This is a genomic window from Sphingomonas phyllosphaerae (assembly GCF_029623345.1).
Lineage (GTDB): Bacteria > Pseudomonadota > Alphaproteobacteria > Sphingomonadales > Sphingomonadaceae > Sphingomonas > Sphingomonas phyllosphaerae_C.
This window is the reverse complement of record NZ_JAPYKH010000008.1, coordinates 57108-112269: the sequence shown is the minus strand read 5'-3', so window position 1 is coordinate 112269 and position 55162 is coordinate 57108. Positions and strand designations below refer to the sequence as shown.

The window sequence follows — 55162 nt, the reverse complement described above, 5'->3', positions numbered from 1 at the left end:
CACGCCGCCCACCTCGATCACCGACAGCGAGGGGAAGCGCGGCAGCAGCGCGCGAGTCACCGCGCCGGTGCGCGCCGCGGGCATGTCGATCGTCGCGGCGAGATTGTGCGGCACGTCCGCCAGCGCGCCGGGCGAGAACACCAGCACGAAGTTGAAGCCGAGCGTGTCCCACGCGATGCGACGGAACGACGCGATCGTGGCGGTGCGTTCCAGCCCCAAAACCGAGATCGTCAGCGGGTCGCCGATCTTGAGGCGCAATGACTGCGCCAACCGCTCGTCGACGGAGACCAACGGGCGTCGCGCCTCGGCGGCGCTCCACCAGTGGCCGGCGCTGAGCGTGCTGCCCGCGGGTAGCGCCGCGGCGAAGGTCAGGCCGCGCTCGCCGCGGAGCGCCCAGGCCCCGTCCGGGATCTCGGCGAGATCAGCGACGCGCGTTCGGGCATAGCCGGTGATCGTGCCGCGCATCAGCGGCACGGTGGCGATCACAGCACCGGGCGATGCGTTCACGACGGTGGCGCGGAAGTCGCGCTCGCGCTCGGGCGGCACGTCGAGCACGAACAGCGCTGGCGCGCGCTCGGGCACGCTGCGGGTAATGTTGCCATCGAGGCTGGTGCGGATCGTCGCGAGCAGCACGAACAGGGTGAGACCGAGCCCCAGCGCCACCACCAGCGCCACGGTTCGCGCCCCCGGGCGGTGGAGCGCGGCAAGCGCGAGCCGCGGCAGCGGGCGGCGCGGTGGCGGGACCTTCGCGGCGAGCCAGCGCACCGCATGGCCGAGCCCGACGAGTAGCAGCAGCGTCGCCGCGGCGGCGCCGAGGAAGCCGGCGGCGAACAGCGGCCGCTCGCTGGTCGCGAGCACCAGCGCCACCAGCGCGGCCCCCGCCGCGGCCATCCAGGCAACGGCGACTCGCCCGCCGCGCGTCCGGCGATCGTGGACGCCGCGCAGCAGCGCCGCGGCGGGCACGCGCCCCGCCGCGACCAGCGCGGGCGCGCAGAAGGCGAGCGCGATCAGCAGCCCATACAGCGCGGCCAGCGCGAGCGGCAGCGGCGCCACCACGAAGCCGGGCGCGACCGGCAGCACCGCGCCGGCGAGCGCGCCGACCAACGGCACCGCGACCAACCCCGCGAGGAGCCCCAGCGCGATCCCCACCCCCGCCACCGCGAGCACCTGGATGAGATACACGCGCGTCACCGTCGCCGAGGTCGCCCCCAGCACCTTGAGCATCGCCACGCTCGCGCGCCGCTGCTCGAGATAGGAGGAGACGCCGTTGCCGACGCCGATCCCCGCGATCACCAGCGCAGCGAGCCCGACCAGCGTGAGAAACTCGCCCATGCGCGCGATGAAGCGACTCGCCCCCGGCGAGGCGCGGTCGCGCGTGCGCGTCTCCCACCCCGCCGCCGCGAAGCGCTTGGCGAAGCCCGCCACCGCCGCCGCCGGGTCGCGCGCGCCGATCGCGATGCGATACTTGGTCTCGTAGAGGCTGCCCGGCTGCACCAGTCCGGTCCGCGCCAGCCCCGCGTTCGACACCAGCACGGCCGGGCCGAAGCTGAAGCCCTCGCTCAGCCGGTCGGGCTCGTCGGCGATGACGCCGCCGATGCGGAAGGTCGCGGCGCCGAGCCGAAGCGGGTCGCCGCGGCGTAGCCCCAGCCGCTCGACCAACGCCGGCGCGACATAGGCGATATCGGCGCCGGTGACAGGCACCGCCCGTCCGCCCGTGAGCGTCAGCCGGCCGTAGAGCGGATAAGCCGAGTCGACCGCCTTGAGCTGCACCGGCGCGGTGGCGCCGTCACGTCTCACCGCCATTGACTGCATCCGCACCGTCTCGGACACGCGCCCCAGCCGCGCGATCGCGGTGCGCTCGTCGGCGTCGGCGGCGCGCTGCGAGATCGCGAGCTCGACGTCGCCCCCAAGCAGGACACGCCCGCGTGCCGCCAGCTCGCCGGTGATCGCCTGGGTCAGGCTGCCGATCGCGGCGAGCGCGCCGACGCCGAGGAACAGGCACAGAAGCAATAGGCGCAGGCCCTTGAAGCGGAGCGACAGCTCGCGCCGCGCGAGCCGCCAGGCCAGCGCCCAGCCGCTCATCGCAGTCGCCCGTCGGCGAGCTCGACGATTCGGTCGCAGCGCTGCGCCAACGCCGGGTCATGCGTGATGATGACGAGGCTGGCGTCGGTGGCGCGACGCCGCTCGAACAGCAGGTCGACGACGCGCGCGCCGGTCGCCGCATCAAGATTGCCGGTCGGCTCGTCGGCGAACACCAAAGAGGGGCGCGGCGCCAGCGCGCGCGCGATTGCGACACGCTGCTGCTCGCCGCCGGAGAGCTGCGCGGGATAATGGTCGAGCCGATGCCGCAGCCCGACCGCGTCCAGCTCGGCCTCGGCGCGGGCGCGCGCGTCGTCGGCGCCCTGCAGTTCGAGCGGCACCATCACATTATCGCGCGCGGTCATCGTCGGCAGCAGGTGGAAGGCCTGGAGCACGATGCCGATCCGCCCACGCCGCGCCACCGCAAGCGAGTCCTCGTCGAGCGCGGTGAAATCGAGCCCGGTCACCTCGACGCTGCCCGAGGTCGCGCGCTCCAGCCCGGCGAGCACCGCCATCAGCGACGACTTGCCCGATCCGGAGGCGCCGAGCAGCGCGACGCTCTCGCCCGCGTCGACCTCGAGATCGACCCCGCGCAGGATCTCGACCGGTTCGGCGCCGCCGAGCGTGAGCCTTACATCGCGCGCGGCGATGACCATATGCGGCGACGACATTCAGCGGAGCCGGGGCGTAAGTGACGCGATCATATCTGACATATGCGGCGCCGGCGGCGCTTCTCCAAGCCGCGCTGATGGTGACGGGCTGTTCGCCGCGTGACGAGAGCACTCCGGACGGGCCGCGCGTGAGTGGCAGCGACGGGGAGGCCGTGCCTGCGCCGGTCGCCACCGCGCCGGTGAGCGGGCCCGAGCGCGTCGTGCTCGCGCTCGGCGATAGTATGTACGCGGGATACGGGCTGAGCCGCGGCCAGAGCCTGCCCGACGCGATCCAGGCGCGGCTGCGCGCCGACGGGATCAACGCGCGGCTGGTCAATGCCGGGGTCTCGGGCGACACGAGCGCGGACGGGCGACGTCGGCTCGCTTATACGCTCGACCGGCTCGGCAAGACGCCCGACCTGGTACTGCTGGGGCTCGGCGGCAATGACGTGCTGCGCCAGCTCGACCCCAAGGTGACGCGCGACAATCTCGCCGCGATGCTCGACGAGTTGCGGAAGCGAGGCGTTCCGGTGGTGCTGACCGGCATGCTCGCGCCGCCCAACCTCGGGCCGGATTACGCGAGGCGGTTCAACGCCATCTTTCCGGAGTTGGCGAAGCGATATAATGCGCCGTTATACCCGTTCATCCTTGACGGCGTGCTCGGCAGTCGGACGCTGATGCTACCCGACGGTGTTCACCCTAACGCGCAAGGCGTGGCGCGGATCGCAGATCGGGTAACGCCGGTGGTGCGGCAGGCGCTGGCGGACACAGCGGAACATTGAGAGATTCCAACCTCGCGGTGCGTGTCGGCCGTTACTTGCCTGTCCTAGCTTTACCTGTCGTGTCATCCCGGCGAAGGCCGGAGTCACTCCTCCGCTCCTCCTCCCACCGGTGAGTTCGCGGATCGGCCGATTCCGGTCTTCGTCGGGATGACGGCAGTGGGGTCAAAGGAGCGGGCGCGGTCGCCCACGCCGCGCTGCCATCTCCGTCACGCCTTCTTCAGCTCGTCCGGCTTGTGCACCGCTTCCTTGCCCGACTTGTCGCTCTTGACGCGATACTGCGGGTCGTCCTTGCTCGCCTTCGCCGTATGACCACCGGCCTTGGTCGTCTTGGTCTCCTTCTTGACCACCTTGCCGCTGGTCTGGCCCTGCGGCGTGTCCCACTTCACCTTGTCGCCGGCCTTGAGGGTCTTGGTCATGGCTGCTCTCCTGTGGCTCGGCGGACTAAAGTGGATCAGCCCGGTGCTGGTTCCATAATCTCGAGGATGCGGCGATTCACTCGCTCGCGGGTTGGAGGTTGCGGTTCCGAGGAGAGAGCAATGAGCGAGAGCGACAAGATCACGACCGGCGCCAACGACCGCGCCGTCGACGAACCGCTGGCGAGCGGTGCGCCCGGCATCCCCGACGACGCGCTGCTCCCGAGCGAGAATTTGCCCGAGCCGCCCAGCGACGAGGAGGTGGCGCGCGTTGCCCGCCGGCTCGGCGCGCCGCTGCCGGACGCCTGAGCAGCATCCGGCCCACGTCCCGCTCGCGGACATCCGCTAGAAGCGCGCCCGTACCGCCCCCGCCAACGTGCGCGGGTCTGCGGGCGCGTGGAGCCGCTGCGTGCCGTCATACCAGACATATTCGTGGCGGTCGTCGGTGAGGTTGCGCAGCTGGAGCGACAACTCCACCGCCCGGGTGAGCTGATAACCCGCCTCCGCGGTGAGCTGGACATAGCGGCCGTAGCGCCCCTGCGCGCTGGCGGGCGTGAGTTCGTAGGACGACTGGCCGTTGCCCCACAACGACCCGCGCCAGCGGCTCCCGCGCGGCGCCCATTCCAGCCCGGCGGTATAAACGTCGCGCGGAACGTGGTCGATCTCGTTCCCCGCTTGCGACGGCGTCGCCGGGTCGGGCACGCGGATCACGGCTCGCTGGTGCGACCAGCTCGCCCAAGCCGACCAGCCACCGCCTGGCTGAACGCTCGCCTCGAGGTCGAAACCACGTCGTCGCGTCGCGCCGAGATTGTCGAACTCGCCGGCAGGATCGTTGAGCCGGCGCCGCAGCTCGCCGCTCGCGGTCTGCTGCCACAGCGCCGCGCGCGCGGTGAGCCAGCGCCCGCGCGCCAGCCGCACGCCCGCCTCATAACCCTCGTTGATCGAGGGTGCGACGTCGCGCGCGCGCGGCGGCACGATGAAAGCGCCCGAGCCCGCACCGATCTGGAAGGTGCGGCCGTAATTGCCATAAGCGGTCACCCCCGCGACCGGCTCAACCGCGACCGACAGCTTGGGCTGGCTGATCGTGCCATAATCGTTGACCGGATAAGCGCGGCCGTTCAGCCGGTTGAAATAATCGCCGCCGACCCGGTCGAGCCGCCACGCGGGCGTCACGCGCAGCCAGCGCAGCGGCGTTAGCACCGCCTGGACGTAACCGCCACCGACCGTCAGGTCGATGTCCTGGTTGCGCGTCGCAGCGACGACACGGCGATTATCTGTCGTCCAGCGCTGGCTAATATTGTGCTGCCACTGCACGTCGCCGCCCGCCTCCGCCATCAGCCAGGGTGCGGCATGCCAGTGGAGCGCGCCGACGACGCCATATTGCTGCTCCTCGGTCAGCCGCTGCTGTTGCGGCACGCCGGCCGAGAAGCGGACATAGCGATTGTCGTCGATCGTGTTGGCATAGCCGCTGAGCGCCAGCGCAACGTGCTCGCCGGGCGCGACGTCGAGCGTCACCGCATATTGGCCGAGCTCGCGCGTGCCGCCGTCACTCGCCGATACCGGGTAGGAGCGCCGCCGGTCGGTATAGGCGTCGGCGTCGGTAAGATAGCCCGGCTCGTCGGCCGTGCCACGACTGTGGCGCGCGATCAGACCGAGCTGCGCGTCGCCGAGATCCAGCCGCCACTTGCCCGAGAGCGTCAGCCGGTCGAAGCCGGCATGGTCGCGATAGCCGTCGGAACGGCGGTAGCCGAGCGCCAGATTCTGGCTCAGCCGCCCAGTCTCCGCGCCCGCGGCGAGTTGCGCCTCGGCAGTGCCGAACGCCCCGGCGCTGACCCGCGTGTCGAGATAGGTGCCGCCGCTGCGCGTGACGATGTTGGCGCTGCCCGCGATGGCGTGCAGCCCCCAGCGCGGATCGGAGGTGCCGCGCACCAGCTCGACCGAGCCGACCGCGAGCGGTGAGACCAGGTCGATGAAGTCCATCCGCCCGGCATTGTCGTTCGAGGGGATCCCGTCGATCAGCAGCTTGACCGCGTTGATCTCGCCCTCGCCGTTGAAGCCGCGGATCGAGAAGCGCCCCGAGGTGGTGCCCTGGCCGAAGTCGGTCAGCACGACACCGGGGAGCCGCGCGAACAGCTCCCACGCGTCGTCGACATTCTGCCGCTGCGCGACGTCGCCCCCGAGCACGTCGATCGAGGTGAGCACCTCGCTGGTGGCGCGCGTCATCGACCGCGCGGTGACGACCACCTCGCCGATCGTGACGCCGGTCGCGGACGCCGGAGCCGGCGCGTCCTGCGCGTGCGCGACGGCGGGAACACAAGCGAGCGCGACCGCGCTCGCGGAGAGAAGATGACGGGACATGAGAATTCCGATCGCTCGCGCGCCGAGGGCACGCCGCCGCTGACAGGCCCGCGCGCTATGGCGCGCCGGGCTTGGTGGTGTGAAGATCAGGCGAGCGCGGGCGGCGCGTGGGTCGGCGGGCGGAGCCGGTCGGCCGCGGCGAGCCGGAGCGCGCGGCCGAGCCGCGTCGCGGCGAGCGCGACCGCGTCGGCGGGAGGCGACAGCGGCGGTAGGTCGCCCACGGCGAGCGTGGGCAGGCCCAGGCCGGCGAACGCGCAGGGCTGTTCGGCGTGGCGATGCGATTCGCCGTGGTCGGTACGCTGATGCGCCGCGTGATGCGCCGTCATCGCCGGCGCTGCGCCCCACTCGGGACAGGCGATCAACGTGACCCCATGCATCGAGGCGGCCGGCATGAAGCCGGCGGGCACGATCAGCCGCAGCGCGATGACGAGCAGCAGCAGCCAAGCCGTCACCGCCGGCCGGTGCTCGATCAGGTGCCGCAGGCGCGTCATCGCCGCTCAGCCTCGCGACGCGCGCCAGCCGCCGCCGCAACGAGGGCGGGTCGGTTCAGATCGAGAGGCGCGCTTCATCATCGGCTAACCATCGTACGCGCCTAATCGTAAATGCCCGGTTTCAACAGCGATCCCCGCTAAGGCCTTAGAAACGTATCGGCCCTATCACCGCCTCACCATCGTGAGGTTCGTTCCATGAAGAACATGAAGATCAGCGCCAAGCTGCTTACTGCTTTCGGCATCCTCGCCGCCGCTCTCATCGTCATGGCCGTCATGTCGGTCAGCGCGCAGAGCAAGTTGAACGACGCCGCCGAGACGCTCGGCCGCAGCCGGCGGGAGAAGCTGGTGGCGATCGCGACGATCAACACCGGCACGTCCGATTACCGCGTCGCCGAGGCGACCAGCATCCTGTCGACCGAACCCGACAAGATCGCCGAGGCCGAGAAAGAGGCGGCGGAGACCAACGCGCTGATCGATCAGAACATCGCCTATCTCGACAAGAGCCTGACCAACCCGAAGGCGATCGAGACCTTCCGCGTCTTCCGGCAGCACTGGGCCACGTACATCGCGCAGTCGCGCGCCACGATGCAGCTCTCCCACGCCAATCAGAACGAGGCAGCGTTCGCCTCCTATCGTCGCAGCAAGCCGCTCTTCGATCGCGGCAACGACGACGCCGCCGAGATGCAGCGGGTCCAGGTCAAGCTGATGGAGACCGAGATGGACGCGGCGAGCGCCCTGTATTTCTGGTCGCGCAACGTCACGATCGGGCTCAGCCTCGCCGCGCTCACGCTGACCGTCTTCCTGCTGCTCTCGCTGATCCGTGGCATCGCCACGCCGCTGACCGCGATGACCGCGACGATGCGCCGGCTCGGCGCGGGCGACCTCAACGCCGATGTCGCGGTTGATCCGCGCCGCGACGAAGTGGGTGAGCTCGCCGGCTCGTTGGTGGCGTTCCGCGACCAGCTCGTCGCCGCCGAACGCGCCAAGCAGGAGCAGACGCGGCTGATCGTCGACAGCGTCGGCAATGGGCTCGACGCGCTCGCGCGCGGCGACCTCACCGCGCGGATCGACGCCGAGCTGACCGGCCCCTTCGCCAAGCTGAAGGACGACTTCAACAACGCGATGCAGTCGGTCGCGGGCACGCTCACCGCGGTCAACGCCAGCGCCGAGGGGATCACCAATGGCGCCAGCGACATCCGCCAGGCGTCGGACGATCTGTCGCGGCGCACCGAGCAGCAGGCCGCCAGCCTGGAGGAGACCGCGGCGGCGATGCACGAGATCACCACGACCGTGCGCGACACCGCCGCCAACGCCACCAAGGTCAACGGTGTGGTGACCGAGACGCGCCGCGACGCCGAACAGTCGGCTGACGTGGTGCGCCGCGCGGTCGAGGCGATGAATGGGATCGAGCGCTCGTCCAACGAGATCAGCGAGATCATCGCGGTGATCGACGGGATCGCCTTCCAGACCAACCTGCTCGCGCTCAACGCCGGCGTCGAGGCGGCGCGCGCGGGCGACGCCGGCAAGGGCTTCGCGGTGGTCGCCTCCGAGGTGCGCGCGCTGGCGCAGCGCTCGGCCGACGCCGCCAAGGACGTGAAGAGCAAGATCACCGCCTCGACCGAGCAGGTCGATGCCGGCGTCACGTTGGTGGCACAGGCGGGCGAGGCGCTCAGCCGCATCACCGGGCGGATCGGTGACATCAGCGCGCTGGTGTCCGACATCGCCTCGGCGGCCGAGCAGCAGGCGACCGGGCTCCAGCAGGTCAACACCGCCGTCAGCGAGATGGACGGCGTGACCCAGCAGAACGCCGCCATGGTCGAGGAGGCCACCGCGGCGGCGCGCAGCCTGGCCGAGGAGACCGAGAATATGGCGCGGCAGGTCAGCCGCTTCCAACTGGGTGACCGGCCCGCTCAGGCGATCGCCGTGCGGCGGGAGGCGACCGCCTCACCGGTGCACCAGCTCCAGTCCCGCGCGGCGAGCGCGGGCGCGCGGATCGCCGCCGGCGCGCGCGCGAACCGCGGCAACGCCGCGGTGGCGGTGGCGCAGGACGATTGGTCCGAGTTCTGAGCGCGTCCTGATCTTACCCAGGGCTCATCCCGAACTCGTCTCAGGATCCACCGTCCCGCGAGCACCTTACATCCGAGGTATGCGGTCGGGTGGATCCTGGACGGGTTCAGGATGACGCCGATGACGATACGGTGTGCACGTCGGCGCCCGCCCTCCCTTTCTCTACCCTCGCCTCCGCGACGTCCCTGACACCCGGAACACCGCCGCCCCCCGTTCGTCCACCCGCGGAGCGACGGGAGACAACAGATGGGCGAGCGGGAGCCGACACGGGTCGTCATAACCGGGGCGTCGAGCGGGATCGGCGCTGCCACCGCGATCGCCTTCGCCGGCCGCGGCGCGCGGCTGGTGCTCGCGGCGCGAGGTGAGGAAGGGCTGGCCGACATCGCCGTGCGCTGTCGCAATGCCGGCGGCCAGGCGGAGACCCGCGTCGTCGACGTCACCGACGCGGCCGCGGTGCAGGCGCTGGCCGATGAAGCGCGCGCCGCACTCGGAACGATCGACCTCTGGTTCAGCTGTGTCGGCGTCGGCGTCGTCGGCCGCTACCATGAGGTGCCGCTGCCCGATCACGCGCGCGTGATCCAGGCCAACCTGCAGTCGCACATGAACGAGGCGCATGCGGTCGTGCCAATCTTCCTCGCACAGGAGCGGGGCATCTGGGTCAACATGATCTCGGTCGGCGGCTTCGTGGCTACGCCCTATGCGGCAGCATATGCTGCGAGCAAGTTCGGCCTGCGCGGCTTCAGCGAGGCGTTGCGCGGCGAGCTCTCGCGCCACCCCGACGTGCACGTCTGCGACGTTTACCCCACTTTCGTCGACACGCCGGGCATCGATCATGCCGGCAATTACACGGGCGCACGGCTGACGCTACCGCCGGGCGCGCTCGCCCCCGAGACCGTGGCGAAGGCAGTGGTGCGGCTCGCCCGTCATCCGCGCGACACCACCGTGGTCGGCGCGCCCGCGCTGCTCCTCAAGCTGGGGCAGTTCGCCGCGCCCAATCTGATCGCCGCGATGATGAACGGCTTCATGGACAGCTGGTCGGCGCGCGCGCCGCGCGGCGAGGACACGCCCGGCGCGATCCACGAACCGCCCGCGGGCGCGAGCGGCCCTGACGCTCTCCGCCGCGACCCGCACCGCGGACGCAAGGCCGCCGCCGCCGGTGCGGTCGCGCTCGCGGCGCTGGCGGGCGTGGCGCTGTGGCGCGGACGCGCCAAGTGAGGACGATCCGGCTGCTCGACGGCGCGACTGTTCCCGCGCTTGGCCAAGGCAGCTGGATGATGGGCGAGCGCGCCGACCGCCGCGACGACGAGGTGACCGCGCTGCGTACCGGGATCGATCTCGGGATGACGCTGATCGACACCGCCGAGATGTACGGCGAGGGCGAGTCCGAGCGGGTGGTCGGCGCGGCGATCGCGGGGCGACGCGACGACGTGTTCCTGGTCAGCAAGGCCTATCCGCAGAACGCCTCGCGCACGCGACTGACACGCGCCTGCGAGGCGAGCCTCGAGCGGCTCGGCACCGACCGGCTCGACCTGTACCTGCTCCACTGGCGTGGCAGCGTGCCGCTGCGAGAGACAGTCGAAGCGATGGCCGCGCTGGTCGCGGCGGGCAAGATAATGCGCTGGGGCGTCAGCAACCTGGACCGCGACGACATGGAGGAACTCGTCGCTGCCGGCGGTACGGACTGCGCCACCGATCAGATCCTCTACAATCTGACGCGCCGCGGGCCCGAGCATGACCTGCTGCCGTGGCTGGCTTCACACGACATCCCGGTGATGGCGTACAGTCCGGTCGAGCAAGGCCGCCTGCTCGGCCGTCCCGCGCTAGCGGCGGTGGCGGCGGCGCGCGGCGTGACCGCGGCGCAAGTGGCGCTGGCGTGGCTGCTCGCGCACGAGGGCGTGATCGCCATACCCAAGGCCGGGCGCGCCGAACACGTTCGCGACAATCGCGCGGCGGCGGATCTGGCTCTAACGCCGGAGGAGCTGGCCAAGCTCGACCGCGCTTTCCCCCGCCCCCGCGCACCGGTGCCGCTCGAGATGCTGTGAGCGCCCCGCCGCGACGCCTTATCGCGGCGCGGGTGCGGTCACTCCCGCCTCGGTCTGCACCACGGGGCGCATCGTCCCGTCCGGATTGTAGCGCAGATACTCCACCGTCACCGCGCGCCGCCCGATCGAACCGTTGAGGTCGCCGATCGCCAGCGTCGCGTTGTGGAGGAAGAGGTACCAACGCTTCTTGAACTCGACGATGCCCGGATGGATCGTGAAGCTGTACTTGCCCGATCCGGTCAGCTCGCCACGGTAGGTCCACGGTCCGCGGATCGTCGGCGCGGTCGAGTAGGACACCTTCTCGTCGCGATGCTTGCTGCGGTCGAGCGAGGCATAGGTGAGATAATAGAGCTTGCCGCGCTTGTGCAGCCACGGCCCTTCCTCGAAGTGCGGCGGCGTGATCTCGGTGATCGGTCCGTCGAGCTCGATCATGTTGGGCTTGAGCTTGGCAATATAACATTGCCGATTGCCCCAGGCGATCCAGGTCGTGCCGTCATCGTCGGTGAGCACGGTGGGGTCGATGTCCTCCCAGCTGTGCGTGCCCTTGGGCGTCATCTCGTTGGTGATCAGCGCCGATCCCTTGGCGTCGACGAACGGGCCGGTGGGCTTGTCGGACACCGCCACCGCGATCGCCTTGCCGGGATGGGTCGAGTCATGCTCGACCGCGGCGTAGAACCAGTATCTGCCGTTCTTGAAGATCGCCTGAGACGCCCAGGCGTCCTGCTTGGCCCATTTGAAATCCTTCACGTTCATGATCGCGCCGTGCGCGGTCCAGTGGCGCATGTCGGTGGTGGAATAGACCAGCCACTCCTTCATGTTGAACATCTCGTCGCGCTGCGCCTCGTCGTGCCCGACGTAGAGGTACAGCCGGTCGCCGGCCACCAGCGGCGCCGGGTCGGCCGTGAACCTGTCGTGGAAGAGCGGGTTGGCCCCCGGCACGGGTGCACTCGCCGCCATCGTCCCGCTCGCCAGCAGCGCCAACGCGCCCAGACCGATCCGGTGCCACCTCATCCTGCCATCCCCGTTTATCTTGTTCGATAAGCAGCTTAGCTCGTGAGTGCGGGGCGGCAAGCCTAGTCTAGGCCGACGGCAGCCTCAGCCGCACCGCAAGGCCGCCGCCGCTCGCCTCCTGAAGCGCCAGCGCGCCGCCGTACAGCGCGACCAGCTCGGACGCGATCGCCAGCCCGAAGCCGTGCCCGTCTCCGCGCTCGTCGAGCCGGGTGCCTGGGCGGGCGACGCGGTCGCGCTCGGCCGCGGGGATGCCCGAGCCGTCGTCGCTCACCTCCACCGTGACCCAGCGCCCGTCGCGCGCGGCGCGCAGCGCGACATCTGCGGCGGCGTGGCGCGCGGCATTGTCGAGCAGATTGCCGAGCAGCTCGTCGAGATCCTGCGGGTCGATCGCGACGGCGAGGTCGGCGGGCACGTCGAACGTGATCCGCGCGGCGCGATGGAGCGCGCCCACTGCGGCGACGAGCCCCGCGGTCGCGGGCCGCAGCGGCGTGGCGGCGCGGCGATCGATCGCGGCCGCGCGCGCGCGCGCGAGGTGGTGGCGGATGGTGCGATCGATCCGCTCGACCTGCGCCGCCTGCGCGGGCCGGTCGCGCAGGTCGAGCGCCAGCGCCGCGACCGGCGTCTTGAGCGCGTGCGCGAGATTGGCCGCGGCGCCGCGCGCCGCGGCGAGCGCGGCGGCATTGTCGGCGGCGAGCGCGTTGAGCTCGGCGGCGAGCGGGCGCAGCTCGGCGGGCTGCTCCTCCTCGACTCGCTCGCGCGCGCCGCCGCGGATCGCCGCGACCTGATCGCGCAGCCGGCGCAGCGGCGCCAGCCCGACGCGCAGCTGCACCAACAGCGCCGTGGTGAGCACCGCCGCCACCGCCGCGAGCGCGCCGAGCAGCGGCCACAGCGCCTCCTCGATCGGGCGCCGCACCACCGAGCGCGGCGCGGCCGCACTGAGCGTGACGTCGCCGCGGCTGCTCGCGATCACCAGCTCGCGCGCGTGCACCGCCCCCTCGTTCCCGGACGCGCCCTCGCGCGGGCGCGGGCGCTGCGGCGCGATCGGCCCCACCGGCGGTGGCGGCTCCAGCGCCGGAAAGTCGGCCGAACCGAGCGTGCCGTCGGGACCGGCGATGCGCCACCGCCACTCGGGGCCGGCGTCGAGCGCGCCGCGTACCCGCTCGAGCCGCGCGCGATCGATCCGCCCGTCACCATCCACCGCGCTGGCGAGCAGCGCCAGCTCGGCGTCGAGCCGCCGGTCTAGCCCCTCCACCACGAAGCGCCCGAGCAGCCCCGCCATCGCCGCCCCGGCGAGCGCGAGCGCGAGCGCGGTGGCGAGCGCGGACACGATCAGCATCCGCGCCTGGATCGAGCGCGGCGGGCGCGCGCTCACGCGCCGACCAGCCGATAGCCGCGCCCGCGCACCGTCTCGATCAGCGCGGCGCCGATCTTCTTGCGCAGTCGGCCGACGATCACCTCGAGGCTGTTCGAGTCGGTGTCGGCGTCGCCCTCGTAGACCTTCTCGAGCAGGTCGAGCCGCTCGATCACCGCGCCCTTGCGCAGCATCAGCTGCGACAGCACGCGCCATTCCAGCGCGGTGAGCTTAAGCGGGAGGCCGTCGAGCTCGAAGGTGCCGGTCGGCGCGTCGAACGAGAGCGGACCGGCGCGCAGCAGCGGCTGGGCATGGCCAGCGGCGCGACGCACCAGCGCGCGCAGCCGCATCACCAGCTCCTCGACGCGGAACGGCTTGACGAGATAGTCATCGGCGCCGGCCTTGAACCCGGCGACCTTGTCGGACCAGCCGTCGCGCGCAGTGAGCACCAGCACCGGCAGGTCGCGCCCGGCTCCGCGCCACGCGCGCAGCACCGCGATGCCGTCCTGCCCCGGCAGACCGAGATCGAGCACCGCGGCGTCATATTGCTCGGTCTCGCCGAGATGCGCGGCGTCGATGCCGTCGGCGACGAGGTCGACCGCGCAGCGTTCGTCGCGCAGCGCGCGCGCGATACGGGGACCGAGGTCGCGGTCGTCCTCGACGAGCAGGATACGCATAAGGAGCGGCTATACACCGCGGTTAAACCGAAACTGAACCGCCCGGTTCAGCGCGGGTGGCGGAGGGCGCGCGTAGAGACGGTGCATCGCAAGCAGAGGAGCTGTTCGATGACCCTTCTACCCCATATCACTGCCCCGCGCCGCATCGCTCTGGCGGGCGCGGCGCTGCTGGCGCTCGGCGCCGCGGGTGGCGCCGGCGCGATGGCGCTGACCCGTCCCGCGGTCGAGATGGCGCCGACCGTGCCCACCGCGGTCGCCAAGCTGCCGCAGTCGAGCGGCGTGGTCACGGTGCGCGGCCGCGTCGCCGCGGTATACGGCGACCGCTTCGTCGTCGAGGACGCGACCGGGCGCGCGTTGGTCGAGGCCGGGCGCGACTCGGCGCCGCGCGCGGGCGCACCGGTACTGGTGCAGGGCCGCTACGACGAGGGCCAGCTACGCGCGCGCTTCCTGGTCGACAGCGCCGGCGCCCGCGAGGTCGGTCCGCCCCGGCCGCCGCATGGGGCCGGCGCGCCGCCTCCCCCTGCGCCGGGTGCGGGGGCACCGCCGCCTCCGCCGCCGGGAGTGGGGGCACCGCCGCCGCCGCCGGGCGCGGGTGCTCCCCCGCCGCCGCCGCCGGGTGCCGGGGCGCCGCCTCCCGCGGGCGCCGGCGCTCCGCCGCCCCCGCCGGCCGCGGGGACGGGACCGGCGCTCGCCGGTAGTGCTCCGCTGCCGCCGGTCGACACCGCAGCACCGCGGCGCTGAGCGCACCGGCATGAAAGCGAGGTCCCGGAGCGATCCGGGGCCTCGCCGACTGATAGAGGACGGCGACGTGTTGCTGCGGCTCGGGACTGGCGTCGGCGGGCGGGACGACGCCGGAGCATGTCAGCAGCCGACGATGATGCGCTGTCTGGCTGGGGCGGCAGGATTCGAACCTGCGAATGCCGGTACCAAAAACCGGTGCCTTACCGCTTGGCGACGCCCCAACAGGCCCGCGCGCTTAGCCGCGCGCGGCGCACAACTCAACCGATACGTCGCAGCCAGCCGTGCGGGTCGGGCGCGCGCCCGCGCTGCACCGCGCTCAGTCGGTCGAGGAAGCGCGCGGTCAGCTGGCCGGTGGCGCCGCTGCCGATGGTGAACTCATAGTCCGGGCCGGCAGCGCGGCCTATCGGGGTCACCACCGCGGCGGTGCCGCAGGCGAAGCTCTCCACCAGCCGGCCGCTCGCCGCGTCGGCGCGCCATTGCTCGATCGAATACGGTTCCTCGCGCACCACCAGTCCCTCGTCGCGCGCGAGCCGGAGGATCGAATCGCGCGTGATGCCGGGCAGGATGGTGCCGGTCAGCGGCGGAGTCTGGAGCGAACCGTCCTCGAACACGAAGAAGATGTTCATGCCGCCGAGTTCCTCGATCCAGCGCCGCTCAGCGGCGTCGAGGAACACCACCTGGTCGAAACCGCGGCGGATCGCCTCCTGCTGCGCGACCAGGCTGGTGGCGTAATTGCCACCGCATTTGGCAGCGCCGGTGCCCCCCGGCGCGGCGCGGGTATACTCGTGGCTGACCCACAGCGACACCGCGCGCGCCCCGCCCTTCCAATAAGCGCCGACCGACGAGGCCAGCACCATGTAGAGATATTCCGCCGAGGGCTTCACGCCGAGGAACGCCTCGGAGGCGATCATGAACGGACGCAGGTAGAGCGAGCCGCCCTCGACCGAGGGCATCCACTCGCGCTCGGTCTGCACCAGCCGCTCGCACGATTCGAGAAACAGCTCTTCGGGCAGCTCGGGCATCGCCATGCGCCGCGCGGAGGCGTTGAAGCGCCGTGCATTCGCCTCGGGACGGAACAGCGCCAGCCCGCCGTCCTCGAGCCGATACGCCTTGAGCCCCTCGAAAATTTCCTGCGCGTAATGGAGCACCGAGGAGGCCGGATCCATCGTCAGCGCGACGCGCTCGCCGATGCGCCCGTCGTGCCATCCGCGCCCCTCCGAATAATGCAGGATCGCCATGTGATCGGTGAAGACGCGCCCGAACCCCGGGTCTACCAGCCGCGCGGCGCGCTCGTTGGCGGGAACGGGCGACGGATGCGGCTCGAACGCGAAGTTCACGGAAATCAGCTCCCAGGGACCAGGGTCGGCGATGGCCGGGCGACACGACAAGAGATCGCATTGCCGGGTTGCGGTGGCCTAGGGCCGATGGCAAAGCCGGTCAACATGGCTGCCTCAACCCAATCCGCCTCGCCGCTTTTCCTGCGCGAGACCGAGATCCGCCGCGGGATCGAGCTGCTCTATTTCGGCAACAGCCACATCACGCGATCGATCGATCGCGGGCTCGCCAAACAGGGTCTCGGCCGCGCGCATCACCGCGCACTCTATTTCATCGCGCGCAAGCCCGACATGCCGGTGAGCGAGCTGCTCGCGCTGCTCGCGATCACCAAACAGTCGCTCGGGCGCGTGCTGAACGAGCTGATCGAGCGCAACATGGTCGAGACTCGCCCGGGCGAGCGCGACCGTCGGCAGCGTCTGCTGCGGCTCACCGCGGAAGGTACCGCGCTGGAGAGCGAGCTGTACGACTCGCTTCGCGAGAAATTGTCGGCGGCCTATTCGCGCGCCGGCCAGGGTGCGGTGACAGGCTTCTGGGCGGTGCTCGAGGGGCTGATCCCGCCCGAGGAGATGGGCCGGGTCGAGGCGCTGCGCGGCTGACGCGCGAAGCGGCGAGGATGATGCGGCCGGAGTAACGGCTCTAATGCGTCATCCCGGACGGGGTCCGGAGTTCACTCCACCGCGAAAGCAACGACTGGAGCGGGTGGGCACGCCGGATCCTGGACCGGGTCCGGGATGACGCCGGTCGGTGGGAACCGCTGCGACGTTCGCGAGACACCTGCGCTCAGGCAGAACCGGCTCAACCGGCGCCGTACAGCCGCAGCGCGTCGGCCTTGAACGAGGCGCCGCTGTCGTTGCGCGAGTAGAACATGTGCCCGCCCGGATAGACGCGCAGCTGGACTCGCTCCGCCGCGCCGAAGGCGGGCATCTGGTCAACGATCAGCCGTGACGCGAAGAACGGGCAGGACAGATCGTCCCAGCCGTGCACGATCATCACCTTCATCTTGGGATCGTTGGCGATCGCCTTGCGCAGGTCGGTCACCGGCGTGTCCGCCGGCTTGCCGCGGTCCCACGCCTCGTTGACCTTGTACGACAGCGCGTTGTAGCGCGCGTCCGTCTTCCAGCCGACCTCGCGCGTGACGAAGTCGACCATCGCGCTGGTGGTCGGCGCGATCAGCGCGTCGAGGATCGGATCGTTCGACTGCTGCTGCGCCGACCAGGGAAAGGGATCGAAGGCAGTGACGTTGGAATCATAGACGCTGCCGATCGTCCCCTCGGCGCGGTGAACCTCGCGCAGATAGGTACGGCTATCGACCCGCCCGCCGAGCTTCTGCACCAGCGCCGGGTCGAGCCCGGTGAGCTGGGTGACTCGGCCAACGACGCGCCCGGTCGCCTCCGGGTCGGAGCGGCCGCGCAGCAGGTCGCGCGCGAAGTCGCCGCGGGTATAGGTCTCCACCTCGGCCATGGCGGCGGGCGTCAGCTTGCCCTGCCGCTCGAGATTCGCCGCCGCCATCGAGGGCAGGTCGATCATCCACGGCAGCGGCGACAGCGCCGTTGCGTCATCGCCCGAGGCAGGATCGAGATAGGGCGAGACCATGATCAGGCCGTTGACCCCGACGCCGATCTGCGACTGCAGCTCATAGGCGATACGCGGCGCACGATAGCCGCCGTAGCTCTCGCCCATGACGTATTTCGGCGAGCGCAGCCGCTCCTCCTTTACCAGCCAGTCGTAGACGACCTTGGACAGATAGCGGATGTCGGGATCGTTGGCGTAGAAAGCCTTCTTGGTCGCATCGGCATCGACCAGGCTGCGGCTGAAGCCGGTGCCGATCGGATCGATGAAGACCAGGTCGGTGAAGTCCAGCCAGCTGTTGGGATTGTCGCGCGCGAGCGGCGCGTCGGACGGCGAATCGCCCTGCGCGCCGAACTGCACGCGCTTGGGCCCGACCGCACCCATGTTGAGGTACACCGAGGCGGCGCCCGGTCCGCCGTTGAAGGCGAACGTCACCGGCCGCGACGGGTCGCGTCCGGGCACCACATAGGCGGTGTAGACGACCTGGCCGATCTCCTTGCCGCTGTCGTCGCGCACCGCGATCGTCCCGACCGTCGCCTTGTAGCTGAGCGCGCGGCCGTTGATCCGTGCGCTCTGCGTGATCGTCTTGTCGGCGGGCAGCGGCGGCAGCTTGACCGCGTCCTCCTCCTTCTTGCTCTCGACCTTGGTGACGGTCTTATCGGTCTTGTCCGACTGGGCGTGGGTGAGGCCGCTGGTGCCGAAGAGCAAGGTGGCGAGCAGCAGGCGGAACGGTCTGGCCAAGATATGCGGTCCCTGTGTGGCCGCGGTCGCGCCGCGGTTCTTGTCGCTGACGGTGTAGTCCCCCGCGCGCAGCTGGCAAGCCGCGAGCGGGCACGAGGTGGCGCGTCGCGGCCCGGGCGGCAAGGCCACTCCCCGTACTATATGCCGCCGCTATGCGTTCGGTCGCATTCGCCCTGGCAATTCAACGCGGCGTCGTTCAGATCGTGACCGTGCGCAGGCCTCCGAAGCAACCGCGTCGCGCGGCAAGAGCCGCCCTGCCCTTCGAACGTCGCGCCGCGACGATCTGGCTCCCTCTCTCGCGTATTCTGGTCTATCCCAATACGATGAACGAGGTCGCGCCGTCGTCATCCCTCCCGGCGCACCGCGCCGGCGCGCGCCTGCGGCGCGGCTGATGCCGGCGGCCAGCGATCGCCCCGATCCGGACGCGCTGCTGCGTGCCGCCACGCAGGAGGGCCGCGGCCGCCTCAAGATCTTCCTCGGCGCCGCCCCCGGCGTCGGCAAGACCTATGAGATGCTGTCGGAGGGCGCCGCGCGACGACGCGACGGGGTCGACGTGGTCGTCGCGGTGGTGGAGACGCACGGGCGCGTCGAGACCGAGGCGCTGGTGCGCGGCCAGGAGGTCGTGCCGCGCCGCGCCGTCGCCTATGAGGGGCGCACGCTGCACGAGATGGACCTGGACGCGGTGCTCGCGCGCGCGCCGCGCCTCGCGCTGGTCGACGAGCTGGCGCACAGCAACGCGCCCGGCAGCCGTCACCCCAAACGCTACCAGGACGTCGAGGAGCTGCTCGCCGCCGGGATCGACGTGTACACCACCGTCAACATCCAGCACGTCGAGAGCCTCAACGATATCGTCGCCAGCTTCACCCGCGTGCGGGTGCGCGAGACCGTGCCCGACCGGGTGATCGAGGCCGCCGAGATCGAGGTGGTCGATATCCCGCCCGACGAGCTGATCGAGCGGCTCAAGGCGGGGAAGGTCTACCTGCCGCAAGAGGCGACGCGCGCGCTGTCGCACTTCTTCTCGAAGGCGAATCTGTCGGCGCTGCGCGAGCTGGCGCTGCGTCGCGCCGCGCAGGCGGTCGACGCGCAGATGCTCGACGACGTGCGCGCGCTCGGACTCGGCGGCACCTGGGCCGGCGGCGAGCGGATCGTCGTCGCGATCAACGAGCTGCCCGGCGCGGACGGGCTGGTGCGTGCCGCCAAGCGGGTCGCCGACGGGCTGCGCGGGCCGTGGACCGCGCTCTTCATCGAGACGCCGCGCGCCGCCAGCTTCACCCCCGCGCAGCACCAGCGGCTCGCCGCGACGATGACACTCGCGACGCAGCTGGGCGCCGCGGTGGCGACCGTGCCCGCGCCCGGCGTGGTCGACGGTATCCAGCGCTTCCTCGCCGACGCGCGCGCCACCCAGCTGGTGATGGGCAAGTCGCGGCGCTCGCGCTGGTTCGAGCTGCGCCACGGCTCGGTGGTCGACCGGCTGATCCGCGACACGCCCGGGGTTACCGTCCACGTCCTCCCCGTCCCTGCCGCGGCAAGCCGGGAGCCGCGCGTACGCGTCGCACCCGCGCGGGGGACGGCCGCGGGCTATACGAGCGCGGCAGCGATGGTCGCAGGTGTCACCGCCGCGGGCAGCGCGCTCGTGCATGTCATCGACTTCGGCAACATCGCGCTGCTCTACCTCCTGCCGGTGATGGCAGCGGCGAGCCTGTTCGGGCTGCGCTGCGGCCTGTTCGCCGGCGTGGCCTCGACGCTGGCCTATAACTTCTTCTTCCTGCCGCCGGTCGGCACGCTGAGCATCAGTAACCCCGAGAACGTGATTTCGGCGATCGTGCTGCTCGGCGTCGCCGTGGCGACCAGCCATCTCGCGGCGCGGGTACGCGCGCAGGCCGATCTCGCCGCGGCGAGCGCACGCACCAACGCCACGCTGGCGGGCTTTCTGCGCGAGATCAGCGGCGTGACCGACCGCGACCGGGCCGCGCAGATGATCTGCGACGACGTACGACTTCTGCTCGACGTCCAGGTGGTGCTGCTCACCCGCTCGCCCCCGGCGGGGCTCGACATCCTCGCCGCGAGCAATCCCGGTTACCGGCTGGAGACGATGGACAATGCCGCGGCGGGCTGGGCGTTCGACACCGGCGCCAGCGCGGGCAAAGGCTCGGGCACGCTGACGGCGTCGGAATGGCTGTTCGTGCCGCTGAAGGCAGGCGAGCGCGTGCTCGCGGTCCTGGGCGTCGCGCGCTCGACCGGGGGGGACCCGGTCCGCGCCGACCAGCTGCCGCTGCTCGCCAGCCTGGTCGATCAGGCCGCGCTGGTGCTTGAGCGGCTCCGGCTCGCCACCGAGATGCGCGACGTCGAGGAGGTGCGCACGCGCGACCGGCTGCGCGCGGCGCTGCTCTCCTCCGTCAGCCACGACCTGCGCACCCCGCTCACCGCGGTGATGGCGGCCGCGGCGCAGCTCCATCACGGCGCCACGCCGGAGCTGATCGGCACGATCGAGAGTGAGGCCGAGCGCCTCAACCGCTTCGTCGCCAACCTGCTCGACATGGCGCGGGTCGAGGCGGGCGCGCTGCGGCTGCGGGTCGACGCGGTCGATCTCAGCGACGCGGTGACCGGCGCAGCGCACGACGCACGCCGCGCGCTGGAGGGACATGCCGTCCGGCTCGACGTACCGCCCGACCTGCCGCTAGTGCGCGCCGACCCGCAGCTGCTTCACCACTGCCTGCTCAACCTGCTCGACAATGCGGGCCGCTACGGCGATCCCGGCAGCACATTGGTGATCGAGGGACGGCATCGGTTCGGCGAGCTGTGCCTCGCCGTGCTCGATGAGGGGCCGGGCCTGCCGCCCGGACGCGAGGAAGAGGTGTTCGAGACGTTTCGCCGGCTCGAGGGATCCGACCGCGCTGCCGGGGGCACCGGGCTCGGGCTGGCGATCGTCAAGGCCTTCGCCGAGGCGATGGGGATGACGGTCACCGCCGCCAACCGCGAGGACGCGCGCGGCGCCGCCTTCGCTTTGGTCTTCCCGCCCGCGCTGATCGTGCGCCAGCTGACCGGCGAGGCGACGTGATGGCGCGCGTGTTGGTGATCGACGATGAGCCCGCGATCCGGCGGCTGCTGCGCAACACGCTGACCCGCGCGGGCTACGACGTGGTCGAGGCGGGCAACGCGCGCGACGCCTTGCAGCAGCGCGCGATCGCGCATCCCGACGCGGTGCTGCTCGACCTCGGCCTGCCCGACCGCGACGGACTGAGCCTGATCCCGCTGCTGCGCGACCGCAGCGACGCGGTGGTGCTGATCGTCTCGGCGCGCGACGCGGTGGAGGAAAAGGTCAGCGCGCTCGATCTCGGCGCGGATGATTATGTCACCAAGCCGTTCGACAGCGAGGAGCTGCTCGCGCGCCTGCGCGTTGCGCTGCGCCATCGCAGCGCGGGGGCGGCGGCGCCGCGCCAGATTCGCCGCGGCGACCTCGCCATCGATCTCGACCGACGCGAGGTGCGGCGCGGCGCCGCCGAGGTGCATCTCACCCGCAAGGAATATGATGTGCTGGCCGAGCTGGCGCGCCATCTCGGCAAGGTCGTCACGCACCGGCGCATGCTTGCCGCCGCCTGGGGCGGCGACGAGGACGCGCGGATCGAATATCTTCGCATCGTCATCCGCAACCTGCGGCAGAAGCTGGAGGCACCCGCCGATGTGGGCAGCGTGATCGCCAACGAGCTCGGCGTCGGCTATCGCCTGCGCGGCGACGGTTGAGCGAGCGTCAGGCGGGCCAGAGCCCGCTCGGCCAGGGCTCGAGATCGTAGCGCTCCTCGATCGACCAGGCCTCGTCGGAGAGGCGCTCGCCGCGCATCCAGTGGCGATCCTGGTCGTCCCCCGGCGGCAGGCCCCGCGCGAGCGCTTTCTCGCGCTCCTCCTCGGCGTGTAACGCTCTCACCTTCTGCTCGGCTGCTTCGCGATCGGTCATGTCGACACTCCTCGGCGGAGAAAGAACGAACCATGGCCGTCTTCCGCCGCGCAAATTCGCCCTGATCTCGGTCAATGAGCGTGCGGGGGCCGACAGGTCGACGTGACACTAGGAGGTTGCGCGCGGACGCGTTACCAACGGCGCGGATGCGAACCGCATTGTGATCGGGAGTATCGAAGAGGATGCGAGCTATGAAGGGTATCGTGCTGGGCGTTGGGCTGTCGCTCGCCTCGTCCGCGGTGGTGGCGCAAGGCCAGCAGGGTGATCCCAAGGCGACCGAGCAATGGTCGCCGGCGGTGCCGGTGGTGACGCCGGGCGCCTTCGCCGGCTGGGCCGCGCCCGCCGACGCGATCGTGCTGTTCGACGGCAAGGGGCTGGACCGCTGGACCGCGGTGAAGACCGGCGGCGCCGCCGGCTGGACCGTCGCGGACGGCGCGGTGACGGTGAAGAAGGGCACCGGCAACATCCAGACCAGGCAGTCGTTCGGCAGCTACCAGCTGCACCTCGAGTATCGCGTCCCCGCGAACATCACGGGCGAGGGCCAGGCGCGCGGCAACAGCGGGCTGTTCCTCGCCTCTACCGGGCCGGGCGATGACGGCTATGAGTTCCAGATCATGGACAGCTACAACAACCCGACCTACGTCAACGGTCAGCTCGGCTCGATCTACAAGCAGACGCCGCCGCTCGCCAATCCAGCGCGACGCCCGGGCGAGTGGCAGACGATCGACGTCACCTGGGAGGCACCGCGCTTCGGCGCCGACGGCGCGGTGACGCGACCCGCGTTCGTCACCGGCTACGTCAACGGCGTGCTGGTGCAGGACCATACCGAGGTGCGCGGCGGAACGGTCTATATCGGCAAGCCCAGCTACAAGCCGCACGGCAAGGCACCGATCAAGCTGCAGGACCACGGCGACCCCAGCCAGCCGATCAGCTTCCGCAACATCTGGGTGCGCGAGCTGCCCGAGCGCGAGTGAAACACGCGCCGCGTTACCTGCCCCGCAGGGCGGCGCGACGGCGGTAAGGCTCGGGTTTGCGCGAGAGCGCCAACCCGGGTCTCAACGGCTCATCAGGGCGCTGCCGGCGTCAGCACGAGCAGTGCCACGCCTTGGCGCGGCAGCGTGAAGGCGATCTCGCCCGCGCCCTGCCGTACTGCCAGGCGCGCGGCCGGCGCGATCGGGTCGAGCGCCGCCGCGCGCTTCAGCGCCGCGCGCTGCGCGTCGCTCGGCGCCAGTGGAGAGCCCATCTTCCGCCACGCGGCGAAGCTGTTGGCGTGGCTCTCGTCGACCCGATACTGCGTCAGCGTCGCGCCGTGGGCATAAGCGCGCGGCAGGTCGCGCAGCCGCACGCGCACGGCCGCGGCGGGTCCGGCGACGTCGTCGTCGTGATAATGCCACACCATCACCGCCATGCGATCGCCCGCGCGCGTCGCCACGGTGCCGACATCGGCGTCACCGCGCACGCCGTCGCTCAGCGCGGAATCCAGCGCCACCTGATGGTCCGAGCGCGCGCTCACGTAGCGGCCGCCCATCTTGGCGAAGAGCTTGAAGGTGTTGATCACCGGCAGGTCGATCCCGCCCGAGGTGAGCTGGCGGAAGCCGGCGAATGGCGCCTGATCCTCGAACTCGAACGCCCAGGTCAGCACCCCCTCCAGCGTCAGCCCACGCCGCTGCGCCAACGCGCGCAACCGCGGGAATGACGCGGCGGTGTAGCTCGAATACATCGTGCCGTTGCGATAGGCGTTGGCCGGCCCCTGGCAGGCGGCGCAGCCCTCCGGATCCGACTCGCCGATCACGATCGGCTTGGAGCGGAAGACCGGATCGGCCGCGATCGCGGCGAACTCGTGATCGGCGGCCTTCAGGTGCGTGTTGAGGCCCATGCGGACGTAGCTGCCGCCCGCGCCCTCGATCACCTTGGGCTGGCCCTTGGCGTGGAACGAGAGGAAGTCGGTCGGCGTGCCGGCGGCGCGCGCATGGACCATGAAAGCGGTGAGGAAGTCGTCGCCCGCACCCGCGCTGTCCGGCCCGCCGACGCGCGCCTCGGGTAATGCGCGCCGCACCCCGCGCACCGCGGCGTCGTGCAGGCGGAAGAACTCCTCGCGCGTGCCGCCCCAGTAATATTGCGGCAGGTTGGCCTCGTTCCAGGTCTCGAAATACCAGCTCGCCACCTCGCCGCGGCCGTAGCGTTCGACGCAGTGACGCACCCATTGGTGGATCAGCTCCTCCCAGCGCGCATAGTCGCGCGGTGGATAGGCCCAGCCGGTCCGCAGCTCGCCGCTGCCCGGGCGCCAGTCGTGCTGATACGGCTGTGGTCTGGTCGAGAGCGCCTCGGGCATGAAGCCGAGCTCGACGTAGGGCTTCACTCCGCGCGCGCGATACGTGTCGAAGATGCGGTCGACGATCGTCCAGTCGTAGACCGGACGGCCGGCGGCATCCTCGCGATAGACTCCGGTCGAGCCCCATTTGAGCGCGGGCGTGCCGTCGCCCGAAGTGAGTAGATTGTGCGTGCGAAAGTAGACCCGATCGGGCGCGAGCGCGCCGAGCGTCGCCAGCGTGGTGCGGCCGTCCTTCATCGTCGCGTAATTGGGCTCGTCGGCGCCGAAGAAGCGCCACTCCTGCGCCACCGGTCCCTCGTCGCGCGCGGCGTCGACGTCGATCCTGACCGCGAAGGACGTTTGGTCCGGATCCGCCGCGGCGGGCGCGGCCCCGGCCAGCACCGCGATGGCCAAGCCTTGTCTCCACACGCGCATCGCTATTCCCCCTTTTTCAAGGATGATGCGAGCGTACGCGTGGCCGCGCAAGCGCGTCGGGTGCGATGGTGCCCCCGGCGAGATTCGAACTCACGACCTGCGGTTTAGGAAACCGTCGCTCTATCCTGCTGAGCTACGGGGGCGCCGCTCGCCCCCGTAGGTTCTCGCGCCGAGAGGGTCAATCGCTCACCAGCTCAGCCCGGCCCGGACGTACAGGTAGCGCCCGTTGAAGCCGAACGGCGAGTAATAGGGGAAGCCGATCACCCCGGTTGAATTGTTCGCGGCGATGGTGCGATCGGGGTAGACGTCGAACAGGTTGCTCACCCCGAGCGCGACCTGGCCGCCGGGCAGCGCCTGGTAGCGCAGCTCGAGATCGGTCACGGCGTGCCGCCCCGTACGCACGTCGGCGGCGGGAGTCGTGCCCGGCTGGTTGACGTCGCCGTAATAGGTCACGCGCGCGAGTGCGCCGAGCTGGTCGAGCGACCAGTCGATCGTGCCCGTGACCTTCTCGCCGGGCGTGCCCTGCTCCACCGTCAGCACGCGGCTGCGCGCAAAGAGCGTCGGCGCCGGGTCGAGCACCGCGGTCGAGGTCGGCACGTCGGTCACCTCCACCTTGTTGACGTTGCCCGCCACGGTGAGGTCGAACGCCCCCGCCCGCTCGGTGCGGAGGCGATAGTGCGCGACCGCGTCGATGCCCTTGGTGGTCGAGCGTACGCCGTTGATGAAGAAGCGCGCCGCGGTCACGCCATAGGGCGACAGCAGCGCCGCGACGGCGGGGCTGGACGAGGCGTTGATATTCTCGGACAGCGCCAGCTGGTCGCGCAGCTTGATGTAATAGCCGTCGACCGAGAGATCGAAGCCGCCGAAGCGAATCACCGTGCCCGCCGAGAAGTTGGTCGATTTCTCTGGGTCGAGCGCGACGCCTCCGAGCGCCGTGCCGAGCCCGCTGGTCGAGGGCGTCGTCGCGGTCAGGAAGGGCACGCCGTTCTGCACCACCGAGGCGGTGGAGGTGAAATATTGCTGCTGGAGTGACGGCGCGCGAAAGCCGGTCGAGACCGTGCCGCGCAGCGCGAGCCACTCGGCGATGTCGTAGCGCAGCGACGCCTTGCCGTTGGCGGTCGACCCGAAGTCCGAGTAATCCTCGAAGCGCCCGGCGAGACCGAGCAGCAGCGCGTCGGTCAGCTGCGCCTCGACGTCGAGATAGGCGCTGCCGTTGCGGCGGGACCGCTCGAGCGCATTGGCCTGGGTCAGCGCGGGGAAACCCTGCGCGCCGGCCGACACGCCTGACACCGGCTGGCCCGCGGCCTCGCCCGCCTCGATCTTGTATCCCTCGCGACGGCCCTCGAGCCCGAAGGCGACGTTGAGCGACTGGAACACGTCGAACTTGCGCGTGACGTCGAGCCCGGCGACCCACTGGTCATAGATCAGCCGCCCGTCGTAGAAGGTCGTCGGTGAAGCGTTGCCGGCCGCGAAGTTCGCGGTGTCGAGCGTGCGGAACGACAGGCGATTGCGCCCGTAGCTGACGTTCAGGTCGACGTTCCACCCCGCCACCTCGCCGCGCACGCCCAGCGCCGAGTTGAGGTCGGTCGACTTGGTGTTGATGATCGGCAGGAAGCCAGCCGGATGGAGCGCGTTGACGGTGTAGCCGCTGGTCACGCCCGGCAGCCGCGGGAAGGCGGCGCCGCGCACGTCGCGGTCCTGGTAGCCGGCCCAGCCGTACAGGCTCCACGTGTCGGTGAGCGAGGTGCCCGCGTTGGCGAAGACGGTATATTGCTCCAGCGCCGGGTCGCCGAAGCGGCCGGTAACGCGCGTGGGTGAGACACGCGGGTCATAGTCGGCACGATTGGTCGGCTGGCGGCGGTTATACTCGCCCGAGAGCGTCAGGAAGCCGTCGCTGCCGAAACCGATTCCCTGCCAGGCCGAGGCGGTCACGTTGTTCTCGCCGGTGACGTGGCGGCTGCCGCGTGCGGTGTCGACGTCGGTGTCATAGAACCCGTAGGTCACGGTGGCGCCGCCGCCCGAGCGCGCCTCGCGCAGCCGCAGGTTGACCACGCCGGCGATCGCATCCGAGCCATATTGCGCCGCCGCGCCGTCGCGGAGCACCTCGACCCGGTCGAGCGCCGCGACCGGGATGGTGTTGAGATCGACCGCGGACGAACCGCGCCCAACCGAGCCATTGGTGTTGAGCTGCGCCGAGGCGTGGCCGCGCACCCCGTTGATCAGCACCAAGGTCTGGTCGGGCGAGAGCCCGCGCAGCGTCGCGGGGCGCACCGCATCGGTCGCGTCGGTCGCGGCCGCGCGCGGGAAGTTGACCGAGGGCGCGACGTTGGCAAGCGCCGCCGCCACCTCGGTGGTGCCCTGGCGCTGGAGGCTGGCGCCGCTCAGCACGTCCACCGGCGATGCGCTCTCAAGCCGCGTGCGCCCCGCGGCGCGCGTGCCGGTGACGACGATGTCGTCGCTCTCCGCGGGCAGTGCGGCGGTATCCTGCGTCGGCGCAGCCTGCGCCTCGGTCGCGGGCTGTGCCTGCGGCAGTTCGCCCTGCGGCTGCGGCTGCTGCGCGAGCGCGGACGGGGCGACCATGGTCAGCGCGCTGGTGACGAGGAGGCTGGCGGCAAGACGATGCATGGCGGGGATCCCTGTTCTACCGCGTCCGCACGCTGGCGCGCGGCGCGTTCGTTGGGATCGCTTTACGCCGGTTCGGCGCGCCGCGGCTCAAATCTGCGTTGGGGACGGCCAAGCAATTCTACCGAAGATCCACCGGCCCGATGTGGATTGCGGCGCGAGCGGACCGGGGACGGGCGCGGCGCCCGCCCCCGCGAGCTCAGTGCTTCACCTCGCGCCAGACGTTCTGGTACGCGCCCCACGTCAGGTAGATGAAGACCATCAGGAAGATCACCGCGGCCAGACCGGCGGCGTGACGCGCCTCGAGGTTGGGCTCGGCCGTCCAGGTCAGAAAGGCCGCCACGTCGCGCGCCATCTGGTCGCGCGTCGCCTTGGTGCCGTCCGAATAGGTCACCTGCCCGTCCGACGTCAGCGGCGGCGGCATCGCGATGTTGAGGTTCGCGAAATAGGGATTGTAGTGGAGTCCCTCCGGCGTCTTGGCGTCGGGGAACTTCTTGAGCAGCTCGGCCGGCTGGTCGCGATAACCCGTGATCAGCGCATGGACGTAGTTGCTGCCGTCCTCGCGCGCCTTGGTCATCAGCGAGAGATCGGGCGGCAGCGCATTGGCGTTAGCGGCGCGGGCGGCGACCTCGTTGGCGAATGGCGACGGGAAGTGATCAGACGGCATGTTCTTGCGCGTCGCCGGCTCGCCCGTCTCCGGGTTCACGCTGGGCTGCTCGATCACCCACTGCGTGGCGATCGCCTTCACCTCGGCCTCGGAATAGCCGATCTTCTGCAGGTCGCGGAAGGCGACATATTTCAGCGAGTGGCAGGCCGCGCAGACCTCCTTGTACACCTGGAAGCCGCGCTGCACCTGCTGGCGGTCAAACTTGCCGAACCAGCCCGCGGAGGACAGGTTGATGTCCTCCGGATGCAGGTGGAACTCATGCTCGGCGGTGTGCGGCGCCGGATTCTGGATCGCGTCCTTCGCGGTGAAGAACAGCGCCAGTGCGAGCACGAAGACGAACCCCGCACCGATCACCAGTGATATGAGACGAACCATTGCCTGTCAGATCCCCTCTTCGTCTCGTTCTCAACCCGCCAGCGCGGTCTTGGTGGGCGCGGTGCCGCCATGCTTCGACAGCACCGCCTCGGTGATCGAGTTGGGCAGCGGCCGCGGCCGCTCCGCCGCCGACACCAGCGGCAGGATGATCAGGAAGTGCGCGAAATAATAAGCCGCGGCGATCTGCCCCATCATCACGTTGCGCGCGCTCGCCTCGGCACCGCCGACATAGCCGAGCACCAGCACGTCGAACACCAGCACGATCAGAAACCAGCGATAGGTCGGCCGGTAGTTGGCCGAGCGCACCGGCGAGCTGTCCAGCCACGGCAGGAAGAACAGCAGCAGGATCGAGCCGAACATCGCCAGCACGCCCCACAGCTTCGCCGGCAGGATGAAGTCCGCGGTGAAGCTCTTGAGGATCGCGTAGAACGGCAGGAAGTACCATTCGGGCACGATGTGCGCCGGCGTCGAGAGCGGGTTGGCCTCGATGTAATTGTCCGGATGCCCCAGCAGGTTGGGCGAGAAGAACACGAAGGTGGCGAAGATCAGGAAGAACACCGCCACGCCCACGCCGTCCTTGGCGGTGTAATATGGGTGGAACGGCACGGTGTCCTGCTCGCCCTTGACGTCGACGCCAGTGGGATTGTTCGATCCCGGGATGTGCAGCGCCCAGATGTGCAGGATGATCACGCCCGCGATCACGAACGGCAGCAGGTAGTGGAGCGAGAAGAAGCGATTCAGCGCGGCGTTGTCGGGCGCGAACCCGCCCAGCAGCCAGATTCGGATGGTGTCGCCCACCAGCGGGATCGCCGAGAAGAAGCCGGTGATCACCTGCGCCCCCCAGAAGCTCATTTGCCCCCAGGGCAGCACATAGCCCATGAAGGCGGTGGCCATCATCAGCAGGAAGATAACCACGCCGAGCAGCCACACCATCTCGCGCGGCGCCTTGTACGAACCGTAATACAGCCCGCGCCCGATGTGGATGTACACCACCGCGAGGAACATCGACGCGCCGTTGGCGTGCGCATAGCGCAGGAACCAGCCCGCGTTGACGTCGCGCATGATGCTCTCGACCGAGCCGAAGGCGACCGTTCCGTTGGCGGCATAATGCATCGCCAGCACCACGCCGGTGACGATCTGGATCACCAGCGCCGCCCCGGCCAGCACGCCGAAGTTCCAGAAATAGTTGAGGTTGCGCGGCACCGGATAGCCCGCACCGATGGCGTTGTAGACGAGGCGCGGCAGCGGCAGCTTCTCGTCCAGCCAGCGCATCAGCGGCTGCTTCGGCTCATAATGCTTGGCCCAGGGAAAGCTCATCTCTCGTTCTCCCTTAGCCGACCGTCACGACGGTGTCGGACGTGAAATTATATTCGGGCACATGCAGGTTCTGCGGCGCCGGCCCCTGGCGGATGCGGCCGGCGGTGTCATAGGCGGAGCCGTGGCACGGGCAGAAATAACCGCCGAACGGGCCCTTGTTCTCGCCCTCGCCGGCGCCCAGCGGCACGCAGCCGAGATGGGTGCAGACGCCCAGCGTGATCAGCCAATTCTCCTTGCCCGCCTTGGTCCGCTCGGCGAGCGTCTGCGGATCGCGCAGCGAACCGACGTCGACCGCATTGGCCTCGCCGATCTCCTTGGGCGTGAGATTGCGCACGAACAGCGGCTGTTTGCGGAACGACGACTTGATCGCCTGCCCCGGCGCGATCTTGGAGATGTCGATCTCGGTGGTCGACTGCGCGAGCACGTCGGCCGAGGGGTTCATCTGGTTGATCAGCGGCAGCACGATCGCGACCGCGCCGACGCCCGCGAAGGACACGGCGGCGATGTTGATGAAATCGCGGCGACGCGGGTCGTGGGCAGGCTCATGATAGGGTGCGGGGTCCTCGCCCGGCGGAATATTGTTCTCGACCGTCGCCATTCGCGTCAAACCTCTACCCGTTTCGTTCTCCCGCCGGGTCGATCCGATGCCGTCGCGACATGCCGCCTCCCCGCGCGACCTGCCCGTCCCCGAGGCGGTCTGGCGGGGTGATAGCCGCGAGCCTCGCGCTTTGCCAATCCCATTTTGCGGTCGCGCAGCAACCTGCGTAGAGCGGCGGTGATGCGGATCGCGCTGTTCCAACCCGATATCGCCGGCAACGTCGGCACGTTGCTGCGGCTCGGCGCCTGCCTCGACGTCGCGGTCGACCTGATCGAGCCGATGGGCTTCCCGTTCGGCCAGCGCGGGCTGGCGCGCGCCGCGATGGACTATGCCGCGCACGTCCAGGTCCGTCGCCACGCCGACTGGAACGCGTTCCTCGCCACCGTCGCCGGCCGCGTCGTGCTCGCCACCACTGCGGGTGCCGTGCCGCTGCCGCAGGCCCGCTTCGCCGCGGACGACGTGCTGCTGCTCGGCAGCGAGGGCGCGGGCGTGCCGCCGCACGTCCACGATCGCGCCGACCTGCGCGTGCGCGTGCCGATGCGCGCGGGGTTGCGCTCGCTCAACGTCGCGGTCGCGGGCGCGCTGCTCCTTGGCGAGGCGCTGCGCCAGACCGGCGGATGGGACAGATTGACCGATTGACCCGAACCCTCCCCGCGGGCGAGAGCACATCTCCATGATATTGGACGAACAGCAGACCGCCGCCCGAACCTGGTTCGAGCAGCTGCGCGACCTGATCTGCGCCGAGTTCGAGGCGATCGAGCGCGAAGCCGGCTCCGACGCGCGCTTCGACTATCTCGCCTGGGACCGCGCCGATCCGAGCGGCGCGCCCGGCGGCGGCGGCGTACGCGGGGTGATGAAGGGCCGCGTGTTCGAGAAGGTGGGGGTCAACGTCTCCACCGTCGGTGGCACGTTCGAGGGCGATTTCGCGCGCACGATCCACGGCGCGGGCGACGATCCGCGTTTCTTCGCCACGGGCATCAGCCTGGTCGCGCACATGGCCAATCCGCACGTCCCCGCGGTGCACATGAACACGCGCTTTCTCGCCACCACCAAGCGCTGGTTCGGCGGCGGCGCCGACCTCAATCCGCCGCTGCCGATCGCGGAAGACACGGACGACTTCCACGCCATGCTGGCGCGCGCCTGCGACCGTCACGACAGCGGCTATTACCCGCGCTTCAAGCAATGGGCCGACGAGTATTTCTACATCCCGCACCGCGGCGTGCACCGCGGCGTCGGCGGCATCTTCTACGACCATCTGGAGGGCAACTTCGCCGCTGATCTCGCCTTCACCCAGGACGTCGGCCGCGCCTTCCTCGAGGCCTATCCGCGCATTGTGCGGCGGCGGATGCACCTGCCGTTCACCGACGCGGACGTCGCGCAGCAGCGCGAATGGCGCGGGCGCTACGCCGAGTTCAACCTCGTCTACGATCGCGGCACCTTGTTTGGCCTGAAGACCGGCGGCAACGTCGACGCGATCCTGATGAGCCTACCGCCGGTGGCGACATGGGGCTGACCCACCTCCCCGCCGATCAGATCGCCGCGGTGGTCACCTCGCTGGAGATGCGAGGCCGCCCCTCGTTGCGCCCGATGCCCGACTCGCCACTGCGGCTGGTGCGCTGGGCCCGGCCCGAGCCCGAGAAATACCGCACGCTGTTCCGCCGCGTCGGCTCACGCTGGCTGTGGTTCTCGCGCCTCGTCATGAACGACGCTGCGCTCACCGCGATCGTGCACGACACGCAGGTGCAGGTGTTCGCCGCGGTCGACCGCGCCGGCGTCGAGGTCGGCATGGTCGAGCTCGACTTCCGCTCCGCCGGCACCTGCGAGATCGGCTATTTCGCTCTCGTGCCCGAGCTGACCGGCCAGGGGCACGGTCGCTGGCTGATGGCGGAGACGCTCGCGCGCGCCTGGGTCGCCGGCGTCAATCGCGTGTGGCTTCACACCTGCACGCTCGACCATCCCTCGGCGCTCAACTTCTACCGCGCGCAGGGCTTCACCCCGGTGCGCCGCACGATCGAGACCTTTACCGACCCACGCGTGACCGGCGCGCTGCCCGCTGACGTCGCGCCTCAGCTGCCCCTGCTCGCCCCGACGCGGTAGACCACCACGCCCACCAGCAGCACCGCGACCGCATAGGCCGCGGGTACCAAGGCGAGCAGCGCGTCCACCAGCGCGAGCAGCACCGGATCACCGCTGCCTGGCGCGCGCAGCGCCTCGTCCGCGCTGAGCAGCGGCGACACCACCACCCATTGCGCCAGGAACAACGTGACGAGCGCGCCGGTGATCGCCCAGTCCTGTCCCTTGGTCAGCTTCCAGCTCAGCCGCAGCGCCGGGCCCGCGCGCAGCGCCGGGTGGCGCGCCAAGGCGGGCAGTGCCGCGATCAGCCGCGCCTGAACGTAGAGCCCGGGGAGTACGAGCAGCCACAGGCCGAGCCCGACCGGCACCGCGACCGCGACGCTGACCAGCACGAACGACCACAGCCGCGCCAGCGCCTGGCCCAGCGCCTGCCCCACCGTCAGCCGGTCGGGGTCGAGCAGCAGCAGCGCGATCGCCGCCACGCCATAGGTGGCGAGCAGATCGGCAAGCAGGTAGAACAAGGCGTTGCTTTGCCCCCAATCGCCCACCGCGGCGAGCCAGGCACGCATCATCAGCTCGTCGCGTGGTGCCGGCGGCAGCGGCGGCAGCGGGTCGCACAGCAGCAGCGCGGCGAAGGCCGGGAGGAAGACGAACAGCGCGGCGAGCCGCAGCACCAGCGTGCGGTCGCGGCGGAACAGCCGCCACGCGACCGAGAGGAGTCCGGCGAAGGTCAGGCTCATGCGAACGGCGCCGCCTCATCGCGCTCGCGCGCCGCGGCATAATATTGCGCGTAGAAGACGTTCTGCACCACCGTGGCGCCGGCGCTGACGATCGCCAGCGCGACCGACGTGCCGAACAGCACGGCGCCGTCGCTGTCGAGCAGCAGCTGCAGCACGACCCCGACAACCGAGCGCACGGCGACGCTGAGCACCATCACCAGCACGGCGTACAGGATCAGCACCCCGATCAGCCGCGCCGCGGCGCCGCGCGTCAGCGCGAAGGCGCGGCGGATCGCGCCGAGCCCGAGCCGCTCGTTGACCACCACCGCGAACAGTGGCGCGAGCCGCGCGCCCAGCCACAGCAGGAGCGCGGCGGCGACGAGGATCAGCCCTGCGGACAATGCGAGCGGGCCGGCCGCGGCGCGCTGCATCTCGACCATGCCCGCTGCCGTGACGGTCGCACCCGCCGCGATCAGCGCAAGCGTGCCCGGCACGAAGGTGAGCGACAGCGCGATGATCAGCACCAGCGTGACGCCGATCGCGGCGGGAAGCCGGTTCGCGGCGAGCCGATAGGCCGCGCCGCGATCGACGTGCGGGTCGCTCGCCACCGCGGTGATCGCGAGCATGCCGAACAGCATCAGCACCGCAGAGACCAGGCTCGCCAGCAGCCGCGCCGCCTGAACGTCACCGAAGCTCGTCACCGCGGCGCTCAAGACCGCGGGCAGGAACAGCGTGGCGAAGGCGATGCCGGCGAGGATCGCGGCGCGCCCGCGCAGCACGTCGACCGTGCGCTCCCACACCATGGCCATCCTGATCATCGCGTCTTCCCCTTCCCGCGCCGGCCTAGCGCTCCGCCGACGGCTTGCCAACCGCGCCTGGCGCGCACATCTGGCGGGCATGCAGCGGCGAGCATCGACCATCGAGGACGTGGAGTGGCGCGTGTCGCCGGGGCTCACCGACTATGCCGCCGCGCTGGCGGCAATGGAGGCGCGCGCCGCCGCGATCGCCGCGGGCGAGGCGCGCGAGCTGGTGTGGCTGCTCGAACACCCGCCGGTCTACACCGCCGGCACCAGCGCCGACCCGCGTGAGCTGGTCGATCCGCGCTTTCCGGTGGTCCCCGCAGGACGCGGCGGACGCTACACCTATCACGGGCCGGGGCAGCGGGTCGGCTATCTCATGCTCGATCTCAATCGGCGCGGCCGCGACGTGCGCTGCTTCGTGCACGCGCTGGAGGGGTGGCTGATCGCGGCGCTGGCCGAGCTGGGCATAACGGCGTTCCGCGCCCCCGGGCGGATCGGCATCTGGACGCACGACCGTGACGGCGGCGAGGCCAAGATCGGCGCGATCGGCATCCGCGTGCGCCGCTGGGTGACGCTGCACGGCTTCTCGATCAATCTCGCGCCCGACCTTGCGCATTTCGGCGGCATCGTGCCGTGCGGCCTGGCCGACTATCCGGTCACCAGCGCGGCCGCGCTCGGTTCGCCGCAGGAATTTGCAACTTTCGACGCCGCGTTGACGTTAACCGCCGACGCCTTTCTCGAAAGCCTGACTTGCGTCGGTGAAAACGAGGCTTGAGAGGGCGGTCATCTGTGATTAATGTCTACGCCGGTTTGGGATAAAAAACGGCCGGGTGGTCGCCAAATCCACAGTCTAGGGAGCAAATTCATGCGTGCAGTCATCACCAAGATCCTCGGCGGTTCGGCGCTCGCGGCAGCCGCTCTCGCCGTCTCGGCGTGTGGTTCGAAGACCGAGACCAGCGAGAACACCATGATCACCGACATGAACGCCACCGAGGGCATGGACACCATGACCGACAACATGACCGCCGTTGACGGCGCCATGAACGGCGGCATGATGGCGAATGACACCATGGGCAACGACATGATGATGTCGAACATGTCGAACGCGATGTAATCTGCCGCGATCCGGCGATTGTGTTGACGGGGCCGCGCGGGAAACCGGGCGGCCTCTTCTTTTGTCTTGCGGAAGCGATTGTCGTTACGCAACGTCAACAAGCAACACCGTGGCAGCGACACCACGCGCCGGAATGAATCATTTGCGCGACAGAATGTTCTTGGGCCATTTACCCGGTTTGACGTAAAAGGAGCGCGCGGCCGTAGCTGCGACGAGGAGTGTTGGGGAATGATGAAGGTGGGGATCGTCGGCGCCTGGGTGGCGTTGGCGGCTGGGGTGCTGGCGACGACGCCGGCTTCTGCGCAGTTTTTCTTCAAATCGAAGGATTTGCGCGGCGAACCGATCATCGGGAACGAGGACGGCATGGGGCATCCGCTGCCCGGCGCCACCCCCGCCGAGCTGCGCGCCGGCGTGGTGTGGAACATGCGCGCCGCGCTCAACGTCGCCGCGCTGCAATGCCAGTTCGAGCCGACGCTGCTGACGGTGCAGAATTATAACGCGATCCTTGCAGACCATCGCGTCGAGCTGCAGAATTCGTTCGACACGCTGGGCAAATACTTCACCCGTGTCGCCAAGACCAAGAAGGACGGCCAGACCGCGCTCGACCAGTTCGGCACGCGCACCTATTCCGGCTTCGCCACGGTCGCGGCGCAATTCAACTTCTGCGCCACCGCGGCCAGCATCGGCCGCGATGCGCTCTATGCACCGCGCGGCGGCTTCGGCGACGTCGCCATGGCGCGCATGCGTGAACTGCGCAGCAGCCTGAAGCCTTATGGCGAACAGCAATTCCCCTCGCTCCAGGTGCTGCCCGCGACGCTGCCGCGCTTCGACGAGGCGTGCTGGAAGAAGGAGTTGTTCGTCGAGCAGAAGTGCGGCGCGCCGCTGACCCCGGTGGTCTACGCCGCGCGCTGATCCATGGCGGCGCCGGTGCGGCGCCGTCCTCTTCCGCAGCATCATGTCGGGAGGCTGCGCCAGGCGCAGCTTCTAGACGAGCGAAAGTCCGGCGCGGTTGAAGCGCTAGCGTGTTCCTGCGCAACCGGCAGCCCAGCGCCACGAACGCGCTTCCGGTGGGCGCGGGCGTCGACGGACCAAGCTTTTGGCAGCGCCCGCCGCAGTCGAGCTGGGACTACACCCGCGACATTTGGTCAAGCGAGCGGCTGCCGTCGCCCGACACTCGGCAGCTTACCAGATCTCGCCGCACCTCAATCGTGATGTCAGCGACCGCTGACAAGCCGACCTCGTCGATAAGCAAGAAAAACTACCCCCGAGATCCTGTCCTCTGCTGAATTGGCGGCTGCTCCCCACTGCCGGCAAAGATCGCCGCAACACCTTATGCCTTCAAGGCTTTTTGACTCACCGTCACATGCTGGTGACGCTCGCATCCGAAAAGGATACGATTGTAGTAGATGGGCGGACCGGTCGCTGCCACGTTCCAAGTGTCGACACCGGCTCGCTTATTTGAGCAGCAAGATAGTCTTTCGCGCCAGCCTGTTTCGTTTTCGGACTCGCTCGCGCCTAACCGTTAACGTAGCGTTATAGCTATTCCTTCCCAGACGCTCCGGCCAACACTCACCGGACCGTCGCGCAACCCTTAGGTTCAGGAGGAAAACGCATGCGAAATCTTGCACTTGCTATCGTGCTCACGGCGACGGCAACGATTACCGCGACACCGGCGCTCGCAGCCACCGATCCGGTGTCCGGCACCGTCGGCGCGACCTTCAGCGATCCGCAGCCGGGGACGGGCGTCTCCACCGGCATCGGCAGCGATCATATAACCTGGGGCACCCCCGTGACGGGCTATAAGGCCAACAAGTTGAGCTTCCAATCGAACACGCCGTTCTCGGCGCTGCTCGGCGAGCAGTTCAAGGTGGGCTCAATTTCCTACTACAACGGCACGATCCTCGACGGCACCGAACTGACCGGGCTGACGCTCAACCTCGGGCTCAACTTCACCAATCCCGCGATCGGGCTGCTGACGAAGAGCTTCGCCCTCGGCCTGTACAGCACCCCCAACACCGGCAGCGCGGACGAAAACGCCGATTACGTCTACCTGCCCTCGCTGCAGAGCATCAACAATTTCGTGGTCGACGGGCAGGCGTATCAGTTCGAGCTGCGCGGCTTCGACAATGTCCGCGGCGACGGCTACCTCAACTCCTCGGCGAGCGAGTTCCACGTCCGCGAAGGCCAGAGCGCGACCGCCGACGTGTTCGGCGTGCTCAGTGCCGTGCCCGAGCCCGGCACCTGGGCGATGATGCTGATCGGCTTCGCTATGATCGGCGTCGCGATGCGGTCGCGCCGGCGCGACAGGCCGGCGGCCTTGGTCTGATCGAAGCCTCGTGGCGCGCGGGTCGTCGGGTGGCACCGACGGTCCGCGTTCCGCAACGCCGTCAGCGCAGCCCCAGCAGCTTGTGCGTCTGGAGCGACAAGCGCCAGCGCGGACGCTCCATCACCAGCGCCATCGCCGCCGCGACGTTCGCCTCCCCCGCGGCATCGTCGAGCGGCTGGAGCAGGAAGTGGCGGAAGCCCCAGCCCTCCACCGCGTCGAGGTCGGTGCCGGCCTGCGGCCAGACGAGCTTCAGCTCGTCGCCCGAACGCTGCACCGTCTCGCTCCCGGCCTTGGGGCTGATACACACCCAGTCGATGCCGGGATGCACCGGCAGCGTGCCGTTGCTCTCGATCGCGATCTCGAACCCGGCAACGTGAAGCGCGTCGACGATGGCGTCGTCGACCTGGAGCATCGGCTCGCCCCCCGTCAACACCACGAAGCGTCGCTCGCGCTCCGGCCCCCAGAAGCCCTCCGCCGCCACGACCAGCGCCGCGGCGTCGGCGAACCGCCCGCCGCCCGCGCCGTCGACGCCGACGAAATCGGTGTCGCAGAAGCGGCACACCGCGGTGGCGCGGTCCTGCTCGCGCCCGCTCCACAGATTGCAGCCGGCGAAGCGGATGAACACCGCGCGCCGTCCAGCCTGCACGCCCTCCCCCTGGAGCGTCAGGAACATTTCCTTTACCGCGTAGCTCATCTCACGCGACCGGCGGGATCACCGCATAGTCGGTCGGATCGGGCACGCCGGCCTCGACGAAGCCCTTGTGACGCAGCCGGCAGCTGTCGCACCGCCCGCAATGCAGCCCGCCCGGCGCTGGATCGTAGCATGACCAGCTCATCCCCATGTCGAGCCCGAGCCGTGCACCCTCGCGCACGATATCGGCCTTGGTCATGTGCTGGAGCGGCGCCTGGAAGCGGAACGGCTGGCCCTCGACGCCCGCCTTGGTGGCGAGTTCGGCGAGCCGCTCATAGGCGGCGATGAACTCGGGGCGGCAGTCGGGATAGCCGGAATAATCGAGCGCGTTGACCCCGAGATAGATGTCCCTCGCGCCAGCCGCCTCGGCCCAGCCGAGCGCCAGACTGAGGAAAATCGTGTTGCGCGCGGGCACGTAAGTGACGGGGATGGTGCCGTCGACACCGTCCTTCGGCACGTCGATGTCCCGATCGGTCAGCGCTGAGCCGCCGAAGGCCGAGAGGTCGATCGGCAGCACGACATGGCGCGTCGCGCCGAGCGCGTGCGCAATGCGCCGCGCGGCCGCGAGTTCGACCTGATGGCGCTGGTTATAGTCGATCGAGAGCGCGAGCAGCGGGTGGCCCGCCTCGCGCGCGAGCGCGGCGGACACCAGCGAGTCGAGCCCGCCCGAGACGAGCACGACGGCGGAGGTCAATTGGGTCATGATGCGGCGCCAGCTAGGCGTTCGCGCGCGCGAGCGCAAGAAAAAGGGCCGCCCGAAGGCGGCCCGTGAGGAGCTTGAACGGTCAAGCTAGGGAGAGAGCGTGCCGCATGAACAGCACGAGGTCGCTTATGGGGGAAGAAGGTTAAGATTGGGCTAACGGTAAGCGGAGGTACAGCCGTCTGGCCCAGCCTCCACTCACCCCAGGGCTCCGCCCCCTACCCCCCGGTTGGCTCGAGTAGCGATCGAGCCTGTCGAGAGCGCGTATCGAGAGCACACCGCCCGCGCCCCCTTCTCGACACGCCGTCCCGACAAGCTCGACGGCTACTCGAAGCGAACGGCGAAGGAGATCAAGCGAACAATGTGGGCAGAACAAGAGCGCGGTTGGTCACGGCAGCCCCCCTCACCCCACCAGCTCATCCGCCCGCACCGGGAAGCTGGTTGAGCAGAAAGCGCAATCGACCGCGATCACGCCGCTCTCGTCCGCCATCGCCAACCGCTCTTCCAGCGGGAAGCGCGCGAGCACCGAGCGGATGTAATCGACGTCGCAGCGGCAGCCCTTCACCAGCGCCTGCCCCGCGAGCACGCGCACCTCGGCCTCCTCGTTGAACAGCCGCCAGACCAAGGTCTCCAGCGTCACGGCAGCGTCGGCGAGCTCGTCGCTGCCCATCGTCTGGCCGAGCGCCTCGACATGCTCCCACTCGGGATGGTCGAGCTTGGTGTGGAGCCGCTCGCGCCCTTCCTCGCCCTCGGGCAGGTGCTGGAGCAGCAAGCCGCCCGCGACGCAGCGGCCATCCGCGCCCTTGTTCATGCCGACGCGCACCAGCGTCGGAATCTGCTCGGACTGGTAGAAGTAACTCTGCGCCGCCTCGCTCAGTGTGTCGCCGTCGAGCGGAACGATCCCCTGATAGCGCTCGCCGGTGGTGGCGAGATCGAAGGTGATCGCGAGATAGCCCTTGCCGAACAGCGCGAACAGCGACGGCTCCGCGGGTGCCTGCGCCAGCCGTTCCGCGTCATACTGGATGTAGCCGCGCACCTCCCCGCCGCGATAGTCGCACACCAGCAGCGTGACGACGCCCGCCTCGGTCTGAGTCTGCATCGTCAACTGGCCCTGCGGGTCCTTGAGCGTGCTGCCGATCAGCGCGGCGAGCGTCAGCGCCTCGGCAAGCAGCTTCTCGATCGCGGGCGGATAGGCGTGCGCGGCGAGGATCGTGTCGAGCGTCGGCCCCAGCCGCACTACCCTCCCGCGCGCGTGCTGCGCCGCGATGGTGAAGCCGAGCGCGCGGTCGAGGTCGGGAGCGTGGTCGGGGATGTCGGTCAAGGCTGCCTCATGCTGGCGGGGTCGCAGAACCACCGGCTGCCCTCTCCGTCACCCCGGACTTGATCCGGGTCCATCGTTCCGCACGCGCTCCGGCTGGTAGCGTGCGCGGCGCCATGGATGCCGGATCGCGCCCGGCATGACGGGGACGGACGAGCAAATGGTTGATCCTCCCCTAACTGGGAAGCCGCGCCGCCGCGATCAACCGATCTGGCCGAAGCACCAGCGCAGCACCGATTTCTGCGCATGGAGCCGGTTTTCCGCCTCCTGCCAGATGAGCGACTGTGGGCCGTCGATCACCTCGGGCGTCACCTCCTCGCCGCGGTGCGCGGGGAGGCAGTGGAGGAACGCGGCGCCCGGCTTGGCCGCGGCCATCAGCGCGGCGTCGACCTGATAGGGCATCATCGCGCGCAGCTTGGTCTCGGCCTGCGCCTGGCCCATCGAGATCCAGGTGTCGGTGACGACCACGTCGGCGTCGGCCACCGCCTCGCGCGGGTCGGCGACCACGCGCGCGCGGCCCGAGGCGCGCACGATCGCCTCCTCCTCGGGCTGGAACCCCTGCGGGCAGGCCGCGACCACGTCGAAATGGAGCAGCGCCGCCGCCTCGACGATCGAGGCGAGCACGTTGTTGCCGTCGCCCAGCCACGCCACCTTGAGCCCCGGCAGCTGGCGCCCGCTCTCCACGATGGTGAGCAGATCGGCCATGATCTGGCACGGGTGCGATGCGTCGGTGAGGCCGTTGATCACGGGCACGCCGGCGTGCGCCGCCATCTCCTCGAGCTTGGCGTGGTCGTCGGTACGGATCATGATCGCGTCGACATAGCCCGAGAGCACGCGCGCGGTGTCCGCCACCGTCTCGCCGCGGCCGAGCTGCATCTGGCCCGCCTCCATCACGATCGACTGGCCGCCGAGCTGGCGGATCGCCATGTCGAAGCTGACGCGGGTGCGGGTCGAGTTCTTCTCGAAGATCATCGCCAGCACGCGGCCGGCGAGCGGTGCGTCGGCGTCGGCGCGGCCCTTGGCCCAGCCCGCGCGCGCCTGTTTGCGCTCGAGCGCATCGGCCAGCATGGCGGCGATCGCGTCGCCACCGGCGTCGCTGAGGCTCAGGAAATGGCGCATCTTATTCCTCCCCGGCACTGGGAGGGGGACCAGCCGCGGGCTGGTGGAGGATGACGAGGTCAAACATGCCCCGCATGTTGCAGGATCATGTGCGACATGATCCGACCTCGTCATTTCCACCAGCGCCCTGCTCGCGGAGTTCCCCCTCCACCATACTTCGCATGATGAGCGGGTGAATTTGCCCCCGGCAAATTCAGCCCTGTGCGGGGCACAGGGCGGCCCCACACATCCCTCCCCGTTGCCGGGGAAGATTTCAGGTCACTCGTCGGCCACGGGCACGTAGACCCGCGCGGCCTCGCTCAGCTTCGCGACGCACTCGGCGATATGGCTCTCGTCGATCACCAGCGGCGGCAGCACGCGAACCACATTCTCGCCCGCCGCCACCAGCAGCAGTCCGTGCTGGTCGCGGCAGTGCGCGACGAAGCGCCGGCTGTCGCTCTTCAGCTTAAGCCCCAGCATCAGCCCGTGGCCGCGGACATGGTCGAACAAATGATCGTGGTTGGGGATCAGCTGCTCCAGCGAGGCGCGCAGCCGCTCGCCCATCCGCGCCACCTGGTCGAGAAAGCCCCCCTCCAGGATCACGTCGAGCACCGCCTCTCCCGCCGCCATCGCCAGCGGGTTCCCGCCATAGGTCGAGCCATGCGTGCCGAACACCATGCCCTTGGCCGCCTCGGCGGTGGCGAGACACGCGCCGAGCGGAAAGCCGCCGCCGATGCCCTTGGCCACCGCCATGATGTCGGGCGTGATGCCGTACAGCTCGTGCGCGAAGAACTTGCCGGTGCGACCATAGCCCGCCTGCACCTCGTCGAGCACGAGCAGCAGTCCATGCTCGTCGCAGGCCTTGCGCAATCCCTGCAGAAACTCCTCGGACGCCGGGCGGATACCGCCCTCGCCCTGGATCGGCTCGACCAGGAAGCCCGCTGTATGCTCGTCGATCAGCGCGAGCGCGCCCGCCAGATCGTTGAACGTGGCGTATTTGAAGCCCGGCAGCAGCGGCTCGAAGCCGTCGCGCATCTTGGCCTGGTTGGTCGCCGAGATCGCGCCGAGCGTCCGCCCATGGAAGGCGGTGTCGAAGGTGATCAGGTCGTGCCGCTGCGGGTTGCCGTTGGCATGATGGTAGCGCCGCGCGGTCTTGATCGCGCATTCCACCGCCTCCGCACCCGAGTTGGTGAAGAACACCGTGTCCGCGAAGGTGTGATCGACCAGTCGCTGCGCGAGATGCTCACCCTGCGGACTGCCGTAGAGGTTGCTGGTGTGCATCAGCGTCGCGGCCTGGTCGGCGATCGCCTTGACCAGCGTCGGGTGGCCGTGCCCGAGCGCATTGACCGCAATGCCGCTGGCGAAGTCGAGATACTGCTCGCCGTCCTCGCCGTAGAGATAGACGCCTTCGCCTCGCACCGGGCGCACGCCGCACCGCGGGTAGACGGGCATGAGCGCAGGGGTGGACGACACGGGGCCTTCTCCTCGGAAAGAACAAGGGCGGCCCGACCGGACCGCCCCGGCCCGTCTTCTACGGTGGCCCGCCGCGGCGGGTCAACACCGCGCGCGATGGTGCTTGCGCCGCGACGGCGATTGCGCTCGTGCCGCGACTATCCCACATAGGGAAGTAACACACCATTTGGGGAATCCATGGCCGATCCATATGCGACGCTGGGCGTGGCGCGCGGCGCCAGCGAGGCGGACATCAAGAAAGCCTATCGCAAGCTCGCCAAGGAGCTGCATCCCGACCGCAACCAGGACAATCCCAAGGCGGCGGAGCGGTTCGGCCAGGTGACCTCGGCCTATGATCTGCTCACCGACAAGGACAAGCGCGCGCGCTTCGACCGCGGCGAGATCGACGGCGACGGCAATCCCGCCGCCCCCTTCGGCTATGGCGCGGGCGGCGGGCGACCAGGCGGCGCGGGTGGCTTCCGCTCGCACCAGTTCGACATGGGCGGCGGCGAAGCGCCCGACATGTCCGATATCTTCGAGGGCCTGTTCGGCGGCCGCGGCGGTGGTGGCGGCGGGTTCGCCAGCGGGTTCGGGCGTCGCGGCGCCGGCCCGCCGCCGAAGGGCGGCAACGTCGCCTATCGCCTCCAGGTACCTTTCGCCGACGCCGCCGCGCTCGCGCCGCAGCGCGTGACCCTGGCCGACGGCAGCACGATCGACCTCAAGCTGCCCGCCGGGGTCGACACCGGCACGCAGATGCGCCTCTCCGGCAAGGGCGACCCCGGCGCCGGCGGCCCGGGCGACGCGATCGTGACGATCGAGATCCAGCCGCACCGCTTCTTCACGCGCGAGGGCGACGACGTCCGGCTCGACCTGCCCGTGTCGCTCAAGGAGGCGGTCGAGGGCGGCGCGGTCAAGGTGCCGACCGTCGACAAGCCGGTGATGCTCAGCGTGCCGCCCGGCTCCACCTCGGGCAAGACGCTGCGGTTGAAGGGCAAAGGCTTCCACCGCAAGGCCGGAGGCCGCGGCGACCAGCTCGTTCGCCTGGTGATCGACGTGCCCGCGGATGACGCCGCGCTCAAGTCCTTCGTGGCGGGCTGGACCGGCGGCGGGAACCCGCGCGCGAACATGGGCGTCTGATGTGGGTGACGGACGCCCCTCCCACGCTCACGCCTGAGGATCGCGCACGCCATCATGGCGCCGCGCGACGTCGCCTCGATCGCCAGCTCGCGCATGTCCGGCCCGGCAGCTACAGCTGGTCGGTGCTGAAGCGCGCCGCGGTCGGCGTCTATACCGACGGTTTCATCCACGCCGGCAACCTCGCCTATCTCGCGCTGATGACGGTGTTTCCGTTCTTCATCGTCGCCGCCGCGGTCGCCTCGCTGTTCGGGCAGACCGACGAGGTGCAGCGCGGGGTCGCCAGCTTCCTCTCGGTGCTGCCGCGCGATGTCGGCACGATCCTGCGCGAGCCGATCGGCAACGTGCTGCACGCACGCACCGGCTCGCTCTTGTGGTTCGGCGCGCTGGTCGGTCTGTGGACCGTCGGCAGCTTCGCCGAGACGATCCGCGACATCTTCCGCCGCGCCTATGGCACGCGCTCGTCGCAGTCGCTGTGGCGCGCGCGGCTCGGGCTCAGCCTGGCGATCATCGGCTCGATCGTGATCGCGCTCTTCTCCTTCCTGGTGCAGGGGCTTCTGATCGCGGCCGAGCAGTTCATCTACCGGCTCCTGCCCGTGGCGCAGCATGTCGCAGACTGGCTCAACCTCGCCCGGCTGGTGCCCGCGGCGGTGATGTTCGGCGCGCTGTACATGCTGTTCTACTCGGTCACGCCGGGCCGCTATCGCCGCAGTGACAGCAAGAAGTGGCCCGGCGCGCTGTTCACCACTCTGTGGTGGGTGAGCATGACCGCCGGCCTGCCCTGGGTGCTGTCGCAGCTCGGCGGCTATGACCTCACCTACGGCAGCCTCGCCGGGGTGGTGGTGATGCTGCTGTTCTTCTATCTGATCGGCCTCGGCCTAGTGTTCGGCGCTCACCTGAACGCGGCACTGGCGGAGCCGCCCGTAGCGGTTGTAGAGGGGGCGGAACAAGATGAATGACATGCAGGGCAAGGACGTGAACGGATTGATGGCGGGCAAGCGCGGGCTGATCATGGGGCTCGCCAATGACAAGTCGCTGGCCTGGGGGATCGCCAAGCAGCTCAGCGAGGCCGGCGCCGAGCTGGCCTTCTCCTACCAGGGCGCGGCGATGGAGAAGCGCGTGCGGCCGCTCGCCGAGCAGCTCGGCGTGGCGCGGCTGTTCGACTGCGACGTCTCCGACATGGCCGCGCTGGACGACACCTTCGCCGCGCTGGCGCGGGAATGGCCGACGATCGACTTCGTCGTCCATGCCATCGGCTTCTCCGACAAGTCGCAGCTGCGCGGTCGCTACTACGACACCACGCTCGACAACTTCCTGATGACGATGAACGTCTCGGCCTATTCGCTCGTCGCAGTGGCGCAGCGTGCGCGCAGGATGATGCCCAACGGCGGCGCGATCCTGACGCTGACCTACTATGGCGCCGAGAAGGTGATCCCGCACTATAACGTGATGGGCGTCGCCAAGGCCGCGCTGGAGACGAGCGTCAAATATCTCGCGGTCGATCTCGGGCCGGAGAACATCCGCATCAACGCGATCTCGGCGGGGCCGATCCAGACCCTGGCGGCGCGCGGCATCGGCGACTTCAACTACATCCTCAAGTGGAACGAGCTCAACGCGCCGCTGCGCCGCACCGTCTCGATCGAGGAGGTCGGTGGCGCGGGCCTGTACCTACTCAGCTCGCTCGCCAGCGGCGTCACCGGCGAGATCCACCATGTCGACGCGGGCTACAACGTCATCGGCATGAAGGCGGAGGATGCGCCGGACATCGCGCTTGCCTGAGGAGGGCACCTCGGCCGAGCTGATCGTCCGCCCCGCGCGCGGCGAGGACGTGGCGGGGATCGACGCGCTGCTGCGCACCTGTTTCGCGCGGCCCGACGAGGCCGACCTCGTGCGACGGCTGTGCATCGACGGCGCGATGGTGCTGATGATGGCGGCGGTCGACGGCGCCAGCGGCGCGATCGTCGGCGCGGTGGCGTTCAGCCGCATGGCGGTGACGGTCAACGATCGCCCCGTCCCCGCGGTGGCGCTGGCGCCGCTCGCGGTGGCACCATCTTATCGCCGCCGCGGCGTCGGCGAGGCGCTGGTGCAGGCCGGACTGGAGCGGCTCGAGGCCGAGCGCGTGGTGTTGTGCTTCGTACTGGGCGACGCGGCCTATTACCGGCGCTTCGGCTTCCACGAGGATTATGCGGCCAACTTCGTCTCGCCTTATGCTGGCGAGCATCTGCTGGCGCTGCCGCTGCAGGGCGGGCTGATGCCCTGCGGCGTTCGCGGCGACGCGCGCCACCCGGATGCTTTCGCGGTGCTCGGCGCGGGGTGAGCGGGCACCAAGCTGCCAGTCGCTGTTCCGCGGCGGAGGCCGGGGCCGAGGTGGGAAAGCCGCCGTGGCGCTCACCAACGTCCCCCAACTGGACCCCCGCCTTCGCCGGGAAACAGCGGCGTTAACCTCTCCGCCTTTGCCCCTGTCCTACCCCGCGCGCTTCTGGCACAGCGCGCCGCATGTTCCACGCTGGCCGCCCGCGAACGTTGAGTCCCGACGTGCCAGCGACTCAACATTCGCAACATTCGGACCCTCACGTATGAGCTACAACACCTTCGGCCGCGTGTTCCGCTTCACCACCTGGGGCGAGAGCCACGGGCCGGCGCTGGGCGCGGTGGTCGACGGCTGCCCGCCGGGGATCGCGCTGACCGAGGCCGACCTCCAGCCCTGGCTCGACCGCCGCCGCCCGGGCCAGTCGCGCTTCACGACGCAGCGGCGCGAGCCCGACCAGGTTCGCATCCTCTCGGGCGTGTTCGAGGGGCGCACCACCGGCACGCCGATCAGCCTGATGATTGAGAACGTCGACCAGCGCTCCAAGGACTATTCCGACGTCGCGCTCGCCTATCGCCCCGGCCACGCCGACTACGCCTATGACGCCAAGTACGGCTTCCGCGACTATCGCGGCGGCGGCCGCTCCTCCGCGCGGGAGACCGCCGCGCGCGTCGCGGCCGGCGCGGTGGCGCGGCTGGTGGTGCCGCAGGTGCGCGTGCGCGCCTGGGTCGAGGCGATCGGCGGCGACGCGATCGACCCGGCGACCTTCGACGACGTCGCGATCGACGCCAACCCCTTCTTCTGTCCCGATCCCGCGGCCGCCGCGCGCTGGGAAGAGAAGGTCGATGCCGCGCGCAAGGCCGGCTCCTCGCTTGGCGCGGTGGTGGTGTGCGAGGCGACCGGCGTCCCAGCGGGCTGGGGCGCACCGCTCTATGCCAAGCTCGACAGCGAGCTCGCCGCGGCGTGCATGTCGATCAACGCGGTGAAGGGCGTCGAGATCGGCGACGGCTTCGCCGCCGCGGCGCTCTCGGGGGAGCAGAACGCCGACGCGATGCGTCCCGGCGCGGACGGCCCCGCCTTCCTCGCCAACCATGCCGGCGGGATCGCGGGCGGGATCGCCACCGGCCAGCCGATCCGGGTGCGCGTCGCGTTCAAGCCGACCAGCTCGATCCTCACGCCGGTCGAGACCGTCACCCGTGAAGGCGGCGCGACCGAAATCGCCACCAAGGGCCGTCATGACCCCTGCGTCGGCATTCGCGGCGTGCCCGTGGTGGAGGCGATGGTCGCGCTGGTGCTCGCCGACCAAGCCTTGCTTCACCGCGCACAATGCGGATAGGTTGGTTAATTTAGGCGAGGAATAACTGGAACACCTGCTTCGTGCGCTTCGTTCGGATCGCACACACAAGGAGAGGTTCTCATGCGCATTCTCGTGATAGCGGCCGCCGCCGCACTCGTCCTGCCCGCCGTCGCCTCGGCACAGACCACCGGCGGTATGGGCGGCAGCACCGGCAGCGGCATGGGCACCGGTATGGGCCAGTCGGGCACCGGGATGGACCAGGGCACGATGGGCTCGATGCAGCAGCCCGGCTCGACCGGGACCAGCACCCAGAGCACGCACTCGGACACGATGTCGACGACCTCGCCGCGCTCGACGCGGGAGTCGCGCCGCTCGTCACGCAATCGCTCGACCATGAGCCAGCCGAGCACCAGCACGACGCCGGACCCGTCGACCCAGACGATGAACCCGGATCCGACGGTTGCCCCCATGTCGCAGAACAATCCGCGCACGACGGGCGCCGATCCGACCGCGACGACGCCGCAGTCGCCGCAATAACCTCGCCGACCTGGCCCCCCGCGCCGTGACGCGGGGGGCATGTCGCCATCAGTCGGCGAACGGGTCGCGCACCAGGATGGTGTCGTCCCGCTCCGGGCTGGTCGACACGAGCGCGACGGGGCAGCGGATCAGCTCCTCGACGCGACGGATATATTTGATCGCCTGCGCGGGCAGATCGGCCCAGCTGCGTGCGCCGGCGGTTGACTCCTGCCAACCCTCGACCGTTTCATACACCGGCTCAACCAGCGCCTGGTCCGCCGCGTGCGCCGGGAAGTAGTCGATCACCTCGCCGCGCAAGCGATAGCCGGTGCAGATCCGCACTTCGTCTAAGCCGTCGAGCACGTCGATCTTGGTCAGCGCGATCCCGGTAATCCCGCCCACCGCCGCGGACTGCCGCACCAGCACCGCGTCAAACCAGCCGCAGCGCCGCTTTCGCCCCGTCACCGTGCCAAACTCATGCCCTCGCGTGCCGAGCCGCTCGCCGGTCGCGTCCTCGAGTTCGGTCGGAAACGGCCCGGAGCCGACGCGGGTGGTATAGGCCTTGGCGATCCCCAACACGAACCCCACCGCCGCCGGCCCGAGCCCCGAGCCGCCCGCCGCCGTGCCCGCAATCGTGTTCGACGACGTGACGAACGGATAGGTGCCGTGATCGATGTCGAGCAGCACGCCCTGTGCGCCCTCGAACAGGATGCGCTTGCCCGCCTCCTTCGCGGCGTTGAGGTCGCGCCACACCGGCTTGGCGAAAGGCAGCACGAAGCCGGCGATCGCGCGCAGCTCGGCGACCAGCGCGTCGCGATCGATCGGCGCCTCGCCGAAGCCGGCGCGTAGCGCATCATGGTGCGCGGTGAGCCGGTCGAGCTGCGGCCCGAGATCATCGAGATGCGCGAGGTCACAGACGCGCAGCGCGCGACGTCCGACCTTGTCCTCATAAGCGGGGCCGATACCGCGCCGCGTCGTCCCGATCTTGCCTGCGCCGCTGGCATCCTCGCGCAGCGCATCGAGGTCGCGGTGGAAGGGCAGGATCAACGCGCAATTGTCCGCGATCCGCAGCGTCTCGGGTGAGGCGACGACGCCCTGCCCCGCCAGCCGCTCGATCTCCGCCTTGAGCGCCCAAGGGTCGAGCACCACCCCGTTGCCGATCACCGAGGGCGTACCGCGCACGATCCCGGAGGGCAGCAGCGAAAGCTTGTAGACCGCCTCGCCGACCACCAGCGTATGCCCGGCATTGTGCCCGCCCTGGAAGCGGACGACGATATCGGCGCGCTCGGCGAGCCAGTCGACGATCTTGCCCTTGCCCTCGTCGCCCCATTGCGCGCCGATGACTGCTACGTTGGCCATGGATACAGGTCTCCGCCTGCCGGGCGAACCCGCGCGCCCTTCGACAGGACTCGGCGCGCGAGTGGTTCAGCGATGTCGGTGGCGCGGGTAGCCGCGAGGCGGCGACAGGTCAACCGGTGCAGCGTCTTCGAAGCGGGTCGGCCATTTGTTGCGAGACACTCGCAACAGCCATAGTCAAGCGGAATGACGAACGAGAAAGGCTTGATGCGGCGGTTGGTCACCGGCGCCGCCGCGACGATAGCGGCATTCGCTCCGACCATAGCGAGCGCGCAGCGCGGCGAAACACCCGAGGACGAGATCGTCGTCACCGCCGACCGACCGGAGAGTTACGGGGCCGATGCGGTGCAGGCCGGCATCTTCCGCGACGCGCGGCAACTCGACATCCCCGCGACCTTCACGATCCTGCGGCGCGCAGTGCTCGATACCCAGCAGGCGCGTTCCTTGGCCGATGTTCTCCATGACGTGCCCGGCGTGTCCGAGGCGCAGATTTCGGCGCTGGTCTACGCCAATGTCGCGATCCGGGGCATCCCCGCCAACAATTTCACCAACTACCGCCTGAATGGAGTCCTGCCGATCGTCAACCTGGTCGACGCGCCGATCGAGACGCTCGACCGCGTGGAAGTGCTGAAGGGCGCGGCAGGGCTGCGCTACGGCTTTGCCGCGCCGTCGGGGATCGTCGACCTGGTGAGCAAACGCCCCAGCGGCCGCGCGAAGGATCGGTTCGAGGCATTCGGCGACACGCACGGCGGAGCGGGCGCCGCGCTCGATATCGACCGGCCGCTGACGGACGGGATCGGCCTGCGTGTCAACGCCGGCGCTGCCGAGCTGCTTCCTGGCATCGACCAGGTCGACGGCTGGCGACGCTTCGCCGCCGCCGCGATCGACTGGCGACCGAGCGAGCGGCTCACGATCACGCTCGACGTCGACCATGTGGCACGCGACATCGCCGAGCCCACCGAGTTCGCGCTGGTGCCGCGGGCCGGTCGCATCGTGCTGCCGCCCTTGCCGCCCACCGACCGCAACCTTGGCGCCCGCTGGATGCGCGCCAGCGCCTGGCGCCGCAATCTGCTGCTCCGCGGCCGCTACGTGCTTGCGCCGGGGTGGAGCGCGTCGTTGAGCATGGGCGAGTCCCGGCTCGATCGAGCGCGCGCTTACTCCTCCTTCGGCGGCTTCGATGCGGCAAGCGGCGACGGGATCGTCACCGTGCTGCTAACACGCCGCAATCCCCATCGCGTCCAGCTGTTCCAGGTCGATCTCGCCGGCACGATCCGGAGCGGCCCCATCCTCCATCACCTGGTGTTGGGCGCCGCCGAGAGCGACCGCACCACTTCGCTGCCACTACCGCTTCGCTATCGAGTCGCTCAGAACCTGTATCGACCGCGCATCCTCCCGCCCCCCGCCGCCGCGTCTCTGCTCCCCAGCGAGCGGCAGCGCACCGAGGACGCCGGCCTGTTCCTGCTCGATCGCGCCGCCTTGGGCGAGTGGCTCGACCTGACCGTCGGGCACCGCTTCACCGCCTATCGCGAGCGCGATCCGCGCCGCGACCATCTCGAGCGCCCCGCCCTGTGGTCTTATGCGGCGACGCTGAAGCCGACCGCCTTGGCCAGCCTGTACGCCAGCCATGTCGAGGGGCTGGAGCCGGGCGGCACCGCCCAGCAGATCGCGGTCAATTTCGGGGAGACGCTGCCGGCGGCGCGCAGCACGCAGGAAGAGATCGGCGCGAAGCTCACGCTACCGCACGCGCTCACCTGGAGCGCGGCCTGGTTCCGCGTCGATCGCGCCGCCTCCTACATCAACGATCAGCACCGCTTCGTGCAGGACGGCCGCGCGCGCTACCAAGGCATCGAGCTGTCGGGGGCGGGCGAGCTGGCGCCGGCACTCTCGCTGCTCGCGGGCGCCACGCTCGTCGATGCGCGCCAGCGCTCGGGCGCAGCGATGATGCTGGGCAAGCTGATCGAAAACACGCCGCGACGTACCGGATCGCTGCTGCTCACCTACCGTCTGGCGGCATCGACCGGGCTCGATCTTTCGGTCGGCGCCACCGCCGCGGGGCGGCGCGCACTGGACTCGCTCAACCTCGGCTTCGTCCCGGGCCACGTCGCGTTCGCCGCCGGCGCGGGCTATCGCTTCCCGCTCGGTGGGCGCGCGGTGACACTCCGCGTCTATGGCGAAGCCGGTGGCCGACACTGGGCGGCGACGGGATCCGACCTGCTGGCGGCGGCGCCGCCGGCGAGCATTCGATTGTCGCTCGCGTCGGCGTCCTGAGTTCGGGACCAGATCGGGTCGATCGGCCGCTTGACCGGGGCAGCGTGGCCGCGCCAGCGTGTCGGCAGGGGGGACAAGACCGATGCGCCACTTGCTGCTTTGCGCGCTCGCCAGCGCACTGCTCGCGTCGCCAGCCACCGCGCGCGAGCTCAAGGTCGGGCAGCCGGCGCCGCCGATCGAGCTGACGCTGGTCGACGGCAGCAAGACCACACTCGCCCAGCATCGCGGTGAGGTGGTGCTGCTCAACTTCTGGGCGACGTGGTGCGTGCCGTGCCGCACCGAGCTGCCGCTGCTTGACCGTTACTATCGGCACACCCGGCAGCATGGGCTCAGCGTTTTTGCGGTAGCGACCGACGGATCGGCACCGCTGCACCAACTCAAGCCGCTGTTCGCCGCCATGGCGATCCCGGCGGTGCGCCGCATCAAAGGCATGAGCGCGGAAATGCCCGCCGTGCCGACCAACTATATCATCGATCGTGCCGGGGTGGTCCGCTACGCCAAGGCGGCGGCACTGGACCTCGACGATCTCAACCGTGAGCTGATCCCGCTGCTGAAAGAGCCTCCGCCCCAGGAGTGAAGCGGCCCGCGCGACGGAACGGCACGGCACCGCGCGAGTTGAGCGGGGATGAAGACCCTCGCGCTGACCGGTGTTGCCCTGCTCCTGCTCGCCGGGTGCGGCGATCGCTCCGCAGAAGCGGGGCGCGACGAGAGACCCGGGGCTGCGGCCAACGCAACCGCCGCCCCGGACCTCGCCGGAAGCCGGTCCGACGGCACGTCCAATTCTTCGTCTCCGACCGCTACTCCGGCACCATCGCGCGCGACATATCTGGGGCGGTGGCGCGGGGTGGAAGGGCTTAACCTCGTCGTCTCGCCGCGCGCTGGCGCGGACGATGCGGTCTCGCTGGCGATGCAGTGGAGCCTTGACGATAAGGGGACCTACGACGGCAAGGTCACCGCGGAGGGCATCGTCTTCGAACGCAACGGCGGGCGCCAAGTGCTGCGGCCGAGCGACGGCGCCGCGACCGGCCTGAAATATCTCGATGGCAAGAAGGACTGTCTGACGGTCACACCAGGCGAAGGCTATTGCCGCGACTGAATTGCACGGTCGAAGGCGATGAGCCGCTCTGCCTCGGCGAGGTGAAGCCGCTCCACCATCTCGCCGTCGATCCGGATCGCACCCAGCGCGTCATGCTCGGGTAAGGCGAAGGCGGCGACGATCCGTTCGGCGCGGGCGACCGCCTCCGTGGAAGGCGCGAAGGCACGATTGGCGGCATGGATCTGCGCCGGATGGATCAGCGTCTTGCCGTCGAACCCCCAGCGCGCGCCCTGCGCGCAGGCGCGCTCGACGGCCGCGGCGTCGTCGATCACATTGGTGACGCCATCGAGCGCGACGATGCCGGCGAGCCGTGCGGCTAGCACCACCTCGGTGAGGATCGGCCACAGCGGCGCGCGATCCTCGCCCGGCGTGCAGCGCAGCTCGCGCGCGAGATCGTTTGGCCCGACCACCAGCGCGGCGAGCCCGGTCTCACGCGCCGTCGCCGCAATCGAGCGCAACGCCGTGACGCCGGCGCACGTCTCGATCATCGCCCAGAGCGCAGGTCCCTGACCCAGCGTGGCGCGTGCGGCGCGGAGCATGTCGGGGCCGTCCACCTTGGGGAGCAGCACCGCGTCGAGCGGCGCGCCGCGCAGCGCGGCCAAGTCGCCGGCGCCCCAGTCGCTGTCGGCGCCGTTGGCTCGCACGACCCGCTCGCGCGCGCCCCAGTCACCCGCCGCGAGGGCCATGAGCGCGGCCTCGCGCGCGTCGCGCTTTACCGCGGGCGCGACTGAATCCTCAAGGTCGAGGATGACGGCGTCGCAGTCGAGCGTGCGCGACTTGGCGAGCGCGCGCTGGTTCGACGCGGGAAGGAACAGCGCGCTGCGACGCGGGCGCGCCGCGACCGCACTCACTTTCCCGCGAACCCCGTCGGTGCGGGCGAGACCGCCACCGCGCCGCCGGCTCGCAGTTCCTTCACCTCCAGCGCGCGCTCGGCGACGCCGTCACGGCCGAAGCGGAACGCGCCGTCGATCCCGGCGAAGCCATCCGCGTCGCGCAGCCGCGGTTCGGGAAAGGTCGTTCCCGGCTGCCAGTCGCGCGCGATCCGAACCACCAGCAGCACCGAGTCATAGCCGAGGCTCGACAGCCGATAGGGCGCGGCGTTGAAGCGGGTGCGATAGTTGCGCGCATATTGGCGGTACAAATCGTCAGGCACGCTGGCGAACCATGAGCCGCTCAGCGCCGGCGCACTCGCGCCCTTGTCGGCGTTCCACAATTCGGTGCCCAGGATCTGCGCGGACGGGCTGGTGCGGCGGAGCAGCGGTACCGCCGCGGTGGCCGAGCCGGCGCTGTCCGCGATCAGGATCGCGTCGAACGGTGCGTCCTTGGCCATGCGCTGCACCGCCGCGCTCAGCGCGCCGGGGCCACGATCATAGGTCTGCAACGAGACCACGCGCCCGCCGGCCTGTTCGACCGCGCGCAGGAAGGCGGTGGAGGCGCGGCTGCCATAGAGGGCGTTGGGCACCAGCCCGCCGAAGTTGTTCATGCCCCGCGCCCGCGCGAAGCCGACGACGCGCTCGATCGACTGCGCCGGCGCATAGCCCAGCACATAGGTGCCGTTACCGGCAACGCCCGTGTCGTTGGAGAAGGACAGGACCGGCACCTTCGCGGCATGCGCGATCGGAGCGACCGCGCGCACGTCCTCGGCCAGCAGCGGCCCGAGGATCAGCTGCGCGCCGTCGGCGATCGCGCGCGAGGCGGCCTGCGCCGCGCCGGTGGCGGTGTCGTAGCTGGTGATTCGCACCTGCGCGTTGCGCGTGTCGAGCAGCGCCAGCTGGGTGGCGTTCGCGAGGCTGCGGCCGACGCCGGCGTTGCTGCCCGACAGCGGCACCAGCAGCGCGACGCGGTGCCGCTCGGTGTCGCGCGGCAGGCCGCTGACCACCTCGGGCGCGGTATCGCGCGGCGGTGGCGCCTGGGTCTGCGCGCGCGGCGCCTCGACGGGGGCGCGCGGCACCACCGTCGAACAGGCCGCGAGCAGCAGCGCGCCGGTGACCGCGACCAATCGGCCCCATGCGTTCGACCATTGCGGTCGCCCGATCGCCTCTGCCATGACAACTCCCGTGAACTCTCTACCGCCTGGGCTCTACATCGTCGCCACCCCGATCGGCAATCTCGGCGATCTCTCGCCGCGTGCGGCGGAGGTGCTCGCCGCCGCCGACGTCATCGCGGTGGAGGACTCGCGCGTCACCGCCGGGCTGCTCCGCCACATCGGCACCAAGCGGCCGATGACTCCTTATCACGACCACAATGCCGCCGAGGTGCGGCCGCGCCTGATCGAGCGGATGGCGACCCAGGTGGTCGCGCTCGTCTCCGAC

At 70.1% G+C, this 55162-nt stretch carries 54 protein-coding genes and 2 tRNA genes (2 of these 56 only partly in view); 28 read left to right on the top strand and 28 right to left on the bottom strand.

Annotated features, from left to right (window positions below):
* A protein-coding gene (locus QBJ89_RS10205) for an ABC transporter permease (protein ID WP_277980404.1) crosses the window boundary here: on the bottom strand, positions 1 to 2082 show its 5' portion. The gene continues 417 nt to the left of window position 1, outside the view; the window shows 2082 of its 2499 coding nt (coding positions 1-2082); it begins with the start codon at positions 2080 to 2082; the stop codon falls past the left edge of the window.
* The gene (locus QBJ89_RS10200; protein ID WP_277980403.1) at positions 2079 to 2750 is read right to left on the bottom strand and encodes an ABC transporter ATP-binding protein; all 672 of its coding nucleotides are present in this window, start codon (positions 2748 to 2750) and stop codon (positions 2079 to 2081) included. Before QBJ89_RS10200 ends, QBJ89_RS10205 begins: the two co-directional genes overlap by 4 nt.
* A gap of 128 nt (positions 2751 to 2878) precedes the next feature.
* Here QBJ89_RS10200 and QBJ89_RS10195 point away from each other — a divergent pair, with 128 nt between their 5' ends.
* Complete coding sequence (locus QBJ89_RS10195; RefSeq protein WP_277980402.1) at positions 2879 to 3511, top strand: arylesterase; 633 nt, start codon at positions 2879 to 2881, stop codon at positions 3509 to 3511.
* Positions 3512 to 3717: 206 nt separating this feature from the next.
* Here the strand turns inward: QBJ89_RS10195 and QBJ89_RS10190 are convergent, their stop codons facing one another.
* On the bottom strand, positions 3718 to 3927 hold the full coding sequence (locus tag QBJ89_RS10190) for a DUF2945 domain-containing protein (RefSeq protein WP_183919502.1): 210 nt from the start codon (positions 3925 to 3927) through the stop codon (positions 3718 to 3720).
* A 120-nt stretch (positions 3928 to 4047) separates the two neighbouring features.
* On the opposite strand from QBJ89_RS10190, the gene QBJ89_RS10185 reads away from it, so the two are divergent.
* The gene (locus QBJ89_RS10185) at positions 4048 to 4233 is read left to right on the top strand and encodes a hypothetical protein (protein ID WP_277980401.1); all 186 of its coding nucleotides are present in this window, start codon (positions 4048 to 4050) and stop codon (positions 4231 to 4233) included.
* A gap of 36 nt (positions 4234 to 4269) precedes the next feature.
* Here the strand turns inward: QBJ89_RS10185 and QBJ89_RS10180 are convergent, their stop codons facing one another.
* Both QBJ89_RS10180 and QBJ89_RS10175 read right to left on the bottom strand, forming a co-directional pair.
* The gene (locus QBJ89_RS10180; RefSeq protein WP_277980400.1) at positions 4270 to 6282 is read right to left on the bottom strand and encodes a TonB-dependent receptor; all 2013 of its coding nucleotides are present in this window, start codon (positions 6280 to 6282) and stop codon (positions 4270 to 4272) included.
* 86 nt (positions 6283 to 6368) lie between these two features.
* Positions 6369 to 6773 carry a hypothetical protein gene (locus QBJ89_RS10175; protein ID WP_277980399.1) on the bottom strand — a complete coding sequence of 135 codons (405 nt, stop codon included), beginning with the start codon at positions 6771 to 6773 and terminating at the stop codon, positions 6369 to 6371.
* A gap of 195 nt (positions 6774 to 6968) precedes the next feature.
* Here QBJ89_RS10175 and QBJ89_RS10170 point away from each other — a divergent pair, with 195 nt between their 5' ends.
* The 3 genes from QBJ89_RS10170 (at position 6969) to QBJ89_RS10160 (ending at position 10882) form a co-directional block, all read left to right on the top strand.
* Positions 6969 to 8840 carry a methyl-accepting chemotaxis protein gene (locus QBJ89_RS10170; RefSeq protein WP_277980398.1) on the top strand — a complete coding sequence of 624 codons (1872 nt, stop codon included), beginning with the start codon at positions 6969 to 6971 and terminating at the stop codon, positions 8838 to 8840.
* Between the two features lie 246 nt (positions 8841 to 9086).
* Positions 9087 to 10055, top strand: a complete 969-nt coding sequence (locus QBJ89_RS10165) for an SDR family oxidoreductase (protein ID WP_277980397.1) — start codon at positions 9087 to 9089, stop codon at positions 10053 to 10055.
* Entirely contained in the window at positions 10052 to 10882 is an 831-nt protein-coding gene (locus QBJ89_RS10160; protein WP_277980396.1) for an aldo/keto reductase, read from the top strand. The genes QBJ89_RS10165 and QBJ89_RS10160 overlap by 4 nt, the downstream gene beginning before the upstream one ends.
* Before the next feature lie 18 nt (positions 10883 to 10900).
* Here QBJ89_RS10160 and QBJ89_RS10155 read toward each other — a convergent pair whose 3' ends face one another.
* The 3 genes from QBJ89_RS10155 to QBJ89_RS10145 form a co-directional block, all read right to left on the bottom strand.
* Positions 10901 to 11893, bottom strand: coding sequence for a glycoside hydrolase family 43 protein (locus tag QBJ89_RS10155; RefSeq protein ID WP_277980395.1), 993 nt, complete (start codon positions 11891 to 11893; stop codon positions 10901 to 10903).
* 67 nt (positions 11894 to 11960) lie between these two features.
* Entirely contained in the window at positions 11961 to 13265 is a 1305-nt protein-coding gene (locus QBJ89_RS10150) for a sensor histidine kinase (protein WP_347342828.1), read from the bottom strand.
* Positions 13262 to 13921: a response regulator gene (locus QBJ89_RS10145; RefSeq protein ID WP_277980394.1), complete on the bottom strand. Its 660-nt coding sequence runs from the start codon at positions 13919 to 13921 to the stop codon at positions 13262 to 13264. The genes QBJ89_RS10150 and QBJ89_RS10145 overlap by 4 nt, the downstream gene beginning before the upstream one ends.
* 108 nt (positions 13922 to 14029) lie before the next feature.
* Between QBJ89_RS10145 and QBJ89_RS10140 the strand changes: the two genes are divergently transcribed.
* On the top strand, positions 14030 to 14662 hold the full coding sequence (locus QBJ89_RS10140; RefSeq protein ID WP_277980393.1) for a hypothetical protein: 633 nt from the start codon (positions 14030 to 14032) through the stop codon (positions 14660 to 14662).
* A gap of 146 nt (positions 14663 to 14808) precedes the next feature.
* On the opposite strand, the gene QBJ89_RS10135 is transcribed toward QBJ89_RS10140, so the two are convergent.
* Together QBJ89_RS10135 and QBJ89_RS10130 are read right to left on the bottom strand one after the other, a co-directional pair.
* Positions 14809 to 14883 (bottom strand) — tRNA-Gln (locus QBJ89_RS10135).
* Between the two features lie 36 nt (positions 14884 to 14919).
* Positions 14920 to 16005 carry a branched-chain amino acid aminotransferase gene (locus tag QBJ89_RS10130; RefSeq protein ID WP_431522528.1) on the bottom strand — a complete coding sequence of 362 codons (1086 nt, stop codon included), beginning with the start codon at positions 16003 to 16005 and terminating at the stop codon, positions 14920 to 14922.
* 99 nt (positions 16006 to 16104) lie between these two features.
* Between QBJ89_RS10130 and QBJ89_RS10125 the strand changes: the two genes are divergently transcribed.
* The gene (locus tag QBJ89_RS10125) at positions 16105 to 16593 is read left to right on the top strand and encodes a MarR family transcriptional regulator (protein ID WP_183919482.1); all 489 of its coding nucleotides are present in this window, start codon (positions 16105 to 16107) and stop codon (positions 16591 to 16593) included.
* A gap of 199 nt (positions 16594 to 16792) precedes the next feature.
* On the opposite strand, the gene QBJ89_RS10120 is transcribed toward QBJ89_RS10125, so the two are convergent.
* Complete coding sequence (locus QBJ89_RS10120) at positions 16793 to 18307, bottom strand: S10 family peptidase (protein WP_277980392.1); 1515 nt, start codon at positions 18305 to 18307, stop codon at positions 16793 to 16795.
* A 152-nt stretch (positions 18308 to 18459) separates the two neighbouring features.
* Here QBJ89_RS10120 and QBJ89_RS10115 point away from each other — a divergent pair, with 152 nt between their 5' ends.
* The 3 genes from QBJ89_RS10115 to QBJ89_RS10105 are packed head-to-tail and all read left to right on the top strand — an operon-like array spanning position 18460 to position 22048.
* Positions 18460 to 18699 (top strand): hypothetical protein, encoded by a 240-nt coding sequence (locus QBJ89_RS10115; protein WP_277980391.1) that lies wholly within the window; start codon positions 18460 to 18462, stop codon positions 18697 to 18699.
* Positions 18699 to 21365 (top strand): sensor histidine kinase, encoded by a 2667-nt coding sequence (locus QBJ89_RS10110; RefSeq protein ID WP_277980390.1) that lies wholly within the window; start codon positions 18699 to 18701, stop codon positions 21363 to 21365. Before QBJ89_RS10115 ends, QBJ89_RS10110 begins: the two co-directional genes overlap by 1 nt.
* On the top strand, positions 21365 to 22048 hold the full coding sequence (locus QBJ89_RS10105) for a response regulator transcription factor (RefSeq protein ID WP_277980389.1): 684 nt from the start codon (positions 21365 to 21367) through the stop codon (positions 22046 to 22048). Before QBJ89_RS10110 ends, QBJ89_RS10105 begins: the two co-directional genes overlap by 1 nt.
* A gap of 7 nt (positions 22049 to 22055) precedes the next feature.
* Here the strand turns inward: QBJ89_RS10105 and QBJ89_RS10100 are convergent, their stop codons facing one another.
* Positions 22056 to 22259, bottom strand: a complete 204-nt coding sequence (locus QBJ89_RS10100) for a hypothetical protein (protein WP_223012572.1) — start codon at positions 22257 to 22259, stop codon at positions 22056 to 22058.
* A 191-nt stretch (positions 22260 to 22450) separates the two neighbouring features.
* On the opposite strand from QBJ89_RS10100, the gene QBJ89_RS10095 reads away from it, so the two are divergent.
* Positions 22451 to 23233: a 3-keto-disaccharide hydrolase gene (locus QBJ89_RS10095; RefSeq protein WP_277980388.1), complete on the top strand. Its 783-nt coding sequence runs from the start codon at positions 22451 to 22453 to the stop codon at positions 23231 to 23233.
* 92 nt (positions 23234 to 23325) lie between these two features.
* On the opposite strand, the gene QBJ89_RS10090 is transcribed toward QBJ89_RS10095, so the two are convergent.
* The 6 genes from QBJ89_RS10090 to petA form a co-directional block, all read right to left on the bottom strand.
* Positions 23326 to 24984 (bottom strand): GH39 family glycosyl hydrolase, encoded by a 1659-nt coding sequence (locus QBJ89_RS10090; RefSeq protein WP_277980387.1) that lies wholly within the window; start codon positions 24982 to 24984, stop codon positions 23326 to 23328.
* Positions 24985 to 25071: 87 nt separating this feature from the next.
* Positions 25072 to 25148 (bottom strand) — tRNA-Arg (locus tag QBJ89_RS10085).
* A 43-nt stretch (positions 25149 to 25191) separates the two neighbouring features.
* Positions 25192 to 27630, bottom strand: a complete 2439-nt coding sequence (locus QBJ89_RS10080) for a TonB-dependent receptor plug domain-containing protein (protein ID WP_277980386.1) — start codon at positions 27628 to 27630, stop codon at positions 25192 to 25194.
* 196 nt (positions 27631 to 27826) lie between these two features.
* Positions 27827 to 28669 carry a cytochrome c1 gene (locus QBJ89_RS10075; protein WP_277980385.1) on the bottom strand — a complete coding sequence of 281 codons (843 nt, stop codon included), beginning with the start codon at positions 28667 to 28669 and terminating at the stop codon, positions 27827 to 27829.
* Between the two features lie 30 nt (positions 28670 to 28699).
* On the bottom strand, positions 28700 to 29986 hold the full coding sequence (locus QBJ89_RS10070; RefSeq protein ID WP_277980384.1) for a cytochrome b: 1287 nt from the start codon (positions 29984 to 29986) through the stop codon (positions 28700 to 28702).
* A 13-nt stretch (positions 29987 to 29999) separates the two neighbouring features.
* Positions 30000 to 30584 (bottom strand): ubiquinol-cytochrome c reductase iron-sulfur subunit, encoded by a 585-nt coding sequence (gene petA / locus QBJ89_RS10065; RefSeq protein ID WP_277980383.1) that lies wholly within the window; start codon positions 30582 to 30584, stop codon positions 30000 to 30002.
* 180 nt (positions 30585 to 30764) lie between these two features.
* On the opposite strand from petA, the gene QBJ89_RS10060 reads away from it, so the two are divergent.
* From QBJ89_RS10060 to QBJ89_RS10050, 3 genes are read left to right on the top strand one after another with little or no spacing between them, the layout of a single operon-like run.
* Entirely contained in the window at positions 30765 to 31223 is a 459-nt protein-coding gene (locus QBJ89_RS10060) for a tRNA (cytidine(34)-2'-O)-methyltransferase (RefSeq protein WP_277980382.1), read from the top strand.
* 34 nt (positions 31224 to 31257) lie between these two features.
* The gene (hemF, locus tag QBJ89_RS10055) at positions 31258 to 32097 is read left to right on the top strand and encodes an oxygen-dependent coproporphyrinogen oxidase (protein WP_277980381.1); all 840 of its coding nucleotides are present in this window, start codon (positions 31258 to 31260) and stop codon (positions 32095 to 32097) included.
* Positions 32088 to 32681, top strand: a complete 594-nt coding sequence (locus QBJ89_RS10050) for a GNAT family N-acetyltransferase (RefSeq protein ID WP_277980380.1) — start codon at positions 32088 to 32090, stop codon at positions 32679 to 32681. Before hemF ends, QBJ89_RS10050 begins: the two co-directional genes overlap by 10 nt.
* On the opposite strand, the gene QBJ89_RS10045 is transcribed toward QBJ89_RS10050, so the two are convergent.
* Positions 32651 to 33397, bottom strand: a complete 747-nt coding sequence (locus QBJ89_RS10045) for a hypothetical protein (RefSeq protein ID WP_277980379.1) — start codon at positions 33395 to 33397, stop codon at positions 32651 to 32653. The genes QBJ89_RS10050 and QBJ89_RS10045 overlap by 31 nt on opposite strands.
* Positions 33394 to 34194 carry a hypothetical protein gene (locus QBJ89_RS10040; RefSeq protein WP_277980378.1) on the bottom strand — a complete coding sequence of 267 codons (801 nt, stop codon included), beginning with the start codon at positions 34192 to 34194 and terminating at the stop codon, positions 33394 to 33396. Before QBJ89_RS10040 ends, QBJ89_RS10045 begins: the two co-directional genes overlap by 4 nt.
* Before the next feature lie 79 nt (positions 34195 to 34273).
* Between QBJ89_RS10040 and lipB the strand changes: the two genes are divergently transcribed.
* From lipB to QBJ89_RS10020, 4 genes are all read left to right on the top strand, one after another.
* Complete coding sequence (gene lipB, locus QBJ89_RS10035) at positions 34274 to 34951, top strand: lipoyl(octanoyl) transferase LipB (protein WP_277980377.1); 678 nt, start codon at positions 34274 to 34276, stop codon at positions 34949 to 34951.
* 90 nt (positions 34952 to 35041) lie between these two features.
* Positions 35042 to 35290, top strand: coding sequence for a hypothetical protein (locus tag QBJ89_RS10030; protein ID WP_132909422.1), 249 nt, complete (start codon positions 35042 to 35044; stop codon positions 35288 to 35290).
* Between the two features lie 228 nt (positions 35291 to 35518).
* A complete protein-coding gene (locus tag QBJ89_RS10025) occupies positions 35519 to 36202 on the top strand; it encodes a hypothetical protein (RefSeq protein WP_431522526.1) in 684 nt (227 codons plus the stop codon).
* 700 nt (positions 36203 to 36902) lie between these two features.
* Entirely contained in the window at positions 36903 to 37616 is a 714-nt protein-coding gene (locus QBJ89_RS10020; RefSeq protein WP_277980376.1) for a choice-of-anchor K domain-containing protein, read from the top strand.
* A 61-nt stretch (positions 37617 to 37677) separates the two neighbouring features.
* Here QBJ89_RS10020 and queE read toward each other — a convergent pair whose 3' ends face one another.
* The 5 genes from queE to QBJ89_RS09995 all read right to left on the bottom strand — a co-directional run bounded on the left by queE (position 37678) and on the right by QBJ89_RS09995 (position 42896).
* Entirely contained in the window at positions 37678 to 38310 is a 633-nt protein-coding gene (queE, locus tag QBJ89_RS10015; RefSeq protein ID WP_277980375.1) for a 7-carboxy-7-deazaguanine synthase, read from the bottom strand.
* A gap of 1 nt (position 38311) precedes the next feature.
* Positions 38312 to 39010, bottom strand: a complete 699-nt coding sequence (queC, locus tag QBJ89_RS10010; protein ID WP_277980374.1) for a 7-cyano-7-deazaguanine synthase QueC — start codon at positions 39008 to 39010, stop codon at positions 38312 to 38314.
* Positions 39011 to 39410: 400 nt separating this feature from the next.
* A complete protein-coding gene (locus QBJ89_RS10005) occupies positions 39411 to 40328 on the bottom strand; it encodes an Hsp33 family molecular chaperone HslO (protein WP_277980373.1) in 918 nt (305 codons plus the stop codon).
* A 198-nt stretch (positions 40329 to 40526) separates the two neighbouring features.
* Positions 40527 to 41444: an ornithine carbamoyltransferase gene (argF, locus tag QBJ89_RS10000; RefSeq protein ID WP_277980372.1), complete on the bottom strand. Its 918-nt coding sequence runs from the start codon at positions 41442 to 41444 to the stop codon at positions 40527 to 40529.
* A 258-nt stretch (positions 41445 to 41702) separates the two neighbouring features.
* On the bottom strand, positions 41703 to 42896 hold the full coding sequence (locus QBJ89_RS09995; RefSeq protein ID WP_277980371.1) for an aspartate aminotransferase family protein: 1194 nt from the start codon (positions 42894 to 42896) through the stop codon (positions 41703 to 41705).
* Between the two features lie 177 nt (positions 42897 to 43073).
* Here QBJ89_RS09995 and QBJ89_RS09990 point away from each other — a divergent pair, with 177 nt between their 5' ends.
* From QBJ89_RS09990 to QBJ89_RS09965, 6 genes are all read left to right on the top strand, one after another.
* Positions 43074 to 44012, top strand: coding sequence for a DnaJ C-terminal domain-containing protein (locus tag QBJ89_RS09990; protein ID WP_277980370.1), 939 nt, complete (start codon positions 43074 to 43076; stop codon positions 44010 to 44012).
* The gene (locus tag QBJ89_RS09985) at positions 44012 to 44968 is read left to right on the top strand and encodes a YihY/virulence factor BrkB family protein (protein WP_277980369.1); all 957 of its coding nucleotides are present in this window, start codon (positions 44012 to 44014) and stop codon (positions 44966 to 44968) included. The genes QBJ89_RS09990 and QBJ89_RS09985 overlap by 1 nt, the downstream gene beginning before the upstream one ends.
* Positions 44969 to 44996: 28 nt before the next feature.
* Positions 44997 to 45788, top strand: coding sequence for an enoyl-ACP reductase FabI (fabI, locus tag QBJ89_RS09980; RefSeq protein ID WP_223012610.1), 792 nt, complete (start codon positions 44997 to 44999; stop codon positions 45786 to 45788).
* Positions 45763 to 46326, top strand: coding sequence for a GNAT family N-acetyltransferase (locus tag QBJ89_RS09975; RefSeq protein ID WP_277980368.1), 564 nt, complete (start codon positions 45763 to 45765; stop codon positions 46324 to 46326). The genes fabI and QBJ89_RS09975 overlap by 26 nt, the downstream gene beginning before the upstream one ends.
* Before the next feature lie 259 nt (positions 46327 to 46585).
* A complete protein-coding gene (aroC, locus tag QBJ89_RS09970) occupies positions 46586 to 47653 on the top strand; it encodes a chorismate synthase (protein WP_277980367.1) in 1068 nt (355 codons plus the stop codon).
* Between the two features lie 81 nt (positions 47654 to 47734).
* The gene (locus QBJ89_RS09965; RefSeq protein ID WP_277980366.1) at positions 47735 to 48151 is read left to right on the top strand and encodes a hypothetical protein; all 417 of its coding nucleotides are present in this window, start codon (positions 47735 to 47737) and stop codon (positions 48149 to 48151) included.
* A gap of 48 nt (positions 48152 to 48199) precedes the next feature.
* On the opposite strand, the gene QBJ89_RS09960 is transcribed toward QBJ89_RS09965, so the two are convergent.
* Positions 48200 to 49489, bottom strand: a complete 1290-nt coding sequence (locus QBJ89_RS09960) for an adenylosuccinate synthase (RefSeq protein WP_277980365.1) — start codon at positions 49487 to 49489, stop codon at positions 48200 to 48202.
* A gap of 204 nt (positions 49490 to 49693) precedes the next feature.
* Here QBJ89_RS09960 and QBJ89_RS09955 point away from each other — a divergent pair, with 204 nt between their 5' ends.
* The 3 genes from QBJ89_RS09955 to QBJ89_RS09945 all read left to right on the top strand — a co-directional run bounded on the left by QBJ89_RS09955 (position 49694) and on the right by QBJ89_RS09945 (position 52850).
* The gene (locus tag QBJ89_RS09955; RefSeq protein ID WP_277980364.1) at positions 49694 to 51754 is read left to right on the top strand and encodes a TonB-dependent siderophore receptor; all 2061 of its coding nucleotides are present in this window, start codon (positions 49694 to 49696) and stop codon (positions 51752 to 51754) included.
* An 82-nt stretch (positions 51755 to 51836) separates the two neighbouring features.
* Positions 51837 to 52331 carry a TlpA family protein disulfide reductase gene (locus QBJ89_RS09950; protein WP_277980363.1) on the top strand — a complete coding sequence of 165 codons (495 nt, stop codon included), beginning with the start codon at positions 51837 to 51839 and terminating at the stop codon, positions 52329 to 52331.
* 48 nt (positions 52332 to 52379) lie between these two features.
* The gene (locus QBJ89_RS09945; protein ID WP_277980362.1) at positions 52380 to 52850 is read left to right on the top strand and encodes a hypothetical protein; all 471 of its coding nucleotides are present in this window, start codon (positions 52380 to 52382) and stop codon (positions 52848 to 52850) included.
* Here the strand turns inward: QBJ89_RS09945 and QBJ89_RS09940 are convergent.
* Together QBJ89_RS09940 and QBJ89_RS09935 are read right to left on the bottom strand one after the other, a co-directional pair.
* Positions 52835 to 53701 carry an HpcH/HpaI aldolase/citrate lyase family protein gene (locus QBJ89_RS09940; protein ID WP_277980361.1) on the bottom strand — a complete coding sequence of 289 codons (867 nt, stop codon included), beginning with the start codon at positions 53699 to 53701 and terminating at the stop codon, positions 52835 to 52837. The two genes, QBJ89_RS09945 and QBJ89_RS09940, sit on opposite strands and share 16 nt — an antisense overlap.
* A complete protein-coding gene (locus QBJ89_RS09935; RefSeq protein WP_277980360.1) occupies positions 53698 to 54897 on the bottom strand; it encodes a penicillin-binding protein activator in 1200 nt (399 codons plus the stop codon). Before QBJ89_RS09935 ends, QBJ89_RS09940 begins: the two co-directional genes overlap by 4 nt.
* Here QBJ89_RS09935 and rsmI point away from each other — a divergent pair.
* A protein-coding gene (rsmI, locus tag QBJ89_RS09930) for a 16S rRNA (cytidine(1402)-2'-O)-methyltransferase (RefSeq protein WP_277980359.1) crosses the window boundary here: on the top strand, positions 54896 to 55162 show its start. 576 nt of this gene lie beyond the right edge of the window; 267 of the gene's 843 nt are visible here — the first part of the coding sequence; it begins with the start codon at positions 54896 to 54898; its stop codon lies off the right edge, out of view. The genes QBJ89_RS09935 and rsmI overlap by 2 nt on opposite strands.

Bases quoted from the DNA above. Each gene is read 5' to 3' on its own strand.
- hemF (WP_277980381.1), top strand. From the start codon at position 31,258: ATGATATTGGACGAACAGCAGACCGCCGCCCGAACCTGGTTCGAGCAG.
- QBJ89_RS10180 (WP_277980400.1), bottom strand. From the start codon at position 6,282: ATGTCCCGTCATCTTCTCTCCGCGAGCGCGGTCGCGCTCGCTTGTGTT.
- QBJ89_RS09945 (WP_277980362.1), top strand. From the start codon at position 52,380: ATGAAGACCCTCGCGCTGACCGGTGTTGCCCTGCTCCTGCTCGCCGGG.
- aroC (WP_277980367.1), top strand. From the start codon at position 46,586: ATGAGCTACAACACCTTCGGCCGCGTGTTCCGCTTCACCACCTGGGGC.
- QBJ89_RS10170 (WP_277980398.1), top strand. From the start codon at position 6,969: ATGAAGAACATGAAGATCAGCGCCAAGCTGCTTACTGCTTTCGGCATC.
- QBJ89_RS09950 (WP_277980363.1), top strand. From the start codon at position 51,837: ATGCGCCACTTGCTGCTTTGCGCGCTCGCCAGCGCACTGCTCGCGTCG.
- argF (WP_277980372.1), bottom strand. From the start codon at position 41,444: ATGCGCCATTTCCTGAGCCTCAGCGACGCCGGTGGCGACGCGATCGCC.
- petA (WP_277980383.1), bottom strand. From the start codon at position 30,584: ATGGCGACGGTCGAGAACAATATTCCGCCGGGCGAGGACCCCGCACCC.
- QBJ89_RS10095 (WP_277980388.1), top strand. From the start codon at position 22,451: ATGAAGGGTATCGTGCTGGGCGTTGGGCTGTCGCTCGCCTCGTCCGCG.
- QBJ89_RS10050 (WP_277980380.1), top strand. From the start codon at position 32,088: ATGGGGCTGACCCACCTCCCCGCCGATCAGATCGCCGCGGTGGTCACC.
- QBJ89_RS10190 (WP_183919502.1), bottom strand. From the start codon at position 3,927: ATGACCAAGACCCTCAAGGCCGGCGACAAGGTGAAGTGGGACACGCCG.
- QBJ89_RS09955 (WP_277980364.1), top strand. From the start codon at position 49,694: ATGCGGCGGTTGGTCACCGGCGCCGCCGCGACGATAGCGGCATTCGCT.
- QBJ89_RS10200 (WP_277980403.1), bottom strand. From the start codon at position 2,750: ATGTCGTCGCCGCATATGGTCATCGCCGCGCGCGATGTAAGGCTCACG.
- QBJ89_RS10165 (WP_277980397.1), top strand. From the start codon at position 9,087: ATGGGCGAGCGGGAGCCGACACGGGTCGTCATAACCGGGGCGTCGAGC.
- QBJ89_RS09975 (WP_277980368.1), top strand. From the start codon at position 45,763: ATGCGCCGGACATCGCGCTTGCCTGAGGAGGGCACCTCGGCCGAGCTG.
- QBJ89_RS10110 (WP_277980390.1), top strand. From the start codon at position 18,699: ATGCCGGCGGCCAGCGATCGCCCCGATCCGGACGCGCTGCTGCGTGCC.
- QBJ89_RS09960 (WP_277980365.1), bottom strand. From the start codon at position 49,489: ATGGCCAACGTAGCAGTCATCGGCGCGCAATGGGGCGACGAGGGCAAG.
- QBJ89_RS09935 (WP_277980360.1), bottom strand. From the start codon at position 54,897: ATGGCAGAGGCGATCGGGCGACCGCAATGGTCGAACGCATGGGGCCGA.
- QBJ89_RS10025 (WP_431522526.1), top strand. From the start codon at position 35,519: ATGATGAAGGTGGGGATCGTCGGCGCCTGGGTGGCGTTGGCGGCTGGG.
- QBJ89_RS10075 (WP_277980385.1), bottom strand. From the start codon at position 28,669: ATGGTTCGTCTCATATCACTGGTGATCGGTGCGGGGTTCGTCTTCGTG.
- QBJ89_RS10105 (WP_277980389.1), top strand. From the start codon at position 21,365: ATGGCGCGCGTGTTGGTGATCGACGATGAGCCCGCGATCCGGCGGCTG.
- fabI (WP_223012610.1), top strand. From the start codon at position 44,997: ATGGCGGGCAAGCGCGGGCTGATCATGGGGCTCGCCAATGACAAGTCG.
- lipB (WP_277980377.1), top strand. From the start codon at position 34,274: ATGCAGCGGCGAGCATCGACCATCGAGGACGTGGAGTGGCGCGTGTCG.
- QBJ89_RS10115 (WP_277980391.1), top strand. From the start codon at position 18,460: ATGCGTTCGGTCGCATTCGCCCTGGCAATTCAACGCGGCGTCGTTCAG.
- QBJ89_RS10185 (WP_277980401.1), top strand. From the start codon at position 4,048: ATGAGCGAGAGCGACAAGATCACGACCGGCGCCAACGACCGCGCCGTC.
- QBJ89_RS10100 (WP_223012572.1), bottom strand. From the start codon at position 22,259: ATGACCGATCGCGAAGCAGCCGAGCAGAAGGTGAGAGCGTTACACGCC.
- queE (WP_277980375.1), bottom strand. From the start codon at position 38,310: ATGAGCTACGCGGTAAAGGAAATGTTCCTGACGCTCCAGGGGGAGGGC.
- QBJ89_RS10045 (WP_277980379.1), bottom strand. From the start codon at position 33,397: ATGAGCCTGACCTTCGCCGGACTCCTCTCGGTCGCGTGGCGGCTGTTC.
- QBJ89_RS10145 (WP_277980394.1), bottom strand. From the start codon at position 13,921: ATGCGTATCCTGCTCGTCGAGGACGACCGCGACCTCGGTCCCCGTATC.
- QBJ89_RS10020 (WP_277980376.1), top strand. From the start codon at position 36,903: ATGCGAAATCTTGCACTTGCTATCGTGCTCACGGCGACGGCAACGATT.
- QBJ89_RS10140 (WP_277980393.1), top strand. From the start codon at position 14,030: ATGACCCTTCTACCCCATATCACTGCCCCGCGCCGCATCGCTCTGGCG.
- QBJ89_RS09965 (WP_277980366.1), top strand. From the start codon at position 47,735: ATGCGCATTCTCGTGATAGCGGCCGCCGCCGCACTCGTCCTGCCCGCC.
- QBJ89_RS10125 (WP_183919482.1), top strand. From the start codon at position 16,105: ATGGCTGCCTCAACCCAATCCGCCTCGCCGCTTTTCCTGCGCGAGACC.
- QBJ89_RS10155 (WP_277980395.1), bottom strand. From the start codon at position 11,893: ATGAGGTGGCACCGGATCGGTCTGGGCGCGTTGGCGCTGCTGGCGAGC.
- QBJ89_RS09990 (WP_277980370.1), top strand. From the start codon at position 43,074: ATGGCCGATCCATATGCGACGCTGGGCGTGGCGCGCGGCGCCAGCGAG.
- QBJ89_RS10070 (WP_277980384.1), bottom strand. From the start codon at position 29,986: ATGAGCTTTCCCTGGGCCAAGCATTATGAGCCGAAGCAGCCGCTGATG.
- QBJ89_RS09985 (WP_277980369.1), top strand. From the start codon at position 44,012: ATGTGGGTGACGGACGCCCCTCCCACGCTCACGCCTGAGGATCGCGCA.
- QBJ89_RS10030 (WP_132909422.1), top strand. From the start codon at position 35,042: ATGCGTGCAGTCATCACCAAGATCCTCGGCGGTTCGGCGCTCGCGGCA.
- QBJ89_RS10175 (WP_277980399.1), bottom strand. From the start codon at position 6,773: ATGACGCGCCTGCGGCACCTGATCGAGCACCGGCCGGCGGTGACGGCT.
- QBJ89_RS10040 (WP_277980378.1), bottom strand. From the start codon at position 34,194: ATGATCAGGATGGCCATGGTGTGGGAGCGCACGGTCGACGTGCTGCGC.
- QBJ89_RS10060 (WP_277980382.1), top strand. From the start codon at position 30,765: ATGCGGATCGCGCTGTTCCAACCCGATATCGCCGGCAACGTCGGCACG.
- QBJ89_RS10080 (WP_277980386.1), bottom strand. From the start codon at position 27,630: ATGCATCGTCTTGCCGCCAGCCTCCTCGTCACCAGCGCGCTGACCATG.
- queC (WP_277980374.1), bottom strand. From the start codon at position 39,010: ATGACCCAATTGACCTCCGCCGTCGTGCTCGTCTCGGGCGGGCTCGAC.